The following is a 56,168-nucleotide window of genomic DNA, read 5'->3' as shown; positions in this document are numbered from 1 at the left end:
TACAAGGGCAAGCACGCCGCGAACGGACCGATCACCATCAACGTGATCGACACCCCGGGCCACGCCGACTTCGGTGGCGAGGTCGAGCGCGGCCTGTCCATGGTCGACGGCGTCGTCCTGCTGGTGGATGCGTCCGAGGGGCCGCTGCCGCAGACCCGCTTCGTGCTGCGCAAGGCGCTCGAGGCGAAGCTTCCCGTCATCCTCGCCGTCAACAAGACCGACCGCGGCGACGCGCGCATCGAGGAGGTCGTCAGCGAGAGCCAGGATCTCCTCCTCGGCCTCGCGAGCGACCTGGCCGACGACGTGCCCGACCTCGACCTCGACGCGATCCTCGACGTGCCCGTCGTGTACGCGTCCGGCCGCGCCGGCGCCGCCAGCCGCAACCGCCCCGAGAACGGCGAGCTGCCCGACAACGACGACCTCGAGCCGCTGTTCGAGGCGATCCTGGAGCACATCCCGGCTCCCAGCTACGACCCCGAGGCCCCGCTGCAGGCGCACGTCACCAACCTCGACGCCTCGCCGTTCCTCGGGCGCCTGGCGCTGCTCCGCATCTTCAACGGCACGCTCCGCAAGGGCCAGACCGTCGCCTGGGTCCGCCACGACGGTGACGTGCACAACGTGCGCGTGACCGAGCTGATGATGACCAAGGCGCTCGACCGCTACCCGGCCGAGTCCGGCGGCCCCGGCGACATCGTCGCCGTCGCCGGCTTCGCCGACATCATGATCGGCGACACCCTGGCCGACCCGGAGGACGTGCGTCCGCTCCCCGCGATCCACGTCGACGAGCCCGCGATCTCCATGACGATCGGTACCAACACCTCGCCGCTGGTCGGCAAGGTCAAGGGTCACAAGCTGACCGCCCGCATGGTGAAGGACCGCCTCGACCGTGAGCTGATCGGTAACGTCTCGCTGCGCGTGCTCGACATCGGCCGCCCCGACGCGTGGGAGGTGCAGGGCCGCGGCGAGCTGGCCCTGGCCATCCTGGTCGAGCAGATGCGCCGCGAGGGCTACGAGCTCACCGTCGGCAAGCCGCAGGTGGTCACCAAGCGTGTCGACGGCAAGCTGCAGGAGCCGTACGAGCACCTCACCATCGACGCTCCGGAGGAGTACCTCGGCGCCATCACGCAGCTTCTTGCAGCCCGCAAGGGCCGTATGGAGAACATGTCGAACCACGGCACCGGCTGGGTCCGTATGGAGTTCATCGTCCCGTCGCGCGGCCTCATCGGCTTCCGCACCGAGTTCCTGACCACCACCCGCGGCACCGGCATCGCCAACGCCATCGGGCACGGCTACGACGACTGGGCCGGTCAGATCATCACGCGGAGCAACGGCTCGATCGTGGCCGACCGCTCCGGTGTGGTCACTCCGTTCGCCATCATCGCCCTCCAGGAGCGCATGACGTTCTTCGTGAACCCCACGGAGGAGGTCTACGAGGGCATGGTCATCGGTGAGAACTCGCGTGCCGACGACATGGACGTCAACATCACCAAGGAGAAGAAGCTGACGAACATGCGTCAGTCGACGGCCGACAACTTCGAGTCGATGACGCCGTCGCGTCAGCTGACGCTCGAGGAGTGCCTGGAGTTCGCCCGCGACGACGAATGCGTCGAGGTGACCCCGGAGGCCGTCCGCATCCGCAAGGTGGAGCTGGACGCGACCGCCCGCGGTCGCGCCGCCGCCCGCCTGAAGCGTCAGGACGCATCGGTCTGACACCGGCCGTACCCTGACGTCACGGAGATCCCGGCCCGAGCGGCCGGGATCTTCGTCGTTTCCCGCAGCCATCCCCCCGGCGGTGTGATCGACAATGGACGTATGAACCGCCGTCTCCTCGCCCTCCCGCTCGCCGCCGTTCTGCTGCTCGGCGCAACTCCCGCGCTGACGGCGTGCAGCTTCCAGGGGGTGGTGAAGGATGTGTCCGGCGGCAACGTGGACATCGGCGGCACCGCGGTGCCGTCTGACTTCCCGAAGGCCGTGCCGCTTGCGAGTGACGACGTCGTCTTCGGCGCCGCCCTGGGCTCGGGCGACGACAAGGTGTGGAACGTCACGGTCAAGGTGCCCGGCGGCGACGCCTACACCTCGATCGCCAAGCAGCTGACCGATGCCGGCTTCAGCGGCGACTTCGGCGCCCAGGGAGCCAACGGTGGAGGGACGGGAACGTTCAACAACGGCACCTACGGCGTGCTCGTCGTCGTCACCGACGCGGGCAGCAACGGCTGGGTCGCCAACTACTCGGTGTCGAAGGGGAAGGCGCCGAGCCCCACGCCGACCACAGGCTCCTGAGCCGCGTCGGCCGGCCTACGAGAAAAGCCCCGCGCCGACGAACGACCCCTGCTTGGCCCCCGGCGGCACGGCGAACACGCCCGACCCGACGTGGCGGACGTACTCGTTCATCAGGTCGTTCGCCGCGAGACGCCGCTGGATGGGGATGAACTGCGTCCGCGGGTCCCGTTGGAACGCGATGAAGAACAGCCCCGCGTTGAGGCGTCCGAGCTCGTCGTTTCCGTCTACGAAGTTGTAGCCGCGACGCAGCAGCTGTGCGCCGCCGTTCACGGTCGGGTGTGCGAGCCGCACGTGCGAGTCCGGGTCGATCTTCGTTCCGCCGTCCTTGGCGAGCGCGAGGAAGTTCGGTGAGGTGAACTCCGTGCCGCCGGAGAGCGGGGCGCCCTCGCCCTTGTCGCGGCCGATGATGCGCTCCTGCTCACCGAGCTGCTGCCGGTCCCACGTCTCGATCACCATCCGGATCTTCCGCGCCACGAGGTAGGAACCGCCCGCCATCCAGGAGGCGCCGTCGCCGCCGTCGGCCCAGACCTGGTCTTCGACGACGGACTGGTCCTCCGACTTGATGTTGGCCGTACCGTCCTTGAAGCCGAACAGGTTGCGCGGGGTGGACTGCGCGCGCGAGGTAGACGACGTGCGCCCGAACCCGAGCTGCGACCAGCGGATCGCGGCACGGCCGAACGCGATGCGGGACAGGTTGCGGATGGCGTGCACGGCGACCTGCGGATCGTCGCTGCAGGCCTGAACACAGAGGTCGCCGCCGCTCAACCCATCCTGCAGCGCATCGCCGGGGAAGCGCGGCAGGTCGACGAGGGCCGCCGGTCGACGCGAAGCGATGCCGAAGCGGTCTTCCCCGCTGGCGGCCCGGAAGAGGGTCGGCCCGAAACCGAACGTCAGGGTGAGGCCGCCCGGCGGCAGGTCGAGAGCCTCGCCCGTGTCGTCGGGTGGAGCGTCCAGCGGGCCCGAGGCAGGGCCGTACTTCCCGGCCGGTCGTCCCTGCGTCATGCGTGCCGCGGCGGTCGTCCAGTCCTGGAGCAGTTCGATAAGGCCGTCGCGGTCGAGGCCGGCGACGGTGTCGAAGGCGGCGAAGTGGAGGCGGTCCTGCGCAGGCGTCGTGATGCCCGCCTGGTGCGCGCCGTAGAACGGATACGTCTCGGATGCCGCGGCCGAGGCGCCCAGCACCGCGCGGTCGGCAGCAACGCCCGCGCCGATACCGACCAGACCGGTGCCGACGGTCGCGCCGGCCAGCCCGAGCATCCCGCGACGGGAGAGCCCGCGGCCTGGCTCGGCGGGCTCGCCGGGCTCGGCGGGCTCGGCGGGCTCGGCGTCCTCCGGGTGGTGCTGCGTCACGGGCCCTACTTGACGATGATCGAGGTGAGGTGGCTGAGCGGCTCGCTGAGCGCGTTCACCTGGTCGGAGAGCGCCTTGACCTGGTCGGTGCTCAGCTCCGTGTAGCTGACGAAGCCGTCCCCGGCCTTGTACTGCGCGAGCGTCTTCGCGATCGCGGCGAACTCCGCATCCAGCTTGGAGACGACGTCCTTACCGTTGCTGCCCTTGCCCGCGGCGATGTCGCGGACGACGCCGTACGCCACCTGCGCCCCTTCGAGGTTCGCCTGGAAGTCCTGCAGGTCGGTGTGCGAGAAGGCCTCCTCCTCACCGGTGATCTTCGAGCCGGCGACTTCCTCCATCAGCCCGATGGCGCCGTTGGAGATCTGGTCGATGGTGAGGGCGAAGTCCTTCGCGTGCACCAGGTCGTAGAGCTTCTGCGTGTCGGCGACCAGCTTGTCCGCCAGTTGCGTGCGGGTGGCGCCGTCGACCGGGGTGTAGCCGGCGGGGGCCCAGAGGTCCTTCTCGATCCGGTGCCAGCCGGTCCAGTCCTGGCCCTGTTCGAGGTCCGCCTCGCGGAGGTCGAGCGCCGGGTCGAGGTCGCCGAACTGCTCGGCGGTGGGCTCGATCCGCTCGTAGAAGGCGCGGGTGGATGCGTACTGGGCTCGCGCGGCGTCCGCGTCACCGGCCGAGTAGGCCGCGGCGAAGGTCTTCGTGGCCGTGAGGAGGGCGCCCGCCTGGTCCTTGACGTAGCCCGTGTAGTTGGCGACCGCCTGGGCGACCTGCTTGCTCTCGCTTTGCGAGACGGTCTTGCCGGAGCCCGCTGTGACGGTGAAGGCGGCGACGTTGTTGGGCTGCCCGACCATGCCCTTGCGGCAGGCGGAGAAGTACTTCCCCTCGGCGAGCTGGACGACGTAGTTGACCGTCGTTCCTGGGCCGATGTTCTCCTTCTCGCCGACGATGCGCAGCTTGTCGGTGGCCAGCAGCTCGAACTCGTTGACGTCCGTGCCGTTGTTGGTCACCTGGAACGTGATCGGCCCGGCTTTCGCGGTGTTCGTCGACACGGTGCACTTCGAGTCGGTGAGCGAGACGGCGATCGCTTCGGCGGTGGCGTCGGCCTTGTTCGGCACGCAGCCCGTCAATGCGACGGCGAGGGCGGCTGCGCCGGCGAGGGACGCGGTGACGGCAGCGAGCGGACGGAGTCGGGGCATGGGTGTGCTGTGCTTTCTGCGGTGGGGTCGGGTCAGGAGGCTACGTGCGCGTGCGACGCGGGCGCGGCGGCGGGAGTCGGTTTCGCCGTGGCCGGGCGGCCGGAGGCGCGGTGCTGGCGGAGGTAGAAGAAGCCGACCACGAGCAGGTAGCCGGCCCAGCCGACGACCTGCAGCCAGCTGGGCGACGGGTTGAAGTTGACGATGCCGGCGGCGACCGTGCCATACCAGCTGGAGGAGGGGATGGCGCCGCTGATGTCGTAGGCGTGGACGCTGCCGCCGGGGATCAGGCCGGCCTCCTGCAGGTCGCCCAGGCCGTACGCGAACACGCCGGCGGCGACGAGGATGAGGAAGGCGCCCGTCCAGGTGAAGAACGTGCCGAGGTTGATCTTGACCATGCCGCGATACAGCAGGAAGCCGAGCACGGCGGCGCTGGCGAGGCCCAGCAGGGCACCGACGGCCGGCTCCCACGTTCCGCCGGCGCTGGCCACGGTCGCCCAGACGAAGAGGGAGGTTTCGATGCCCTCGCGGCCCACGCTGAGCATGGCCAGCAGGACGACGCCCCAGCCCGCACCGACGAGCGCGGAGTCGAGGCGGGTGTGGAGGGTGGATTTCATGGTGCGGGCGGTCTTGCCCATCCAGAACACCATCCACGTGACGAACCCGACCGCGACCAGCGAGAGCGTGCCGCCGAGGATCTCCTGGGCCTGGAAGCTCATGCCGTAGGGACCCCAAGTGAGCGCTGCGCCGATCCCGAGCGGCACGACCAGTGCCACACCCACGCCGATCCACATCTTGGAGAGCACGTCGGTGCGGCCGAGCTTCACCACGTAGGCGATCAGGATGGTGACGATGAGCGCCATCTCGAGGCCTTCGCGGAGGCCGATCAGGTAGTTCGCGAGCACAGTGGACCTTGTCGACGATCGGGGGCGGGGATTGGTAAGGCTAACCTTACCCATCGAGCGTATGACACGACCCTGAAAGTGTCCAGCTAGGATTCGAGAATGCTCAGCCGGATCGTCAGCGCCATCCTGCTCGTGCTCGTCGGTGCCGTGTTCGGCGCGATCGGCACGGTCGCCCACGGGATCTCGGTCACCTGGGGGATCGCCATCCCGCTCGGTCTCATCGGCTCGCTGCTCGCCTTCGCCGCGCTGCTCACCGGCCTGCGTCTGCTCGGTCACAGCCGCCTTCCGGCCCTGCTCGCGGCGCTCGGCGCGATCGCCGTGATCCTGCTGTTCTCGCAGCAGAGCGCCGGCGGCTCCGTGCTCATCCCGAACAACCTCGCCGGTCAGGTGTGGCTGGTCGGGACGATCCTGATCGCCGCTATCGCCCTCGCCTGGCCGGACGTGCACGGACGCCGGTCCGCTCGCGACGGCATAAGCTAGCAGGGTAGCTCTCGTGAAGGGATCCGAACCACTGTGACCTATGTCATCGCTCTCCCGTGCGTCGATGTGAAGGACCGGGCGTGCATCGACGAATGCCCCGTCGACTGCATCTATGAGGGCGAACGGTCGCTGTACATCCACCCCGACGAGTGCGTCGACTGCGGCGCCTGCGAGCCGGTCTGCCCCGTGGAGGCCATCTACTACGAGGACGACCTGCCCGAGGAGTGGAAGGACTACTACCGCGCCAACGTGGAGTTCTTCGACGACATCGGCTCGCCCGGCGGTGCCGCGAAGGTCGGCGTGATCCAGAAGGATCACCCGGTCATCGCAGCGCTTCCTCCCCAGGCTCACTGACCGTGGCCCTACAGGAGCTCCCGGACTACCCCTGGGATCTCATGGCGCCCTACGCCGAGCGGGCCAGGGCGGCTGTGCCGTTCGGTGACGACTCCGGCATCGTCGACCTGTCGATCGGCTCGCCCGTCGACCCGACGCCCGACCTGATCCGGGAGGCGCTCGCGCACGCCACCGACGCGCACGCCTATCCGCAGACCGTCGGCACCCCGGCGCTTCGGGAGGCGATCGTCGCCTGGTTCGAGCGGCGCCGCGGCGTCCACGGGCTCACCGTCGACAACGTCCTGCCGACCATCGGCTCTAAGGAGCTGGTGGCCCTGCTGCCGTTCATGCTGGGGCTCGGGGAGGGCGACATCGTCGTGCACCCGCGCGCCGCCTACCCGACCTACGCGATCGGCGCGGCCATGGCCGGTGCCACCGCGATGGCGAGCGACGACCCGGCCGAGTGGCCGGAGGGCACCCGCCTCGTGTGGCTGAACTCGCCCGGGAACCCGGATGGCCGGATCCTGTCGGTTGAGGAACTGCGCGCCGCCGTCGCGCGGGCCCGCGAGCTGGGCGCCTACATCGCGAGCGACGAGTGCTACGCGGAGCTGGGCTGGGACGCGCCGTGGGATGCGGAGCGCGTCCCGAGCATCCTCGACCCCCGGGTGATCGGCCAGAACCGCGAGAACGTGCTCGCCGTGTACTCGCTCAGCAAGCAGTCGAACCTCGCCGGTTACCGGGCAGCTTTCGTGGCTGGCTGCCGCACCATCGTGGGTCGCCTGGTCAACGTCCGGAAGCACGCGGGCCTGATGCTGCCCGCGCCTCTGCAGGCCGCCATGGTGACGGCGCTCGGCGACGACGGGCACGTACGGGCGCAGAAGGAGCGGTACCGCGCCCGGCGTGAACTGCTGGGGCCCGCGCTGGCTTCGGCGGGCTTCCGCATCGACCGCAGCGAGGGCGGCCTGTACCTGTGGGCGACGGAGGGACGCGACGCCTGGGAGAGCATCGGGAGGCTCGCCGCCCTGGGCATCCTGGCCGGCCCCGGGCACTTCTACGGCGACTTCTATCCGCAGCATGTGCGGCTGTCGCTCACCGCGACCGATGAGCGCGTTGCGGCAGCGGCGTCCCGCCTCCGTGCTTTTGGAGAGACTCTCTAACCGCTTCTCCCAGCCTTTGCCCGATGCGACAGTTGTCGTCAGCGTTCGTTAGGCTGTACCGGCACGGTTTTTCAGCAGCGCCGCCACGATCGGCGCTCGGACCGTCTATCCCACCAGGAGGCGTTGTGAGCGGACTCGGCACCGAGAGCACTGGCACCGAGCGAACCGGCACCGAGAAGGCGCCGGTGAACGAAGGCGCAGCGGAGGCTGAGCTCGCGTCGGCCACGTTGAGCTACCCCGGCGGCGTCGCGCAGTTCCCGATCCGGCCCAGCGTCGACGGCGCCTCGAGCATCGACTTCTCCTCGCTGACCCGCGACACCGGCCTCACCAGCCTCGACTACGGTTTCGTGAACACGGCGGCCACGCGTTCGTCCATCACGTACATCGACGGGGAGCAGGGAATCCTGCGCTACCGCGGGTACCCGATCGAGCAGTTGGCCGAGAAGTCCACCTTCCTCGAGGTGGCCTGGTTGCTCATCCACGGCGAACTGCCGTCTGCGTCCGAGCTGTCCGAGTTCGACGAGCGCATCCGACGGCACACGCTGCTGCACGAAGACCTGCGCCGCTTCTTCGACGCGCTGCCGCACGATGCGCACCCGATGTCGGTGCTCTCGAGCGCCGTCTCCGCGCTGTCGACCTTCTACCAGGACTCGCTGAGCGTGTCCGATCCGGAGCAGGTCGAGCTGTCCACCATCCGTCTTCTCGCCAAGCTGCCGGTCATCGCCGCGTATGCGCACAAGAAGAGCCTCGGCCAGGCGTTCCTCTACCCGGACAACTCCCTGAGCTTCGTCGACAACTTCCTGCGCCTCAACTTCGGCACCCTCGCCGAGCCGTACGAGGTGAACCCGGTACTGTCCCGCGCGCTGGAGCGCCTGCTCATCCTGCACGAGGACCACGAGCAGAACGCCTCCACCTCGACGGTCCGCCTGGTCGGCTCGACGCAGGCGAACCTGTTCGCTTCGGTCTCGGCCGGCATCAACGCCCTTTACGGCCCGCTCCACGGCGGCGCGAACGAGGCCGTCCTGCAGATGCTCGCGGGCATCCGGGATTCGGGCGAGAGCGTCCAGAAGTTCGTGGAGCGAGTGAAGAACAAGGAGTCGGGCGTCAAGCTCATGGGCTTCGGTCACCGCGTCTACAAGAACTTCGACCCGCGCGCCAAGCTCGTGAAGCAGTCCGCGGACGAGGTGCTCGAGGCGCTCGGCGTGCACGACCCTCTGCTCGACATCGCCAAGGAGCTGGAGGAGGTCGCACTCGCCGACCAGTACTTCATCGACCGCAAGCTCTACCCGAACGTCGATTTCTACACGGGCGTGATCTATAAGGCCATGGGCTTCCCGACGCGGATGTTCACTGTGCTCTTCGCCATCGGCCGCCTCCCGGGATGGATCGCTCACTGGCGCGAGATGAACCTCGACCCGCAGACCAAGATCGGCCGCCCGCAGCAGCTGTACGTGGGGTCGCCGGAGCGCGACCTCGGGCGCTGACCTTCGACGTCAGGTGCCCGGACGCAGCGTGAGCGTCTGGTCGGCCGCCTTCTTCACCGCGGCGGCCGAGAACGGCCACGGTCGGGTCTTACCCGTCGCCCACAGGTCCGTCTGGTCGGTGTAGTGCTTGTCGAACGCGTGCCCGGAGGCACCGGTCAGGTTGATCCACGTGCTCTTGTCGAAGTCGGCGAGGTCGACCACCATCCGCATCGACGGCACCCGACCGACCGTGTAGCCCACGGTCGCGTCCCAGCCGGTGGCGTCCACCAGACTGGAGCCGCCGCCGACGTGCCACGGCCCACGGTTGAACAGCCACTCGATGGGTGCGACGCCCGACTCGCCGAGGGACGCGTTCGTCAGCGTCAGGGTGTGGAGGCGGTCCCACCGCCAGGCCGCCGGGTCGCCACCGAGCAAACGTCGCGTCTCGCCCCAGGCGCGGTCGGCCGCGTAGGCGATCATCGAGTCGCGGTCGCTGGTCCCGAGGTGCGAGTCGGCCCACCACGCCGAGTCCGGCTCTGCGAGGAGTGACTGGACGACGCTGAACCACCGGTCGCCGCCGGTCGGTGCGGTCGCTGCGGGGATCTTCCGCGCGAACATGTCGTGCAGCAGTTCCCTCCAGAAGACGGCGAAGTAGGCGGCCTCGGCACTGTCGGCGTCGTCGCGGTAGTCCCAGCGGTCGAGCAGGCGCGCGGCCTGCTGGAGGTCGGAGGTGGCATCCGGCTTCGCGGCGACCTCCCGGAGCACCGGCACGAGGGTGGCGGCGTTGGCGTCGTACGTGTCGGACTGGATCGTCGACATATCCGCGGCGGTCACTTTCGTCCCCTTGGAGAACAGTCGGGACAGGCGCACCTCGATCTGGTTGGCGCGGTAGCCCTGGTCCCAGTCCGCGGTGATGAGCGCGGGGTACCCGGGCCCGACGGCGGCGTTGTTCGCCGTGACGATGTAGCCTGCGGGCGGATCGTAGACAGAGGGCAGCTGGTCGAACGGAATCGTGCCGGTCCACCCGAACCGGCTGGTCCATCCCGGTACCGGCACCGTGCCGTCGCCCGCCGACCGGACCGGGATGAGGCCCGGCGCCTGGTAGCCGATGTTGCCGTCCACATCGGCGTAGACGAGGTTCTGCGACGGCACCTGGAACGCTTGTGCGGCGGTCCGGAAGGCGCCCCAGTCGCGTGCGGCATCGAAGGCGAAGATCGCATTCGCCGTGGTCCCCGGCGTCAGGGCGGTCCATGCGAGGGACAGTTGGAACTGCTGGGCCGGCACTTTCAGCTTGCCCGCCTGGTCCTTCGCGATGACGGCGTACGCATCGCCGATGTCGGTCACGATCGGCCCGTGGAGCGTCGAGCGCACGGTGATCGTCACATCAGTGCCGCCGGCGACGCGGATGCGCTCGGTGCGCTTCTGCAGCGGAACCTGCTTGCCGTCGTACTCGTACGTGTCGCCGGTGACCTTCTCGACGAACAGGTCGGCGACGTCCGGCCCGAGGTTCGTGAAGCCCCACGAGATCCGGTCATTGTGGCCGATGATGATGCCCGGGAAGCCGGAGAAGCTGAACCCGGCCACGTCGAACGGGCACTCCGGGGTCACCGTCGTGCAGTGCAGTCCCATCTGATACCAGACGGACGGGAGGGCGGCACCGAGGTGCGGGTCGTTGGCGAGCAGGGGCTTCCCACTTGCGGTGTGGGCGCCGCCGACGACCCACGAGTTGGAGCCGATGCCGTCTCCCGCCGGTCCGATCAGCTGGGGGAGCGCATCCACGTTCGCCGCGATCTGCTGGAGCTTCGAGGCGTACGCGGCGGGATCGACGACGGACAGGGTGGATGCCGCGCTCGCGGACGACGCAGCGGCGCCCGGCCGCGCGTCCGGCGTCACAGCTCGCGGATCCCCGCCGCCCAGGTCGGTGATGGTCGGGTGGCCGGTGTAGGGATATCCCGGGTGCAGCTGGGCGACCTGCTCGGGCTTGAGCTTGGTGGCGAGCAGGGCGCGATCGATCTCGTCTTCGAGGTTGGAGCGCAGGTCCCACGCCATCGCCTTCAGCCACGCGACGGAGTCCGCGGGCGTCCACGGTTCCGGCCGGTACGACGCGTTCTGCAGCCCGAGCACGGCGTACTCCAGAGACAGCTCGGCGCCGGAGTGCTTCTTCAGGTAGGCGTTCACCCCGTCCGCGTAGTCCTGGTAGTAGCGCAGCGACGCCGGATCGAGGAGCTTCACCTCCTGCTCGGCGACCCGACGCCAGCCGAGGGTGCGGATGAACGTGTCCGTCGGCACCTGGCTCGCGCCGAACATCTCCGAGAGGCGGCCGGCGGTGACGTGACGGCGGAAATCCATCTCCCAGAAGCGGTCTTGCGCGTGCACATAGCCCTGCGCGCGGAACAGGTCGTCCGCGGTGGATGCCTCGAGCTGCGGCACGCCTACATCGTCGCGGTACACCGTGACCGGTTTCGTCAGGCCGGGGACATCGACCGAGCCTGCGGTCTGGGGAAAGGACCGTGTGATGGTCCACACGCCGACCCCGCCCGCGATCACGATGAGGACCAGCACGACGGCGAGCACGCCGCCGACCACCCGCAGGACCCGATGGTGCCGCCTCAGCCGGGGGGTGTCCTCGCCCACGTCGCTCCTTCGTCGGGCCGTTGTCGCAGTTCTTCGGACTGTAGCCCATGCGGATGACGGGCGGTCGCTGGTCAGTCCGAGGTCAGGGCCGACCAGGCCATCCGTTCGAGGACGGGGCGTACCGCATCCGGTGCCAGCTGGGCCGCGCCGATCCGGGCGGTGTGCGGAGTGGAGTTGAGCAGCCCGAACGTACCCTGCACGCGGACCCGCAGTTCGTCTTCGGTGAGGGAGGGATGCAGCTCCCCGAGCACGCGCATCCACACCTCCACGTAGCGACGCTGCAGGCGGCGGACCTGTCGGCGTGCCGAGTCCGGGAGCGCGTCGAGGTCGCGGTCCTGCACGCGGATGGTGTCGGGCTCCGCGAGCGCGAAGTCGATGTGGAAGGCGATCAGGGACCGGAGGGCGGCCGCCGCGTCGGCCTGCGCCTCCTCGACGTCCTGTCCGCCCACGAGGAGCCGCTCGCTGACGCCCACCAGGAGCGCTTCCAGCACGGCCTGCTTCGAGGAGAAGTGGCGGTAGACCGCCGGACCGCTCACTCCCACCGCGGAGCCCAGGTCTTCGATGGAGACGCCGTTGAAGCCGCGTTCCGCGAACAACCCGGCGGCCGCGCCGAGCAGCGCGGCACGCCGGTCGGCCTTGGCCTGGCTGCGCTGCGTGGGGCGGCTGTGCTCCAGGGGGCCTTCCGGGGGAGCGGCGGGGTCGAGCTGGGTCATCGTCCTCGATGTCGTCGGGCCGACCGTGCGGCGATAGCTGGACTTTTCGGTTAATGAACACTAACCTAAAACCGAGTTAGTGACTACTAACCGACTGTCCAGCAACTGTCGACGATGACACGGAGCAGCATGCCGACCTTGATCACGGAGGCGTCCGCCACGGACGCCCGGTTCGAGCAGAACGACGCGGCCCAGCGCGAGCTCGTCGCCGACCTGCGGCGCCGGCTCGCCACGGCGGCGGCCGGGGGACCGGAGCGCGCTCGCGAGCGCCATGTCGCGCGGGGCAAGCTCCTGCCCCGGGACCGGATCGACGCGCTGCTCGACGAGGGGAGCCCCTTCCTGGAGCTCGCCCCACTCGCCGCGACGGGAATGTACGACGACGAGAGCCCGGCCGCCGGCGTCATCGCGGGCATCGGGCTCGTCGCGGGACGGCACGTGATGGTGGTCTGCAACGACGCGACCGTCAAGGGCGGCACTTACTACCCGATGACGGTCAAGAAGCACCTCCGGGCGCAGGAGGTGGCGCTCGAGAACCGGCTGCCGTGCATCTACCTGGTGGACTCGGGAGGTGCGTTCCTGCCGATGCAGGACGAGGTCTTCCCCGACCGCGACCACTTCGGGCGGATCTTCTACAACCAGGCCCGGCTGTCCGCCGCGAAGATCCCGCAGATCGCGGCGGTGCTCGGCTCCTGCACGGCCGGGGGCGCGTATGTGCCGGCGATGAGCGATGAGACGGTCATCGTGCGCAACCAGGGGACGATCTTCCTCGGCGGACCGCCGCTGGTGAAAGCCGCGATCGGCGAAGTCGTCACGGCGGAAGAACTCGGCGGTGGCGACCTGCACGCGCGCACCTCCGGCGTGGTGGACCACCTCGCGGAGGACGACGAGCACGCGCTCGCGATCGTCCGCGACATCGTCGCGACCCTTCCGGTCCCGCTTGCACCCGCCTGGCCCGTGCTCGACACGGTCGAGCCGGCGGCCGACCCCGCCGAGCTGTATGGCGTCGTCCCGGTCGATGTGCAGGCACCGTACGACGTGCACGAGGTCATCGCGCGGATCGTCGACGGCAGCGGGTTCAGCGAGTTCAAGCCCGAGTACGGCACGACCCTGGTGACCGGCTTCGCGCACATCCACGGGCACCCGGTCGGCATCGTCGCGAACAACGGCGTGCTGTTCAGCGAGTCCGCACTGAAGGGCGCGCACTTCATCGAGTTGTGCGACCAGCGCGGCATCCCGCTGCTCTTCCTGCAGAACATCTCCGGGTTCATGGTGGGCCGGGACTACGAGGCGGGCGGCATCGCCAAGAACGGCGCCAAGATGGTCACCGCTGTCGCGACCGCACGCGTGCCGAAGCTCACCGTCGTGATCGGCGGCTCGTTCGGTGCGGGCAACTACTCCATGTGCGGCCGGGCGTACTCGCCGCGCTTCCTGTGGATGTGGCCCGCGGCACGCATCTCGGTGATGGGCGGCCAGCAGGCCGCGAGCGTGCTCGCGACCGTCAAGCGCGACCAGCTGGAGGCGCGCGGCGAGGAGTGGGGCGTCGCCGACGAGGCCGCCTTCCGCGCCCCCATCACCGCGCAATACGAGGAGCAGGGCAACCCTTACTACTCGACGGCCCGGCTCTGGGACGACGGAGTGATCGACCCCGCCGAGACGCGCACGGTACTCGGGCTCGCACTCGACGTCGTCTCCCGCTCGCCCCTCCCCGACACCGCCTTCGGGCTCTTCCGGATGTGATCGCCGTGACCTCCACCGTCCCCTTCGGCACCGTGCTCGTCGCCAACCGCGGCGAGATCGCGTGCCGCGTCATCCGTACCCTCAAGCGCCTCGGGATCCGCTCGGTCGCCGTCTACAGCGACGCCGACCGGGACGCGCCGCACGTCGCGCTCGCGGACGCCGCCGTGCGCCTGGGACCTGCGGCCGCACGCGACAGCTACCTGAGCATCGATGCGATCATCGAGGCGGCTCGCCGCACGGGAGCTGCGGCCGTGCACCCCGGCTACGGCTTCCTGTCAGAGAACCCGGCGCTCGCCCAGGCCTGCGAGCAGGCCGGCATCGTGTTCGTCGGCCCCGGCATTCACGCGCTGCAGGTCATGGGCGACAAGATCACCGCGAAGCATGCGGTGGCCGAGTACGACGTCCCGACCATCCCCGGCATCGCGGAGCCCGGACTGACCGACGACGACCTGATCGCCGCCGCCGAGGACATCGGTTACCCGGTACTCGTCAAGCCGTCCGCGGGCGGTGGCGGCAAGGGGATGCAGTCCGTGCGGTCCGCGGACGAGCTCCCGGAGGCGCTGCGGACCGCCCGGCGGGTGGCCGCCGCGGCGTTCGGAGACGACACCCTGTTCCTGGAGCGCCTGGTCGCATCCCCTCGCCATATCGAGGTGCAGGTGCTCGCCGACGCGCACGGCGGCATCGTGCACTTGGGGGAGCGCGAGTGCTCTCTGCAGCGCCGTCACCAGAAGGTCATCGAGGAGGCGCCGTCCCCGTTGCTGGACGCCGCAACGCGCGAGCGGATCGGCGCGGCGGCCTGCCGCGTGGCCGCGAGCGTCGGTTACACCGGCGCGGGCACGGTCGAATTCCTGGTGTCGGCCGAGGCGCCCGACGAGTTCTTCTTCATGGAGATGAACACGCGGCTGCAGGTCGAGCATCCCGTCACGGAGCTGGTGACCGGCCTCGACCTGGTGGAGCAGCAGCTGCGCATCGCGGCCGGCGACCCGCTCGCCTTCGGGCAGGATGACGTTCACTTGCGCGGCCACGCGGTCGAAGCGCGCGTCTACGCCGAGGACCCTGAGCGCGGATTCCTCCCGGCCGCAGGCCGTGTGCTCGCGCTGCGGGAGCCCGCGGGCGAAGGCGTCCGCGTCGACAGCGGCATCGCCGCCGGGATCCCGATCGTCACCGACTACGACCCCATGCTTTCGAAGGTGATCGCCTGGGGCGAGGACCGTGCGGAAGCGCTGGCGCGCTTGCGCGGTGCTCTGGCCGGGACGAGCATCCTCGGATCCGTCTCGAACATCGCCTGGCTGGTGGACCTCGTCTCGGACGAAGACGTCTCAGCCGGCCGGATGGACACCACGCTGATCGACCGCAGGTTCTCCGAGCGCCTACCCGCGCCCGCGACGGAGGAAGAGGTGGTCGCCGCAGCCCTGCTGGCCCACCACGACCGCTGGCAGGAGGGGCCCGAGCGCGTCGGGTCGCTGTGGGCGGAGCCGACGGGATGGCGGCTCGGCCGCGCGCGCCCGTCGCGGTACGACGTCGACGGCGTCCCCGTGACCGTCGCGGGACCCGCGGACGACGCCGTGGTGACGATCGACGGGGGAGACCCGCGTCCCGCGTCCCTGCGACTCCGGGCACCCGAGCGGACGGGTGAGCCCGCCGTCGCGCTGCTCGACCTCGACGGTCGGATGCTCCGCTTCGACGCGGCACGCGACGACGCGACGGTGTGGCTCGCACGCGACGGGCGAGCCCGCCCGCTCCGCCTGCGCGACCGCGCGGAGCTGCTCGCCGATCGGCTGGCCGCGCTCGACCGCGGGGACGCCGCCGCGCATCCCGAACTCCGCTCGCCGATGCCGGGGACGGTCGTCGCCGTTCCCGTGGAAGCGGGCGCGCGTGTCGAAGCGGGCGACACCGTCGTCGTCGTCGAGGCGATGAAGATGGAGCACCGCCTGGTCGCCCCGGTCGCCGGCACCGTGACGGTGCACGTCGCCTCGGGCGACCTGGTGCGCCTCGATCAGCTCGTCGCGCGCGTGGACGCGGACGACGCATCCACACCCTCTGACCAACCGCTAGAAAAGACAGGAATCGCATGACCATGCAGATGGACCGGCCCGCCGACACCGAGGTCGCCGGCTTCGAGCTCACCGACGAGCAGCGCCGCCTCCGCGACGAGGTGCGCGACTTCGCCGACACCGTCGTAGCGCCCGCCGCCTACGAGTACGACACCAAGCGCAGCCTGCCGTACGACATCATCGCCGAGATGGGCCGGATGGGTCTTTTCGGCCTCCCGTTCCCCGTCGAGTACGGCGGTCAGGGCAAGGACTACCTGTCGCTCTGCCTGGCCGTGGAGCAGCTGGGGCGGGTGGACCAGTCCATCGGAGTCACCCTGGAGGCCGGCGTCGGTCTCGGGGCCATGCCGATCTTCCGCAGCGGCACCGAGGAGCAGAAGCAGGAGTGGCTGCCGATGCTCGCCCGTGGTGAGGCGCTCGCCGGGTTCGGGCTGACAGAGGCCGAGGCCGGGTCGGATGCGTCCGGCACGAAGACGACGGCGGTGCTGCGGGATGGCGAGTGGGTCATCGACGGGACGAAGCAGTTCATCACGAACTCGGGTTCGGAGATCACGAAGCTGGTCACCGTCACCGCGGTGACCGGCGAGGAGCGCCGCGCCGACGGCTCCATCAAGAAGGAGCTCTCCGCGATCATCGTGCCGACCGGGACTCCGGGCTTCGTCGCGGAGCCGGTCTACGACAAGGTCGGCTGGCACACCTCCGACACCCACCCGCTGACCTTCACCGACGTGCGCGTGCCCGAGAAGAACCTGCTCGGCGAGCGTGGCCGCGGCTACGCCAACTTCGTCGCCACGCTCGATGAGGGCCGCGTCGCTTTCGCCGCGCTCTGCACCGGTGCGGCTCAGGGCTGCCTGGAGGAGTCCATCCGGTACGCCAAGAGCCGCAACGTGTTCGGGCGGCCGATCGGATCCAACCAGCACATCGCCTTCAAGCTGGCCCGGATGCAGGCCCGCGTGCACACCGCACGCCTCGCCTACTACGACGCCGCCTTCAAGCTGATGGCGGGCAAGCCGTTCAAGATGGAGGCCTCGATCGCCAAGCTGGTCGGAAGCGAAGCGGCGATGGACAACGCACGCGACGCGACCCAGATCTTCGGTGGCTACGGCTTCCTCAACGAGAACCCGGTCGCCCGCCACTACCGCGACTCGAAGATCCTGGAGATCGGCGAGGGCACCACCGAGGTGCAGCTCATGGTCATCTCGCGCGCGCTGGGCTTCACCGCCTAGCCTGACTCCCAAGCCGCCGAGCACAGGAAAGGTGTCGCCGTTTCGACGAAAGGGCCGCAGAAATCCTGTGCTCGGCGGCGGACACACTCGAGGAAGAGAGAGCGGATGATCGACAAGACGGTGGAGACGGCCGCGGCGGCGGTCGCGGACATCCCCGACGGCAGCACCCTCGCGGTCGGCGGCTTCGGCCTGTGCGGCATCCCGAGCGCGCTCATCCAGGCGCTCCTCGACGACGGGACGACCGACCTCGAGGTGGTCAGCAACAACTGCGGCGTCGACGACTGGGGTCTCGGCCTGCTGCTCGCCGAACACCGCATCCGCAAGATGATCAGCTCGTACGTGGGCGAGAACAGGGAGTTCGCGCGCCAGTTCCTCTCCGGGGAGTTGGAGGTGGAGCTCACCCCTCAGGGAACGCTCGCCGAGAAGCTGCGCGCGGGCGGAGCGGGAATCCCCGCCTTCTTCACGCCCGCCGGCGTCGGCACTCAGATCGCGACCGGCGGTCTTCCGCGCCGGTACGCCGCCGACGGGTCCGTCGCCGTGGCCAGTGAGCCGAAGGAGGTGCGGACGTTCGACGACGCCGACTACGTGCTGGAGAGATCCCTCCGCCCCGATTTCGCCCTCGTCCACGCGGCGAAGGGGGACCGGCACGGCAACCTCGTCTTCCACGCGGCGGCGATGAACTTCAACCCGCTCGCGGCGATGGCCGGCCGGGTAACGATCGCCGAGGTCGAAGAGCTGGTGGAGCCCGGCGAGCTCGACCCGGGACAGGTGCACTGTCCGGGGATCTTCGTGCAGCGGGTGGTGCACCCACCGGCGGTGGAGAAGCGGATCGAACGGCGTACCGTCGCCGCGGAAGGGAGCGCACGATGAGTCTCACACGCACCGAACTCGCGGCCCGCGTGGCGCGCGAACTGGAGAACGGCCAGTACGTCAACCTCGGGATCGGTATGCCCACGCTCATCCCGAACTACATCCCCGAGGGAGTCGAGGTGATCCTCCACTCCGAGAACGGGGTGCTCGGCGTCGGCCCCTACCCGGCGGACGACGCGGTCGACCCCGACCTCATCAACGCGGGCAAGGAGACCGTCACCGTGAACCGCGGCGCCGCCTTCTTCGACTCGTCTCTGTCGTTCGGGATGGTGCGCGGCGGCCACGTCGACCTGGCCGTGCTCGGCGCGATGGAGGTGTCGGAGACCGGCGACCTCGCCAACTGGATGATCCCCGGCAAGATGGTGAAGGGGATGGGCGGAGCGATGGATCTCGTCTTCGGCGCCAAACGACTGATCGTCATGATGGACCACGTCGACAAGGAGGGCCGGCCGAAGATCCTCGCCACGTGCACCCTGCCGCTCACCGGCACGGGATGCGTCGACCGCATCATCACCGACCTCGCCGTCATCGACGTCACCGCCGATGGGCTGGTGCTGCGCGAGACCGCGCCCGGTGTCACCGTGGATGAGGTGGTCGCCGCGACCGGCGCACCGCTCGCGGTCGAGATGGAGGCGGCGTCGTGAGGGAGATCGAGCAGCGCGGGCTGTATTACGAGGAGTTCGAGCCGGAGACGCGCTACCTGCATCGGCCGGGGCGCACCGTGACGGAGGCCGACAACGTCTTCTTCACGACGCTCACGATGAACACGCAGGCGCTGCACCTGGATGCGGCCTGGTCGGCGCGGCAGCCCTTCGGTGAGCGGCTGGTGAACTCGATGTTCACGCTCGCCACCATCGTCGGCGCCTCCGTGACGCAACTCACTCAGGGCACGATCGTCGCGAACCTGGGCTTCAGCGAGGTGGCCTTCCCGCATCCGCTGCACCACGGCGACACGCTCTATTCGGAGACCGTCGTGCTCGCCAAGCGGCTCTCCGCCTCCCGGCCCGGGCAGGGCATCGTCACACTCGAACACACCGGTCGCAACCAGGACGGCGTCGTCGTCGCGACCGCCACCCGCCAGGTCATGGTGTGGTGCCGGGATGCGTCGCCGCTCGGACTCGGCGGGGGAGAGGCCGGGGAACCCGACGCGGACGCACTGGACCCGGGCGCGACCGCGCCGGACGGCATCCTGTGAGGGAGAGCGCCGACAAAGCGTTCCCGTGGGGGCCGGCGCTGCTGTTCTGCCCGGCCGATCGGCCGGAACGATTCGCGAAAGCGTTGGAGCGGGCGGATGCGGTCATCCTCGACCTGGAGGATGCCGTCGACCCCGCACGGCGATCGGCCGCCCGGGAGGCGCTGGTCGTGTCCGACCTCGATCCTGCCCGGGTCATCGTCCGGGTGAACCCCGCCGGCAGCGACGATCATGACGCCGACCTCTCGGCGCTCGCCGCGACCCCCTACCGCGCGGCGATGCTCCCGAAGGCGGAGAGCGCGGCCGACGTCGCGGGTCTCTCCGACTACGACGTGATCGCGCTCTGCGAGACGGCCGCCGGCGTGCTGGCGGCGCCGGAGCTGGCGCGAGCTCCGGGTGTGCTCGCGCTGATGTGGGGCGCGGAGGACCTGGTCGCCTCGCTGGGCGGCACCTCCAGCCGGTTCGCCGACGGCCGCTATCGCGATGTCGCCCGGTTCGCCCGGTCGGCGGTGCTGCTGGCCGCCGGGGCGGCCGGGGTGCACGCGATCGACACCGTCCATCTGGACATCGCCGACCTCGACGGCCTGGCCGCCGAGGCTGAGGATGCGGTCGCGGTCGGATTCGCCGCGACGGCGTGCATCCACCCGGGTCAGGTGGAGACGATCCGAGCGGCTTACCGGCCCGATCCGGCAGAGGTCGAGGCGGCTCGCGAGCTGCTGGCGGCGGCGGAGAACGCGGGTGGCGGGGTGTTCCGACACGCCGGACGGATGATCGACGGACCGGTGCTCGCGCACGCTCGTGCGGTGCTCCGCCGTTCGTGATGAAACTGTGACCTAGGATTCCGCCGGGGTTCACCCGTTTCGTCCCGTTGGTGTCGGAGGCATGCCGTAATCTTCAAGTATTCGCTCGGTAGTTGAAGGTTCTCGAAACGATTCGAGGGTACCGGCTCCGGTGCGAATGACGCGCGACGGAACGCGTCGAGACAGAGCCCGGGGAGGGGGAGAAATGCCACAGTCACTTCCCCTGCGCCTGCTTGAGACGGTGGGTCTCCGAACCCACGACTCCGCTCGCCAAGCGGCTGCCGCGACGGCGGTTTCGGCTGCCGCTCCCGCACGCACGACCGAGCGTCCCGGCGCCCCCGCGCGCGAGCTCGCCCGCGCTGGCACGGCGGAGCCTCCCACCGGCGTCGTCGACATCGACCCGTCCATCGCGAGCACCGGTCCGCTGTCCATCATCGCGCCGCGCCGCATCGGCGAGAGCGACCTGGCCGTGTACCCGCTCTCGCTCGGCGCGAGTGTTTTCGGGTGGACGGCCGACGGCGACACCTCCCTCGCCATCCTCGACCGCTTCACCGAACTCGGCGGCAACTTCATCGACACCGCGGACAGCTACGTCGGCGGCCGCAGCGAGGTGCTCATCGGAACGTGGATGCGCGAGCGCGGCAACCGCGACCGCGTTGTCGTCGGCACGAAGATCGGGCGTCACCACGAGAACCCCGGGCTCGGCGCGGTCAGTATCGTTCGCGCCGTCGAGGCGTCGCTCGAGCGCCTGAAGACCGACTACATCGACGTGCTGTACTTCCACGACGACGACCCCGAGACGCCGCTCGAAGACAGCCTGGCGACCGCCGAGTGGCTCATCGAGAGCGGCAAGGTGCGCTACCTGGCCGCATCCAACTTCAGCGCGGACCGTCTGATCGAGGCGCGCATCCTGGCCTCGTCCGGGCTGCCAAAGTTCGTCGCCATCCAGAACCAGTACAACCTCATGCACCGCACCGAGTTCGAGAGCGCGCCCCGCATCGTCGCGGCCGCGCAGGGGCTGGCGGTCATGCCGTACTACGCCTTGGCCAACGGCTTCCTCACCGGCAAGTACCGCTCCAAGAGCGACCTCACCGCCGGCGCGCGCAGCATCCGGGCGTCCGCGTACGTGAACCGGCGCGGGCAGCGGGTGCTGGCCGTGCTGGACCGCATCGCCACGGAGCACCGGGTGGCGCCGGCGAGCATCGCCCTCGCGTGGCTGCTGGCGAAGCGCACCATCGTCGCGCCGGTCGCGAGCGCCAGCCGCCCCGACCAGGTCGATGCGCTCATGGCGGCAGCGGGCATCCGCCTGACCCGCGCGCAGATGCTCGACCTCGACCGCGTCTCCGAGTAGCCGCTCGCGCCACCTGCTTCGCGCGGCGGAGCCGCATCCGATGGTCCCGAAATGCCGTTCTGACTGCCGCGCAACGGCATGTTGGGACCAGTCGCTCGCGCCCGCCTCGTTCGCGAGGACGCAGCGCGAGGACGCAGCGCGAGCGCGCGCGACGGGGGGCTACGCCTCGGCGAGGATGCGCTCGAGCGCGCGATGCAGGGCCGCGCCCGCCGCGATGGGGTCTCCCACGTACCCGCCGGCGAGCGCGCCGTCGCGGGCCAGGATGAGGTCGTCGGCCGCGTCGCCCGGGCGCGGGTGACCGATCCGGCGGAACAGCTCCTCGATGTGGTCCGCGTACCAGTCGCGGTGCGCCGTCACGGCCACGCGCACGGGGTCGTTCTCGTCCGAGAACTGGGCTGCCGCGTTGATGAACGGGTCGCCGTGGAAGTCGGGATTCACCGCGTCCTCGTTGATCGCATCCACGAGCGCTCGGGCGATCAGGCGCGGGTCGTCGAAGGTGGCCTCCTGCTCGGCGAACCAGTCGCGGACCTGGCGGTCGCGGCCTTCCACGTACGCGATGATGAGCAGGTCTTTCGACCGGTAGTGCTTGTAGAAGGTGGCCTTCGTGACGCGCGCTCCGGCGATGATGCGGTCGACGCCGACGGTGTGGATGCCCTCCTGGTAGAAGAGCGCGTCCGCTGTTGCGAGGATCTTGATCTTCGACGGCGCGGGTGGCCGGATGGTCGCTCGGGCACTTACGACCATCCGGCACGACTCCTTCTGCTGGGGAGGCGAGGGACCGCCTCCGGCTTCTACTCCGAGCAGTATAGCAGTAGACAGACGAGTCTGTTTGTCCTCGTTTTATGGAACACGGGCTTTCGTGGCCGCCTGGCGTAGGGTGGAGGGGATGAACAGCGCAGTCGACCTCCCGCTCGGTGTGGCCGACCTCACCTTCGCCGCTTCCGGCGAAGCGCTGGTCCGCCGGACGATCCTTCCGAGCGGTGTCCGCATCCTCAGCGAGCAGGTTCCCGGCGCGCGCAGTGCCACGCTCGGCTACTGGGTCGCGGTCGGATCCCGCGACGAAAGCGACGGGAAGCCGGGCCACCCCGGCTCGCTCGGGTCGACGCACTTCCTGGAGCACCTGCTCTTCAAGGGGACCCGGACGCGCACCGCGCTCGACATCGCGGTGTCTTTCGACTCGGTCGGCGGCGAGCACAACGCGATGACCGCCAAGGAGTACACCTGCTACTACGCCAAGGTGCAGGATCGCGACCTCGCCATGGCGGTCGAGGTCCTCGGCGACATGCTGACCTCGTCGGTTCTCGATCCTTCCGAGTTCGAGAACGAGCGCGGCGTCATCCTCGAAGAGCTGTCGATGGCGGAGGACGATCCCGGCGATGTGGCGAGCGAGCGGATGTTCCAGGCCGTACTCGGCGCACATCCCCTCGGTCGTCCGATCGGCGGCCGCCCGGACACGATTCGCGCCGCCACCCGTGACGGCGTGTGGGAACACTATCGGGCGAACTACCGGCCCCAGGACCTGGTGGTCACCGCGGCCGGCGCAGTCGACCATGACCTGCTCGTCGCCGGTGTCGAGCGCTCGCTCGTCGCCGCCGGCTGGGACCTGACCCTCGCCGCCAAGCCCGTCGAGCGTCGGGCCGGCACCGTCGCGGACATCGAGCGCGGGAACGCGATCGTGACGGTCCAGCGCCCCACCGAGCAGGCCAACCTTTTCATCGGGATGCCCGGGATCGTCGCGACCGACGAGCGCCGGACGACGATGAGCGTCCTCAACTCCATCCTGGGCGGCGGGATGTCGAGCCGCCTGTTCCAGGAGGTCCGCGAGCGCCGGGGCCTCGCCTATGCGGTGTACTCCTTCTCCGGCTCCTACTCGGACGCCGGAGTGTTCGGCCTCTATGCGGGATGCGCGCCGGCGAAGGCGCGGCAGGTCGCCGAGCTGATGCTGGACGAGCTGCGGCGGCTGGCGTCGGGAGGCGTGAGCGCCGACGAGCTGCGCCGCGCTGTCGGCCAGCTCTCCGGCGGCGCCGCCCTGGCGCTGGAGGACTCGGACACCCGCATGTCACGCCTCGGCCGGGCGGAGATCACCCTGGGAGAGTTCGCCGACTTGGATGAGAGCCTCCGCCGCCTGCACCTCGTCACCGTTGACGATGTGCGCGACCTCGCCGCCGACCTGGCGGGCCGGCCGATCTCTGTCGCTGCGGTGGGGAGCGTCACCGACGACATGTTCGCCGGTCTCGCTCCCTGATCCGCCCCCTCCGCTCCACCACCGAAAGGTCCACCTTCGTGCCCCATTACATCTACCTGGTGCGTCACGGCGAGCAGCAGGACGCCGAGCACGGGATGCCGGACGGCCCGCTCTCGCCGCGCGGGAAGCGCCAGGCGCAACTGATCGCGGAGCGCCTGAGCGGCATCCCGTTCACGTCGATGTACCACTCGCCACTGAATCGCGCGACCGAGACCGCGGCGATCATGGCCGAGCGCATGCCGTCGCTGGATCCGCAGCCGTCGAGCCTGCTGTTCGACTGCATCCCATCGGGCCCGACTCCGGACATGCCGAAGGCGTTCGAGTCGTTCTTCGGCCCGGTGACGGCGGCGGAGATCGAGGCCGGGCACGCGCAGATGGACGACGCCGTCCACGAGTTCCTGACCCCGGCGATGGGGGACCGGCACGACCTGCTGGTCACCCACAACTTCGTGATCGGATGGTTCGTGCGGCACGTCTTCGACGCTCCGGACTGGCGCTGGCTGGGACTCAACCAGGCCAACTGCGGCCTGACGATCATCCGGGTGCGGAGCGCGAAGCCTCCCGTGCTGGTCGTGCACAACGACCTCGGCCACCTGCCGGTCGAGCTGCGCACCGGCCTCCCCGAACTCCAGCCGGTCTAGGTCGCGGGCCCCGAGCGCTCAGGCGAGAGGCTGGAGCGGCTTGCGGAACCAGTCGGTCGCGTTGGGGTTGTCGTTGTACGGCTGGATGCTCTCGTAGCCGTGGGAGCGGTACAGACGGCCCGCCGCTTCCAGGCTCTCGTTGGTGTCGAGGACGACCTCGGTCGCCCCGAATCCGCGAGCGCGCAACTCCAGTTCCGCCAGGATGGCGCGGCCGTAACCGCTGCCGCGGCGTGACGGCGAGACCCAGAGGTGCTTGATCTCGTAGCGCACAACAGGGCTGTCGTCACCGGTGTCCGTGAGCGGGACGCGCAGCTCCCGGACTCCGCCGCACCCCACCTCGACGCCGTCGTCGTAGGCGAGGAGGAAGACGCCGCTGGGCGCGACGAACTGGCCGGGGTCGGGAAACGCAGTGCGGTATGCGCCCTGCGCGGAGGGGAAGGTCTCGGCGCGCTCCGCGAAATAGTCGGACAGCATCCGGTGGGCGGTCGCGTCGGTGACGGCGACGTCTGCGAAAGACACCATCGCCCCAGCGTAGCCCCGGGTGAACCGGAGTAGCCCTGGGGGAACCGGAGTAGCCCGGAGGATCACGGCGGCGCCGCAGGTAGGCTGGGCGGGTGAGCATTCGCGTGGCTGTCGCCGGGGCGACCGGAAAACTGGGAAGCGTGGCGGTCCGCCTCATCGAGCAGGCGGACGACCTGGAGCTGGTGGCGCAGCTCGATTCCCACTCGCCGCTCGAAGACATGCTGGGCGCCGACGTGCTGGTCGACATGACGCTGCCGCAGGTGAGTCCGCTGATCGTCGCCTTCGCGGTCGACAATGGGCTCAACGTGCTGGTCGGGACGTCCGGATGGTCGGCGGATCGCATCCTCGACCTGGAGCGACGCGTGGCACAGCACGAGGGCCGTGGAGCGGTGGTCATCCCCAACTTCTCGCTCGGCTCCGCGCTGGGCACCGCCTTCGCATCGGTGGCGGCCCGCTTCTTCGACTCCATCGAGATCATCGAGACGCACGGCGCAGGCAAGGTGGACTCCCCATCGGGGACGGCCGTGCGCACCGCCGAGCTGATCGGCGCCGCGCGCGCGGCGAAGGGCCCAGTGGAGGCACCGCACTCCGACCAGCGCGCCCGCGGGCAGCAGGTCGCGAGCGTGCCCATCCACAGTCTCCGGATGCGCGGCGTCTCCGCACAGCAGCAAGTGATCTTCGGCGGTGCGGGGGAGCAGCTCATCATCCGCCACGACACCATCGGGCCGGAGGCGTACGAAGTGGGCATCATGCTCGCTCTGCGCGCCGCCGCCTCCGCGGTCGGTGTGACCGTGGGCCTCGACAAGCTGATCGATCTCGGGATCGCGGAGCCGAACGGCGAGCCGCCCCGGCGGACGGTGCGGGACGCCGGCAACGACGGCACCGACCTGACCCGGTGAGCGAGCGCACACGATGAGGAACCGCCTGGCTGCCATCTTCATGGCCCTGCTGCTGCTGGTCTACCTGGTGCTGGTGACACAGCGCGCCGTGCTGCTGATCGCAACCGGCCAACCCGTGGGGATCGTCATGGGCATCGCCCTCTTCGTGCTCCCGGTGATCGCCGCCTGGGCGATCGGCCGAGAGCTGCTGTTCGGTGCACGCACCGAGCGGCTGGTGCGGCAGCTGGACGCCGAGGGGAACCTGCCGGTGGAGGACCTCCCGATGCGGGCCAGTGGACGGCCGTTGCGGGATGCGGCGGACGAGCAGTTCCCGCAGTACCGCGCCGAAGTGGAGGCTGCGCCCGAGAGCTGGCGCGCGTGGTTCCGACTGGGGCTCGCGTACGACGCCTCAGGGGATCGACGCCGGGCGCGCGAAGCGCTCCGTCAGGCGATCCGGCTGGAGCGGGCCGGGGCGAAGTCCGGCGGGCAGCCGGCGGGCTAAGCCGCGCGTACCTCCATCAGCCGGTCCATCGCATCCTGGATCGTGCGGTCGCGGAACTCGAAACCGTCGTCCAGCAGTTTCTGAGGCACAACCAGCTGGTCGGCGAGCAGCAGCTCGCGTCCCGCATCCTGCATCGCCAGCTCGATCGCGAAACGGGGCACAGGCAGGAAGTAGGGCCGACGCACGGCCTGGGTGAGCGCCTTGACCAGCTCGCCCGCCGTGGCGGGGGTCGGGCCAGCGAGGTTCACCGGACCGTCGAGGGTCGACCCGAGCAGGTGGATGAGCGCTGCTGCTTCGTCGTGGAGGCTGATCCACGCCCAGTGCTGGCGTCCGGACCCCAGGGGACCGGCCAGCCCCGCCTTCGCGAGCGGGAGCAGCGGAGTGAGAGCGCCCCCGCGGCCGATCACGACGCCCGTGCGTGCGAGCACCACGCGCGTAGCGGAGGGCGCCAGGCGGGCGGCCGCCTCCCAGGAGTCGACGACATCCGCGAGGAACCCGGTGCCCTTGCCGGCCGCCTCCGTCAGCTGCTGTCCCGGCCGGTCGCCGTAGTAACCGACGGCGGAACCGCTGACGAACACCGCCGGCGGCTGATCGGCGCGACGCATCCCCTCGGCGAGAGTGCCGGTGGCCTGAAGCCGCGACGACAGGATGCGGCGCTTGGTGGCGCGGGTCCACGGCAGATGCTGCAGCGAGGATCCGGACAGGTTGATGACGCCGTCGGCCCACTCGAACAGGTCGACGGCCACGGACCGTTCCGCGGGGTTCCACAAGAACTCGTCCGGCGCGGCCGGCTCGCGCCGCACCAAACGCCGGGTGTCGTGTCCGGCGGCGGCCAGCTGGCTTCGCAGCTCACTGCCGATCATCCCGGAGGCGCCGGCCAGGAGCACCCTCATGTCGGTACGCCGCCGCTCAGACCAGTGCGGCGTCGAGCGTGATCGGGATGCCGATCAGTGCGCGCGAGACGGGGCAGGTGCGCTTCGCCTCATCCGCGAGACGCTGGAAGTCGTCCTCCGACAGCCCGGGGACCGTTGCGCTGACCCGCAAGTGGCTGCCGGTGATGCCCTGTGCGGGGTCGAAGGTGACGGCCGCGGTGGTCTGGATGCTCTCGGGTGCGTTGCCGAACTGGGCGAGGACATTGGAGAACGCCATCGAGAAGCAGGCGGCGTGCGCGGCGCCGAGCAATTCCTCCGGCGTGGTGACCTCTGCGCCGCCCTGCGACCGCGCCTTCCAGTTGACGGCGAGCTCGGCGGCGTGCGAGGAGTCGAGCGTGACCGTCCCGGAACCGCTCGTGAGATCGCCGTTCCAGACGGTGGTGGATTCGCTGGTGACTGCCATGGAGGCCTCCTCGGGGACGCGCCGCCGCCGTGCGCGGCCGGGCCCGACCCACACTACTGACGGGCTCCGACACCGTCACCCGCTGCTCGGCGGATTCCCGGCTGGCGACGGGCTGGGCAGCTTTCCCGTGGCGGATCAGGCTGCCGCGCGGTGGCGGATCACCCGCGCCCGGACCAGAAGCAGGTAGAGCTGGCAGCCGAGGCAGTAACCGAAGACCGAATTCAGGAAGGCCGCCACAAACGCGAGGGCGGCTGCCACGGGGAGCGCGGCGGGCAGGCCGACGAGGAAGAGAACGAGCCCGAGGCCCGTCACGAACAGTCCGACGGCCTGTGCGAACGTCGGCGGCGCCGGATCCTCGAGCTCCGCCGGAGCCTTCAGCTGCGGGCGGACGACCGCTCGATAGAGGGCGCCGTAGGGATGCCGCTGCACGCCCGCGAACGCGCCCCAGGCGAACAGAAGGGCGATCGCGAGCAGCAGGATCGCGGCCGCGGCCGTGGCTCCGATCAGCGAGAGGAAGAGGTCGACGAGGAGGAGCAGCGCCGTGATGCCTGCGCCGAAACGCGGGGACCGCGGGTCGATGCCACGGGCGGCTGTGGTCGGATCAGGCTGAGACATGGTCGCTCCCGAGGATGTGGTGGAGGGTGGTGCGGACGTCGTCCGCTCGGGCGGCACCGCCGATCCGGGCCCGAACGGTGCCGTTGCCGTCCAGCACGAGGGTCGTGGGCGTCTGGAGGATGTGGAACCGGTCTGCCAGCGCCGGACGGTCCGTGAGGTCGACCTCCACGTGGCTGACCCCGCCGAGGCTGTCCGCGAGTGCTCCGAGCACTCGGGCGGTCGACCGGCAGGGCGCACAGAACTCGGTCGAGAACTGGAGCAGCGTCGCCCGTCCGCCGAACGCCTCGGCCCCGACATCCGCCGCCTGGACCACGTCGTCGCCGCGAATGGCTCGGACGCGACCCGTCGTGGCGCGCCAGGCCAGGCCCACTGCTGTGGCGACGGCGACCAGACCGAGAAGGATGCCGAGCGCTGCGAATCCGTTCACAGGCGCGACGCTACGCCCGGTGTTGTGCACAGCGCAGCGAATGTGACACCGCGTGACGACGACCCGATAGCCTGGTTGCATGCCATCCTCCGCGAACCCGTTCGGCCAGGTGCTCGTCGCCCTGGTCACCCCGTTCACCGCCGACGGCGAAGTGGACTGGGCGGCGGTCGAGAAGCACATCGACGACGTCATTCAGGCGGGTGCTGACGGCATCGTTGTCACCGGTACCACCGGCGAGACGTCGACCCTGACCGACCACGAGAAGCTCCGTCTCGTCGAGGTCGGCAAGTCGGTCGCCGACGGGCGCGCCAAGATCATCACCGGCGGCGGGTCGAACGAGACCGCGCACGCCATCCAGCTCTACAAGCAGAGCGAGAAGGCGGGCGCCGACGGTGTGATGGTCGTCACTCCGTACTACAACAAGCCGACGCAGGCGGGCATCCTGACCCATTTCCGGATGATCGCCGACTCGACCGATCTTCCGGTCATCCTGTACGACATCCCGGGCCGCACCGGCGTGCCCATCACGTACGAGACCATCCTGCGGATCGCGAAGCACCCCAACGTTCTCGCGATCAAAGATGCGAAGGGCGACTTCAGCGAGGTCAGCCGCGTGCTCAACCAGACCGACCTGATGTACTTCTCGGGCGACGACGCGAACGTGCTGCCTCACCTCGCGATCGGGGCAAGCGGCCTGATCGGAGTCACGGCGAACGTCGCGGCCAGGCCGTACCGACAGATCGTGGATGCGGTGAACGCGGGCGACCTGGCCACGGCGACCGCCGCCCACATGAAGCTCGAGCCGTTGGTGCGCGCGGTGATGACGCACGTGCCCGGCACCGTCGCCGCGAAGTACATCCTTCACGGCCTCGGCCGCATCTCCAGCCCGCGCGTGCGCCTGCCGCTCGTCGGGCCGGAGGAGTGGGAGGCTGCCCAGATCGAGGACGAGCTCGATCTGGTGAAAGACATCCCGGGCGTCGACTTCTCCAACTTCCGCCCCGACCGCAACGCGGCCGCGGGCGGAGCGCTCCCGAAGATCGCCGGGACCACACGCTGACGGGCCGCCCGAAGCGGCGGCCGAAGACATCCGCGGGCGCGAGAAGCCCCGCACACGAAAGATAGAAAGAGGAGGGCACATGCCCAACCCCGTTTCCCAGCCACCTGTGCTCGAACCCGGAACGCTCCGCGTCATCCCCACCGGCGGTCTCGGCGAGATCGGCCGCAACATGACGGTCTTCGAGTACGAGGGCAAGCTCCTCATCGTCGACTGCGGCGTGCTCTTCCCCGAGCAGGACCAGCCCGGAGTCGACCTCATCCTCCCCGACTTCGCACCGGTTCGCGACCGGCTGGACGACGTCGTGGGTGTCGTCCTCACGCACGGTCACGAGGACCACATCGGCGCAGTGCCCTACCTGCTCAAGCTGCGGCGTGACATCCCCCTGATCGGCTCCGGCCTGACGCTGGCCCTGGTGGAGGCGAAGCTCAAGGAGCACCGCATCCAGCCGTACTCGCTGACCGTCAAGGAGGGCCAGGTCGAGCAGCTGGGGCCGTTCTCGCTCGAGTTCGTCGCCGTCAACCACTCCATCCCGGATGCGCTCGCCGTCGCGATCACCACTCCGGCCGGCGTCGTGCTCCACACGGGCGACTTCAAGATGGACCAGCTGCCGCTCGACGACCGCCTCACCGACCTGCGCGCCTTCGCGCGGCTCGGCGAGAAGGGTGTCGACCTGTTCCTCGCCGACTCGACGAACGCGGACGTTCCCGGTTTCACGCCGCTGGAGCGCTCCATCGGCCCGGTGCTCGACTCCGTCATCGCTCGCGCGCCCCGCCGCGTGATCGTCGCCAGCTTCTCCAGTCACGTCCACCGGGTGCAGCAGGTACTCGACGCCGCAGCCGCCAACGGTCGCCGGGTCGCTCTGCTGGGTCGTTCGATGGTGCGCAACATGACGATCGCCGCGGAGCTCGGGTACCTCAAGGTTCCGGAGGGCGTGCTGATCGACTACAAGAAGGCCGCAGACCTGCCCGATGACCAGATCGTCTACATGTCGACAGGGTCCCAGGGCGAGCCGATGGCCGTCCTCGCGCGCATGGCGAACATGGACCACCAGATCGAGGTCGGCCCCGGCGACACGGTCATCCTCGCTTCGAGCCTTATCCCGGGCAACGAGAACGCGGTGTACCGCGTCATCGACGGGCTCACCAAGCTCGGCGCCAACGTCGTCCACAAGGGCAACGCCAAGGTGCACGTCTCGGGCCACGCGGCGGCCGGCGAACTGCTCTACTGCTACAACATCCTGAAGCCGAAGAACGTCATGCCGGTGCACGGCGAGTACCGGCACCTGGTCGCGAACGCGCGTCTCGCCATGGACACCGGCGTGCCCGAGAAGAACACCATCCTCGCGGAGGATGGCACGGTCATCGACCTGCGCGACGGCGTCGCCCGTGTCGTCGGCCAGCTCGACCTCGGCTTCGTGTACGTCGACGGCTCCAGTGTCGGCGAGATCACCGACGCCGACCTCAAAGACCGGCGCATCCTCGGCGAAGAGGGCTTCATCTCGATCATCGTCGTGGTGGAGGCCGCCAGCGGCCGGATCGTCACGGGCCCGGAGGTGCACGCCCGCGGCTTCGCCGAGGACGACGCGGTCTTCGACGCCGTGAAGCCGAAGATCGCCGCCGCCCTCGCGGAGGCGGCTCACAACGGCGTCCGCGACTCGCACGCGCTGTCGCAGGTCGTCCGCCGCACCGTCGGACGCTGGGTGAACACCAGCTACCGCCGCCGGCCGATGATCGTCCCGCTCGTCATCGAGGCGTAGGGCCCGGATCGTTACCCCCCGGAAACACCGGGGCGGGTAGCGTTCCTGCATGGAGCAGTTCCGCATCCGCCCAGCGATCGGCGAGGACGCACGCGTGCTCGCCGACATGCTGGTGGAGGCGGCGAACTGGAATCCTGTGCGCTCCCGCTCCCGGATGACCGTGCTCGACGACCACGCGGTGGCGCGGTATGTCGTCGGCTGGCGTCGACCCGGCGACTTCGGCTGCGTGGCCGAAGACGCCCGGGGTGTTCCGGTCGGAGCGTGCTGGGCGCGGCTGTTCCCCGCGAACGCCCCCGGCCGCGGCTTCGTCGCGGCCGGCGTGCCGGAGCTCACACTGGGCGTCTATCCGCAGTGGCGGGCGCGAGGAGCCGGCCGAGCGCTCCTGCGCGAAATCGGAGGAGTGGCGGCAGCCCGAGGGCACGCCCGGCTCAGCCTGAGTGTCCAGCGCGGCAATTTCGCCCACGGGCTCTACGTGAGCGAGGGTTTCGTCACCGTCACATCGCGGGACGACGCCGACACCATGGTGCGCACCGTTCGCTGACCCGCCGGATTTTCCACATGTCAGGCGCGGGAACCGCGGGATGACGGGGGCACGACGTACGGTTGTGCCCATGGCCACGAGCACCAAGTCGAATGCCGGCGCCCGGAACTCCGGTCGCGGCGGGTCGACCGCGCGCAAGCCGGCGTCGAAGACCGCGCAGCAGAAGACGGTCGCCTACCCGGCTGCGGACGCGGGTCCCAGCCCGCTCATCCGTGCCTGGATGGGTCTGGCGCACCTCACCGGCGCAGCCTTCCGTGCGCTCGGGCCCGAGAAGCTGAGCAAAGAGGAGCGGCGCGACGGTTTCCCGTTCTTCCTGGTGCTCCTCGCCGTCGCCGGGGCGGTCGTCGAGTGGTTCCTGATCAACGACCAGGTCGCGCGCACCCTCGACGCGTGGACGTTCGGTGGTCTGTTCGGCCGCGTCGCGTTCGCACTCCCGGTCGTCATGGTGCTGTTCGCGGCCTGGCTGTTCCGCCATCCGAGCTCGGTGCACGACAACACCCGGATCGGCATCGGTCTCAGCATCCTGCTGCTGATGGTCTCGGGTCTGTGCCACCTGTTCAGCCCGCACCCGTCACCGAGCGACGGGATGATCGCGCTCGCGCAGGCCGGCGGTGTCCTCGGCTGGCTGATCGCCGCTCCGCTTTCTCTCGTGATCACGCCCTACGGCGCTGGGGCAGTGATCATCCTGCTGCTCATTCTGAGTCTCTTCATCATCACGAAGACGCCGCCGAACAAACTGCCGGAGCGCATCCGCGAGCTCTACGCCTACCTCTTCGGTGCGCAGCTTCCGACGGAAGACGAACGTCTCGAGGCGAAAGAAGCGGCGAAGGAGGCCAAGTCCAAGCAGCTCGAGCTCGACGGCATCGACGACGAGCCCGAGACCGAGACGAACCTGCCGTGGTGGCGCCGCAACAAGTCGCAGCGCGAAGAAGACCCGGAGTACGACGCCACGCCGGTCGACGGCCTCACCGAGGTCTTCGGAAAGCCCCAGCGGGGTAAGGGCGAGTTCGACACGGCTCTTGAACCCGATCCGGCGAGCGACCACTACAACACCGAGGTGCTCAGCGAGCTCGCGCACGCGGAGGACGCCCTGCAGCGGTTCACCGGCGAGCAGCCACCGACCGCTGTCGCACCCCTGCCGCCTCTGGGCGGCATCCCGGGAGCGGGCGCCGTGCTCCCCGGCTTCCAGGCCGGCGCGGCCGACTTCGATGAAGACGAAGCGGAGCCCCCGGCGCTCCCGCAGCCGACAGCGCCGTACAACCTGCCGTCGGCCTCCATGCTCTCCGCGGGCACGCCGGCCAAGACGCGTTCGGGCGCCAATGACGAGATCGTCGCCGCCATCACCGAGGTGCTCACGCAATTCGGCGTCGACGCCAAGGTCACCGGCTACTCGCGCGGCCCAACCGTCACCCAGTACGAGATCGAGCTGGGCCCCGGCGTCAAGGTGGAGCGCGTCACCGCGCTCAGCAAGAACCTGTCGTACGCGGTCGCGAGCAACGAGGTCCGCATCCTCTCGCCGATCCCCGGCAAGAGCGCCATCGGCGTCGAGATCCCCAACTCCGACCGCGAGATCGTCTCCCTGGGCGACATCCTGCGCTCTCCCGCCGCGGTCAAGAGCACCCACCCCATGACCATCGGCGTCGGCAAAGACGTCGGCGGCGGTTTCGTGGTCGCCAACCTGGCGAAGATGCCCCACCTCCTGGTCGCCGGTTCCACCGGTTCGGGCAAGTCGAGCTTCGTCAACTCGATGATCACGAGCCTCCTCATGCGCGCCAAGCCGTCGGAAGTACGGATGGTGCTCATCGACCCGAAGCGCGTGGAGCTCACGATCTACGGCGGTGTCCCGCACCTGATCACCCCGATCATCACGAACCCGAAGAAGGCCGCTGAAGCCTTGCAGTGGGTCGTGAAGGAGATGGACATGCGGTACGACGATCTGGCGAGCTTCGGCTTCCGCCACATCGACGACTTCAACCGCGCCGTGGTGAACAACGAGATCGTCCTTCCCGAGGGGAGCGAGCGGAAGCTCAAGCCCTACCCCTACCTCCTCGTGGTGGTGGACGAGCTCGCGGACCTGATGATGGTCGCTCCGCGCGATGTCGAAGACTCGATCGTCCGCATCACGCAGCTGGCCCGCGCATCCGGCATCCACCTGGTACTCGCGACGCAGCGTCCGTCGGTCGATGTCGTAACCGGTCTGATCAAGGCGAACGTCCCCTCGCGGCTCGCGTTCGCTGTCACCAGCGTGACGGACTCCCGCGTCATCCTCGACCAGCCCGGCGCCGACAAGCTCATCGGCCAGGGCGACGGTCTCTTCCTGCCGATGGGTGCGTCCAAGGCCGTGCGAGTGCAGGGTGCGTGGGTGAACGAGGACGAGATCCAGAAGGTCGTCGAGCACGTGACGCGCCAGGCGCGGCCGGAATACCGGCAGGACGTCACGGTGGGCGCCGAGCGCAAGCAGATCGACTCGGACATCGGAGACGACCTCGAGCTGCTGCTCGCGGCCGCAGAGCTTGTCGTGTCGTCGCAGTTCGGGTCGACCTCGATGCTTCAGCGCAAGCTGCGCGTCGGATTCGCCAAGGCCGGCCGCCTGATGGATCTGCTCGAATCGCGAGAAATCGTTGGTCCGTCAGAAGGCTCGAAGGCGCGCGACGTTCTCGTGACGGCCGAGCAGCTGCCCCAGGTCATCGCGCGGCTGCGGGGCGAGGAGCCGCCGTCTGCCGCCGCTGCTGCGCCGCCTGCCGCACCCGCGAGCGCTGCAGCGGTCGTTCCGCCCGCGGAGGCGGCTCCGTCCGACGATGCGGACCGCTACGGCGCCGACCCCGTCGCTGCGATGACGGCGGGCTATCCTGAGGTCGAGGGCGACTCGGACGAGGACGCCTGGCAGCTGACCGACAGGGAGTGAAGACCGCGATGTCGGTGTCGGACACGCCCCCACCCACGGACACGCCGCCGCCCACTGCGGCGGACGGCGGAGCGAAGCGCGTGGGCAACTGGAACCTGCCCAACGCGATCACGGTCGTACGCATCCTGCTCGCTCCTCTCTTCGTCTGGATGCTGCTCGCCGACGCCGGTGACGACGGCTGGCTCCGCTGGGCGGCCGCCGCGCTGTTCATCCTGGCGATCGCGACGGATGGCGTCGACGGCGCACTGGCACGACGGAACGGGCAGGTCACCGACCTCGGGAAGCTGCTCGACCCCATCGCCGACAAGGTGCTCACCGGTGGCGCGCTCATCGCCCTGTCTATCCTGGGCGAGTTGCCCTGGTGGGTGACGATCGTCATCCTCGTGCGCGAGATCGGCATCACTGTCTACCGCTTCGTCGTCATCCGGCAAGGCGTCATCGCCGCCTCACGCGGAGGCAAGATCAAGACCATCGTGCAGTCGGTGGCCATCTCGTTCGCGCTGGTGCCCCTCTGGACCGTACTGGGCGACTGGATCTTCTGGGTGAACGGCATCCTGATGACCGCTGCCGTCATCCTCACCGTGTGGACCGGCATCGACTACCTCTGGCAGGCGTGGAAGGGGCGGAGGGCGAAGCGTGCCCTTGCCTGAGACGTCGCCGACGGTCGCCGTCGTGCACGAGCTCATCGAGAGGCGTCTGACGATCGCCGTCGCCGAGTCCCTCACCGGCGGCCTGCTCACGGCCGAGCTCACCAGCGTTCCGGGCGCCTCCGCCGTTGTGCTCGGAGGGGCCGTCGTCTACGCGACGGAGTTGAAGCACGCACTGCTCGGGGTGGATGCGGACCTCCTGGCCGCCGATGGGCCGGTACACCCGGAGGTCGCCCGGCAGCTGGCCGACGGAGTGCGTAAGCGGCTGGCCGTCGATGGCCGGCCGGCGGATATCGGTGTCTCCACGACCGGCGTGGCCGGACCGGACCCGCAGGGCGGGCGACCGGTCGGCACGGTTTACGTGGGCGTCTCGTCGGCGAACGGCACACGCGCCGTGGAGCTGGGGCTGTCCGGCGACCGCGACGACATCCGTCGCCGAACAGTTGCCGAGGCTGTTCGAGCACTCGCATCCGAGCTCGGCATAACGCTTGGGTGAAGATCCCGCGTTACCGCGGGAATACGGGGTGTTTCAGTCTGGTTACACCTGCTGCATTCACAAGAAAAGCCCAGTGGCCCTCGATATCGTGGAACACAGGGATGCGGTACATTCGTATCCCATCGATACGTCGGCAGGGTAAGAGAGGGAGGCTCCGAATGATTCTTGTACGTCAGGAAATTGGCGACGTGCTCAGGGACTTCCGCCTGCAGAAGGGTCGTACGCTCCGCCAGGTCGCGAGCAAGGCCAGCGTGGCGCTCGGCTACCTCAGCGAGGTCGAGCGCGGTCAGAAAGAGGCGTCGAGCGAGATCCTCGCCTCCGTGGCAGACGCTCTCGAGACGCCGGTGTCGGTCATCATGCGCGAGGTCGGTGACCGCATCGCGGTTCTCGAGGGTCTTGAGCCGGTGATTCCGGACACGATCCCGGACGAGTTCGTCGCCGCGATGGACTCGGACCTGGTCGCCCGCTGATTCCGAATACTCTTGAGGACGCCCCGCGGTTCGCGGGGCGTCCTTTGTTTTCCTCCTCACCTGTTCTCCGGAAATAAGGATCCATGAAGCTCAGCGAGTTCCAGCGCGCCGTCTCGGATGAGTTCGGCAGCTCGTACGGTCAGACACTGCTGACCGACCTCGTCCTCGCCGAACTCGGCGGACGCACCGCGAACGAGGCCATCGCGGCGGGGCTGGCCCCGCGCGAGGTCTGGATCGCGCTCTGCCGCGAGACCGGCGTTCCCGCATCGCGCTGGTACGGCGCCGGGAAGCCGGCGCCTCAGCGCTGATCGCGGTGCGCGACACGCCGGTTTCGAACTCTCGAAGATATGTTCGGAACTGGCTACACTTCTTCACAACGGCAGTCGAAAACCGGTTGTCCACAGATCGCGCGTCCTGTGCTTCGAGTGTCGGACGTCCCTCCTAGAGTCGAACCGTACCGAAGCCCACGAAGGAGAACGCACATGCCATCACCCGCAGACCGCGAAAAGGCGCTCGAGACCGCGCTCGCGCAGATCGATCGCCAGTTCGGCAAGGGCTCGGTCATGCGACTGGGCAGCGACGAGCGCGCCCCCGTCGAGGTCGTCCCCACCGGCTCGATCGCACTCGACGTGGCACTCGGCATCGGCGGTCTTCCGCGCGGCCGCATCGTCGAGATCTACGGCCCGGAGTCGTCGGGTAAGACCACGCTGACTCTGCACGCGATCGCCAACGCGCAGCGCGCCGGCGGTATCGCCGCGTTCGTCGACGCCGAGCACGCGCTCGACCCCGAGTACGCCCGCAAACTCGGCGTCGACATCGACGCCCTCCTGGTGTCGCAGCCCGACACCGGTGAGCAGGCGCTCGAGATCGCCGACATGCTCGTACGAAGCGGGTCCATCGACCTCATCGTCATCGACTCGGTTGCGGCGCTCGTGCCGCGTGCCGAGATCGAGGGCGAGATGGGCGATTCGCACGTCGGTCTGCAGGCGCGCCTCATGTCCCAGGCGCTCCGGAAGCTCACCGGTGGGCTCAGCCAGACCAACACCACGATGATCTTCATCAACCAGCTGCGAGAGAAGATCGGTGTGTTCTTCGGCAGCCCCGAGACGACTGCCGGTGGTAAGGCGCTCAAGTTCTATGCGTCTGTCCGCCTCGACATCCGTCGTATCGAGACCCTGAAAGACGGCACGGACGCGGTCGGTAACCGTACGCGCGTCAAGGTCGTCAAGAACAAGATGGCTCCGCCCTTCAAGCAGGCCGAGTTCGACATCCTGTATGGCGTCGGCATCTCCCGCGAGGGCAGCCTGCTCGACTTCGGTGTGGAGCACGCGATCGTCAAGAAGTCGGGTGCCTGGTACACCTACGAGGGCGACCAGCTCGGTCAGGGTAAGGAGAACTCGCGTAACTTCCTGATCGCGAACCCGGACGTCGCCGCCGAAATCGAGCAGAAGATCAAGATCAAGCTCGGCATCGTGGCCGACCCGAATGCGGTGGCCGAGGAGCCGTCCAACGTCGGATCGATCGAAGACAAGCTGAAGGCTCGCAAGGGCGCGTGACCGTGCCCGTCGCCTCCCGAAGGAGTTCCGCGTGGTGGTGAGATTCCCGTCGTCGCCAGAGGGCGACGCGAGCGGTGCAACCCCGGGCGAGAGCTCCGGCGCGGGGGAGTCGTCGCCCGGTGGTGCAGTCGCGGGGGAGCGCCTCGCTCCCGTGACACCGCTCCGACGTGCGACCCCCGCGCGTGGACGCGGTAGTGACGACCACCCATCCCGCGGGTCGGCTGCGCGTCCGGTCGTCGCGTTGCCCGGTAGCGAGCGGCCCGCCGGCGCGACCGCCGAGGGCGGCTGGAACAACACCTGGGGGGCGGAGGCCGTGCCGCCGGCCGGGTCGGTTCGCGCTGGCGACGAGCAGCCCGACGAAGAAACCATCCGGCAGACCCGCAAGACCACCGGCCTGGCCATCCGCCAGCTGGCGCGGCGCGGAATGTCGCGATGGGAGCTCGAACAGCTCCTGACCAAGCGCGAGATCGACGCCGAGGTGTACGGTCCCGAGCTCGATCGGCTGGAGGCGATGGGCGTGATCGACGATGCGTCCCTTGCCACCACGCTCGCGTTCACGCAGCACAGCCGCAAGGGTCTCGGCCGAACAGCGATCGAGCAGGAGCTCAAGCGCCGGCACATCGACCCCGTCCTGATCGAGACCGCATTGTCCGACATCGGTGACGACGACGAGCTCGAGCGCGCGACGGAACTCGCCGTCAAACGGATGGGTCAACTGTCGTCGTACGACGACGAGACGGCACGGCGTCGGCTGCACGGGTTCCTCTCCCGCAAGGGTTACGCGTCCGATGTCGTTCGCCAGGCGATGGACACCGCCTTCGCCGGGCGACGATCGCGCGGCGGATCCGGCGTCCGCTTCCAATAGGGACGCCTTCCAGTAGGGGCGCCGTGCGCCCGAGCCGTCTGCGGGTGTCGTCGCGCGGCGGAGGAGAAACGTAGACTTGTCGCCATTATGAGCATCCTGGAACAGCGCAGCGTCATCGACCCCTCCGAGGCGGCGGTCCGCGCCGACGGACGGGCGCGCACGTACGAGGTGCGGACGTTCGGCTGCCAGATGAACGTCCACGACTCCGAGCGGCTCAGCGGGTCCCTCGAAGCTGCCGGATACGTCCCCGCAAACGGTGAAGAGGCCGACATCGTCGTCATCAACACCTGCGCTGTGCGCGAGAACGCCGACAACAAGCTCTATGGCAACCTCGGCCACCTGGCCAGCGTCAAGCGACGCCACGAGGGGATGCAGATCGCCGTCGGCGGTTGCCTCGCCCAGAAAGACAAGAACGTCATCCTCGAGAAGGCCCCCTGGGTGGATGTGGTCTTCGGAACCCACAACATGGGCGCCCTGCCCAGCCTGCTCGAACGCGCCCGTCACAACGACGCTGCGGAGATCGAGATCCTCGAGTCGCTCGAGACGTTCCCGTCGACGCTGCCCACCAAGCGCGACTCGTCCTACTCCGGCTGGGTCTCCATCTCGGTCGGCTGCAACAACACGTGCACGTTCTGTATCGTTCCTTCGCTCCGCGGCAAGGAGAAAGACCGCCGGCCCGGCGACATCCTCGCGGAGATCCAGGCGCTCGTCGACGACGGCGCCATCGAGGTCACGCTCCTCGGGCAGAACGTCAACTCGTACGGCGTCGAGTTCGGCGACCGGCAGGCGTTCAGCAAGTTGCTCCGCGCGGCCGGTCAGATCGAAGGCCTCGAGCGCATCCGCTTCACCAGCCCGCACCCGGCGGCGTTCACCGACGATGTGATCGACGCCATGGCGGAGACTCCGAACGTGATGCCCCAGCTGCACATGCCGCTGCAGTCCGGATCCGACCGCATCCTGCGCTCGATGCGGCGTTCGTACCGCTCGGAGAAATTCCTCGGCATCCTCGACCGGGTTCGGGCCAAGCTTCCGGACGCGGCCATCAGCACCGACATCATCGTCGGCTTCCCCGGGGAGACTGAGGAAGACTTCCAGGAGACGCTCCGGGTCGTCGAAGCGGCGCGTTTCGCGTCCGCGTTCACCTTCCAGTACTCGATCCGGCCGGGAACACCCGCGGCGACGATGCCGGACCAGGTGCCCAAGGAGATCGTTCAGAACCGCTACGAGCGCCTCACCGCCCTCCAGGAGCGGATCTCCTTCGAGGAGAACCAACGAATGGTCGGCCGTGAGGTCGAACTGCTGGTCGCCAACGGCGAAGGCCGGAAGGATGCGGACACCCACCGCCTCAGCGGTCGCGCCCGCGACAGCCGCCTCGTCCACTTCGAGGTCGCCGCGGGTTCTGAGATGCCGCGTCCGGGCGACGTCGTGACCGTTCGCGTGTCCCAGGTGGCGCCCCACTACCTGATCGCCGACGCGTCCGACGGCGCGCCCCTGCGAATCCGCCGGACACGAGCGGGGGAGGCGTGGGACCGCGCCGAGGCCGACTCCTGCGCCGTCCCGTCCCACGACGGGTCCTCCGGAGCGACGCAGGCCGCGGCCGGGCGTGTGTCCCTCGGGCTGCCGACCCTCCGCACCCGCGAACCGCTCACCTCGCCGGGTGTCGGCACCATGCCGATCTACGACCCGACGGACGGACTGCGCTGAGCGCGACGCCCGCCGACGCGACGCCCGCCGACGCGACGCCCGCCGACGCGACGCCCGCCCCCGCGACGCCCGCCCCCGCTCCGCCCGCCGCGCCGCCCCTCATCGCCATCGTCGGTCCGACCGGAACGGGCAAGACCGACCTCTCGCTGGCTCTCGCCGAAGCACTTCGCGACCGCGGCCGGTCCGCCGAAGTCGTCAACGCCGACGCCATGCAGCAGTACCGCGGAATGGACATCGGCACCGCCAAGATCCGCCCGGCCGAGTGGCGTGGCATCCCGCACCACCTCTTCGATGTGCTCGACGTCACCGACGAGGCGACCGTCGCCCGCTATCAGCCCGCCGCCCGTGAGACGATCGCAGACATCCTCGACCGCGGTGCCACGCCCATCCTCGTCGGGGGCTCCGGACTGTACGTCTCCAGCGTCCTGTTCGACCTCCGCTTCCCCGGCACGGACCCGGAGCTCCGAGCGCGCCTCGAAGCGGAGCTGACCGAGCACGGGCCGGGGATGCTGTTCCAGCGTCTTGCCGGCCTCGACCCCGAGGCGGCCCGGCGCATCGGCTCCCGCAACGGGCGCCGCATCGTCCGCGCCCTGGAGGTCGCCGAGCTCACTGGAACCTCGGTGACGGGTGCGCTGCCCGACGAACCGTCGCTGTGGCACGAGCCGACTGTCGTCATCGGGCTGGCAGCCCCGCGGGACGAACTCGTCGCGCGGCTCGATGCGCGAGTGGAGCGGATGTGGGCGGACGGCTTGCTCGCCGAGGTGACCGACCTCATCCCGAACGGCATCGACCGGGGTGTCACCGCGCGGCGCGCCATCGGTTACGCGCAGGCCCTCGCCGAGCTCCGGGGCGAACTCGGCCGCGAGGATGCGATCGCCCAGACGCAGCAGCTGACGCGGCGCTATGCCCGACGGCAGGTCAGCTGGTTCAAGCGCTACCCGGGCATCCACTGGCTCGACTACGACGACGAGGAGCTGGTGGATTCCGCCCTTGCTCTGGCGGGCGAAGCGTCCGGCCCGGATCGGTAGGCTGGGGGCATGGCGACCATCCACTTCACCAAGGGTCAGGGCACCGGCAACGACTTCGTGCTGTACTCCGACCCGGAGGGCTTGCTGCCGCTCAGCGCCACCCAGATCGCGGAGATCTGCGATCGGCACTTCGGTGTGGGCGCCGACGGCGTGATCCGCGCCGTGCGTTCGGCTCACCTGCCCGAGGGGGAGGCCGCGCTCGCAGAGGACGACGCCGCCACCTGGTTCATGGACTACTACAACGCCGACGGGTCGGCCGCCGAGATGTGCGGGAACGGGATCCGCGTGTACGTCCGCTACCTGCTGGAGACCGGGCTTGCCGAGCTGCCCGAGGGCGGGACGCTGAGCATCGGCACGCGTTCCGGGGTGCGCGACGTGCAGCGCAGCACGAACGGCTTCCAGGTCGACCTCGGTCGCTGGGGCCTCGCCGGCGGTGAGCCGCTCGTACGCGCCAAAGAGCTCCCCATCGCCCGTCCGGGCCTCGGAATCGACATGGGCAACCCGCACGTGGTGGTCGCGGTCGCCGACGACTCCGAGCTGGATGCGGCCGACCTCACGTACATCCCTCACCTCGAGCCCGCGCCCGAGCACGGGGCGAACGTCGAGTTCGTCGTGCCGCACGAGCCACTGATCAAGGACGGCGTTGGCCGCATCCGGATGCGCGTGCACGAGCGCGGGAGCGGCGAGACGCTCTCCTGCGGCACCGGTGCAGCGGCGGCTGCGCTGGCGGTCCGTTACTGGGCGGGCGAGGGCGCACCGAACCAGTGGCGCGTGGATGTGCCCGGCGGCACGGTCGGCGTCCGCATGTTCCCGACGGAGGACGGCGAGCACGTCGGCCTCTCCGGCCCCGCCGAACTCGTCTTCACGGGCACGCTCGACCTCGCCTGACCCTGTCTGCTGGGCAGGTGTGGGCCGGTCAGTCGTGGGCGCGGGCGCGCAGCACGCGGTAGCCCTTGGAGGTGCCCACGCGGGTCGTCGTCAGTTCCGGGAGGGTCGCCTGGATCCAGCGGTGCAGGGAGTCGCTCCCGAGGTTGCGCTGCACGACCAGCCACGCGTCCGATCCCGGCTCCAGCCGGGGCAGCCACTGCTCCAAGATGCCGTGCAGCTCGTTCTTGCCGACACGGATGGGCGGGTTCGACCAGATCGTCGTAAATTGCACGTCCGCGGGAACATTATCGGGGGTCACCGGGTTTACATTGGTGAGACCGAGTTTCTGCGCGTTCCGGCGCACCACATCCAACGCTCGGTTGTTGACGTCGACGGCCCAGACCGTCGCATGAGGGGATTCGAGAGCAAGTGTGAGAGCCAGCGGTCCCCAGCCGCAGCCCAGGTCGAGGAGATTCCCTCCGGGCGGCGCTGAAGGGACGTGGTCGAGCAGCACTCTCGTACCCATGTCGATGCGCTCGGGGCTGAAGATCCCGTTGGCCGTCACCAGTTCGTACGTCTGGCCCGCCAGGCGTGCGGTGAACGGCCGCAGGTTCACTTCGCTCTCCGGTGCCGGGGAAAAGTAGTGATCTCCGCTGGCCATGAACTCGACCGTACAGGACACGAACAAACTAGGGTTAACCCAGATCAGGGGAACTGAATGACTGATAAGACTGATACCCGCGAACACGACACCCGCGACAACGACGCCGACGACGTGGTCGCACGCGTGCTCGCAACCCAGCAGAACCGCGCGTCGGTGACGCTCTTCGGCGGCAGCACCGCCTCACGCGCCCAGGCGCTGCAGGCGGAGGGCACCGACGGAGGCTCGCACGACGGCGAGCAGTTCGACCGTGAGGAGCGCGCCGCGCTGCGCCGCGTTTCCGGGCTGTCGACCGAACTGCAAGACGTCACCGAGGTCGAGTACCGGCAGCTGCGGCTCGAGAACGTCGTACTGATCGGCGTCTACTCGCAGGGTTCGCTGCAGGACGCGGAGAACTCGATGCGCGAGCTGGCGGCACTCGCTGAGACGGCCGGCGCAGCCGTGCTCGACGGCCTGCTGCAGCGGCGACCGCATCCCGACGCCAGCACCTACCTCGGCCGCGGCAAGGCGGAGGAACTGGCCGGCCTCGTGGCGGCGCTCGGCGCCGACACCGTCATCGCCGACACCGAGCTCGCGCCGAGCCAGCGCCGTGCGCTGGAGGACGTGGTGAAGGTGAAGGTGATCGACCGCACCGCGGTGATCCTCGACATCTTCAGCCAGCACGCCAAGAGCCGTGAGGGCAAGGCGCAGGTCGAGCTCGCACAGCTCGAGTACCTGCTGCCGCGTCTCCGCGGCTGGGGCGAGTCGATGTCCCGCCAGGCCGGTGGCCAGGTGGGTGGCGCAGGCGCCGGCATGGGTTCGCGTGGTCCCGGTGAGACGAAGATCGAGCTGGACCGCCGCCGCATCCACACCCGCATGGCCCGCCTGCGCAAGCAGATCGCGGGGTTCAAGCCCGCGCGCGAAGCGAAACGCGCCAACCGCAACCGCAACTCGGTGCCGTCCGTGGCGATCGCCGGCTACACCAACGCCGGCAAGTCGAGCCTGCTGAACCGGGTGACGAAGGCCGGTGTGCTGGTCGAGAACGCGCTGTTCGCGACTCTGGATGCGACCGTCCGCCGGAGTGTGACGGCCGACGGCCGGTTGTACACGCTGGCCGACACGGTGGGCTTCGTGCGCAATCTGCCGCATCAGCTCGTGGAGGCCTTTCGCTCCACCTTGGAGGAGGTCGCCGATTCCGACGTCATCGTCCACGTGGTCGACGGTTCGCACCCGGACCCGGCTTCGCAGCTGGCGACGGTCCGCGACGTCATCGGCGAGGTCGGTGCGCGCGACATCCCGGAGATCGTGGTCTTCAACAAGGCCGACCTGATCCCCGCGGACGACCGGCTGGTGCTGCGCGGCCTGGAGCCGGGCGCCATCTTCGCCTCCGCCCGCACAGGCGAGGGCATCGACGAGGTGCTGGCCGCCATTGCGCGCCTGCTGCCGGATCCGTCCCTCGAGGTCGAACTCGTGGTGCCGTACGACCGCGGTGACCTCATCTCGGCCCTGCACGAGCGTGGCCGGGTGATCTCGACCGACTATGTGGAGGACGGGACGCGCGTTACCGCGAAGATCATGCCCGAATACCATGCGGCGTTCGAGCCGTTCGAGGTGGCGCCGACGGCCTGATCCGCCGTTCGTCGAGAGCACCGATCCGGGAGGCCGGACGGAACGACTGTGTCGAAGGATGACGCAGACGATTCCGTCCGGCCTTCTGCGTTGCTAGATTGCCTCTCAACCGAAGCGGGCGATCCGCCGAGGTGGTGCGACAGCCGAGCCCGGCACCCGCCCGTGAAACCCACCTGTGCCGCGTGCATCAGGCGGGGTGTCCCGTGCCGCTGTCCGACCATCCGAGGATCCCATGAGCTGTACCGAGACCCGGTACTCCTTCGAGCTGTATCCGCCGCGCACCGAGCGTGCGGCTGCCGCGCTCCCGGCGACGATCGACCGTCTGGCGGCGGTGCGCCCCGACTTCATCTCGGTGACGTTCGGAGCCGGCGGCTCTTCCCGTACGGCCTCCTTGGAGGTGCTCCGCTACATCCTGGAGCACACCGACGTGAGCCCGATGGCGCACCTGACCTGCGTCGGGTCGTCCCACGAGGAAGTGAACCGGTTGATCCGGGAGTTCCTGGATGCGGGCGTGCGCCGCTTCCTCGCTGTTCGGGGCGATCCGCCGGCGGACCTGCCGGAAGGGGACGATCCGATCGGCGACATCCGTACGACCGCGGAACTCGTGCAGCTCATCCACCGCGTGCAGGCCGAGCGCGTGCCGTACGGCGAGCTGACCGTCCCCGAGCTGCACGCCCAGGCCGTGCTGGAGCACCGCGAGCATGTGCAGATCGCCGTTGCGGCCTTCCCGAACGGTCACCCGTCGTCGCGCTCCGTGTCGCAGGACATCGACGCCCTCCTCGCCAAGCAGGCCGCCGGGGCCAACCTGGGCATCACGCAGCTGTTCTTCCACGCGGAGGACTACCTCCACTTCACCCAGCGCGCGGCGGAGGCCGGGGTGGGGTTCCCCATCCTGCCCGGCATCATGCCCGTCACCAGCCCGGCGCGCCTCAAGCGGATGCTGGAGCTGAGCGGCGAAGACCTGCCGAGCGACCTCGCCATCGAGCTGGAGGTCGAGCCGACCGACGAGGGTCGGCGCGAGATCGGAATCGCCTGGGCCGCCCGGCTCGCCCAGCGCCTGCTCGAGGGCGGCGCGCCCGGCCTCCACCTGTACACGTTCAACCAGCACGAGGCCGTTCTCTCTGTGCTGGACCGGATCGGCGCCCTGCCGGCCGGTGACCGCGACCGCCCCACCACCCAGAAGGAACCAGCATGACCGACACCACCGCGCGTACGGCGTTCCCCGCCGGCACCATCATCGGCTACCCGCGCATCGGCCGCCGCCGCGAGCTCAAGAAGGCCGTCGAGGCGTTCTGGGCCGGCAGCATCACCGCGGACGAACTGGAGGCCACGGCTGCGGAACTCCGTGCCGCCACGCGTGAGCGTCTCGCGTCGCTCGGCCTCGGCCGCACCGACGCGTCCATCCCGGAGAGTTTCAGCTACTACGACCAGGTGTTGGATGCGGCGGTCACCGTGGGCGCTGTGCCCTCGCGTTTCGCCGCGCTCACCGGAGCCGACGGCTCGGTCGATCTGACCGGCTACTTCACGATCGCCCGGGGCGAGGGGGACAACCCGCCGCTGGAGATGACGAAGTGGTTCGACTCCAACTACCACTACCTGGTGCCGGAGATCGGCCCGGAGACGGACTTCCGCCTGGCGTCCGACCGCATCGTGCGCGAATTCGAGGAGGCCCGCGCCGCCGGTTTCGTCACGCGTCCGGTCGTCGTCGGACCGGTGACCTTCCTCCTGCTGAGCAAGGCGAGCGACGACGCCCCGGAGGGCTTCCGTCCGCTGTCGCGTCTGGCCGACCTGCTCCCGGTGTACCGCGAACTGTTGGCTCGGCTCGCCGCCGCAGGCGCACCGTGGGTGCAGCTGGACGAGCCGGCACTGGTCAGCGAGAGCATCGACGAGCCCCGGGATGCGGTGCTCGCGGCGGTGCGCACCGCGTACGACGAGCTCGGCGCGGCGACCGATCGGCCCGCGATCTTCGTCGCGGCCCCGTACGGCAGCCTCGACGATGCCCTCGTGCCTCTCGCGGCCACCCCGATCGAGGCCCTCTCGCTCGACCTCGTGCGTGGCTCCGTGCCGTCCGGGCTCGACGCGGCCACCGCGTCCGCTCTGTCGCAGAAAACCATCGTGGGCGGCGTCATCGACGGCCACAACATCTGGCGCGGCGACCTGGAGGCGGCCTTCGGGACGCTGACCCAGCTCCTGTCGCTCAGCCCCGACGTCGCGGTGTCGACGTCCACCTCGCTGCTGCACGTCCCGCACGACGTCGAGGACGAGCCGGACCTCGACGCGCGCCTGAAGACCTGGCTCGCTTTCGCGGACCAGAAGGTCGCGCAGGTGGCGGTGCTCGCCCGCGGGATCGTCGACGGCCACGAGGCGATCCAGGGCGACCTGAGCGCAGCGACAGCCGCGCTCGCCGACCGCGCCTCGGCTCCCGGTGTGCGCGTCCCGGCGGTCCGCGAGCGTGAGGCGGCCCTGACCCGCGCGGACTTCCGCCGCGGCGACTACGACAGGCGGCTGGCCGCACAGCAGGAGTCGCTCGGCCTCCCCTTCCTCCCCACCACCACGATCGGATCCTTCCCGCAGACCGCCGACATCCGGCGCTCGCGGGCGCAGCTGGCGAAGGGCCTGATCACCGAGGCGGAGTACCTGGGGCGGATGCGCGAGGAGATCAAGCGCGTCGTCGACCTCCAGGAGGAGATCGGGATCGACGTCATCGTGCACGGCGAGCCCGAGCGCAACGACATGGTGCAGTACTTCGCCGAGAACCTCGACGGCTTCGCGGTCACACAGAACGGCTGGGTCCAGTCGTACGGTTCGCGCTGTACCCGCCCGTCCATCCTCTGGGGCGACGTGTCGCGTCCGGCACCGATCACGGTCGACTGGTCGTCGTACACGCAGAGCCTCACCGACAAGCCCGTGAAGGGGATGCTGACCGGCCCGGTCACCATCCTGGCGTGGTCCTTCGTCCGCGACGACCAGCCCCTCGGCGAGACCGCGCGCCAGGTGGCGCTGGCTCTGCGCGACGAGATCGCCGACCTGGAAGAGGCCGGAATCCGCGTCGTGCAGGTCGACGAGCCGGCGTTGCGGGAGTTGCTGCCGCTCAAGAAGGCGGCGCAGGACGACTACCTGGAGTGGTCGGTCGGTTCGTTCCGGCTGGCAACGTCCGGAGTCGCCGACCGGACGCAGATCCACACGCACCTCTGCTACTCGGAGTTCGGTGTGGTGATCGACGCGATCCGCAACCTGGATGCCGACGTGACCAGCATCGAGGCCGCGCGCAGCCGGATGGAGGTCGTCCACGACATCCAGCGCTCCGGCTTCGAACACGGCATCGGACCGGGCGTCTACGACATCCACTCGCCGCGCGTGCCGTCGGTCGCCGAAGTGACCGAGCTGTTGGAGACCGCGCTGAGCGCCATTCCGGGCCGCCAGCTCTGGGTGAACCCCGACTGCGGGCTCAAGACCCGCGGCTACGACGAGACGGTCGCGTCGCTCCGCAACATCATCGAGGCGACGCGCGGCGTCCGCGAGCGGGCGGCCGTCACGGCCTGACCCTCGCGAGCGGGCTCACACCGCCACCGGCCCCGGTACGCGCACAGCGAACCGGGGCCGGTGCCGTGTGCGCCGTCGTGTGAGGATGAGCGCATGGTGCGGTTGAGTTCATGGTGAGAATGGCGGACGACGAGTTCGAGCGGATGGTCGGCGACATCTTCGACGCTCTGCCGGACGACATGGTCGGGCCGCTCGAGAACGTGGCCATCCTGATCGAGGATCAGCCGGCCGGTGCGCGCCCGCGTCTGTTCGGACTGTACAGCGGTCGCCCGCTGACCCGGCGGGGTGTGTACGGGTTCGGGGAGCTACCGGACCGCATCACGCTGTACCGGAACAACCTGGAAGCGTCGGCGGCCACCGAGGACGAGCTGCGGGCGCGCGTCCGCGTGACCCTGGTGCACGAGATCGGCCACTACTTCGGGCTGAGCGATCAGCGACTCCAGGAGCTCGGCTGGGCCTGAGCTGCCGCGCGCCTGGCGGACCATGACCCACGATTCGTCACGAATTGCCGGAAAGCGGGGGCGATACCGACAATTCAGGACGAATCGGCCAGGGCGACGCGAGGGGTGCGGGAAGTCAGACGGCGCGGAGGACGGCCACGACCTTGCCGAGAACCTGCGCGAAGTCGCCCAGGATCGGCTCGAAGTTCGAGTTGCGCGGCAGCAGCCAGGTGTGGCCGTCGCGCTGACGGAAGACCTTGACCGTCGCCTCCTCGTCGAGCATCGCCGCGACGATGTCGCCGTTCTCCGCCGTGTTCTGCGCCCGGATGACGACCCAGTCGCCGTCGCAGATGGCGGCGTCGATCATCGACTCGCCGACCACCTTGAGCATGAAGAGCTCGCCGTTGCCCACCAGCTGGCGGGGGAGGGGGAACACCTCGTCGACCTGCTGCTCGGCGGTGATCGGAATTCCGGCCGCGATGCGGCCGACCAGGGGGACCATCGCCGCGTCGCCGACCGGCGTCTGGTTCTCGTAGTCGGGCGTCTGCGAGGTCGAGGGCAGATCGATCAGGATCTCGAGCGCGCGTGGACGGTTCGGGTCGCGGCGCAGGTAGCCGCTCAGCTCGAGCTGGTTGAGCTGGTGGGTCACGGAGGAGAGGGAGGAGAGCCCCACCGCGTCGCCGATCTCGCGCATGCTCGGCGGATAGCCGCGCTGGCTCACCGAGCGCTGGATGAAGTCCAGGATCGCCAACTGCTTGTCGCTCAGGTTCTTACGGCGGCGAGTGCCTCCGCGGGCCTGGTTCTCGTTCGACACGGGCGTCCTCTCCTGGCCTGGGCCGTCCACCGGGTCGCTCTCGCGATGCTCTCCGGCAGGAATGTCGGTGGTACCTGATCTGATGTCCTCAGACAGTCGAAACTGTATCCGCGTCGGGAAGGGAAGACAAACATGTGTTCGAGTGTGTCGCGAACTTCATCGGCAAATTCCTCGTCTTCGGGCGCCTTGCGGATTCAGACATTCGAAGATACATTCGGAACACAGCTTCGCACCCGCGAGTCTGAGGAGGTCACGGCCATGAGTGCAGTACTGATGAGCGAGTCGGTTCCCGCCCTTCGCGCGGTCCCGCCACTGCCCGAGGGAGCACGCGTCCGCCTGCGTCTCACCCGACGCGGCCGCGCGGTGTTGTCTGCGCTGGTCGCCATGCCGCTCGTGATCGGTGCACTCGTCTTCGCGCTGAACGGCGGCGGCGCCATCGCCAGCGGCGAGCAGGCCCACGTCAGCTTCCAGTACGTCTCCGTCGAGTCCGGCGACTCGCTGTGGTCGGTGGCGGAGCGCGTCGCGCCCAACGCCGACCCGCGCGATGTGATCGCCGACATGGTGTCGCTGAACGGGCTGGAGTCGGCGGTGGTCTCGCCGGGCCAGCAGCTCGCGGTGCCGACCAAGTACGCGCGGTAAGGGCGGCGTTTTCGTTCTTCGTCCTGACCGGATTTCGGGCTGCGTCGCGTGACTACGATTGAACGGTGACTTCCCTCTCCGAGCTGCCGATCCGAGACGACCTCCGCGGTCGTTCCCCGTACGGTGCACCGCAGCGTCCGGTGCCCGTCGCGCTCAATGTGAACGAGAACACGCATCCGGTGCCGGAGGACGTCGCGTCCGACATCGTCGCCCGAGTCGCCGCAGCCGTCGGGGGAGTCAACCGATACCCCGACCGCGAGTTCACCGAATTGCGGGAGGCCTTCGCGAGGTACCTTGGGCACGGCCTTACGGCGGACGACATCTGGGCGGCGAACGGGTCGAACGAGGTGCTCCAGCACATCCTCCAGGCCTTCGGAGGTCCCGGTCGCTCTCTGCTGGGCTTTGCGCCCACCTACTCCATGTACCCCCTGCTCGCTTCGGGCACGGGCACGGCCTACCTGGCCGGCACCCGGGACGCCGACTACGAACTGTCACCGGAAACGGCGGCCGCGCAGATCCGTGAACTCGACCCGGACATCGTGATCCTGTGCTCGCCCAACAATCCGACCGGCACACCGCTCGACCTGGACACCATCGAGGCGGCGTACGACGCCGCTCGCGGAATCGTGGTCGTGGACGAGGCGTACGCCGAGTTCCTTCCCGCGGGGACGCCCTCCGCGCTCACCCTGCTGCCGGGGCGCCCACGACTTCTGATCTCCCGCACCATGAGCAAAGCGTTCGCCTTCGCCGGCGCGCGCGTCGGCTACCTGGCCGCCGACCCGGCGGTCACCGATGCGCTGCGCCTGGTCCGCCTCCCGTACCACCTTTCCGCCCTGACGCAGGCCGCCGCCCTGGGCGCCCTCGCCCACTCCGATGAGATGCTGGCGACGGTCGGTGAGATCCGCGTGCAGCGCGACCGGCTGGTCGCCGAACTCGCGCGTCTCGGCTACATGCCGCACCGCAGCGGGAGCAACTTCGTCCTGTTCGGCGGAGTCGACGACCCCCACGCGACGTTCGAAGCACTCGCCCAGCGCGGCATCCTCATCCGCGATGTGGGCATCCCGCACCACCTCCGGGTCACGGCAGGAACCGAGACGGAGACCACTGCGTTCCTCGAGAGTCTCGCTGCGCTGGGCCGCCCGGTCCGCGGAGCCCGGTCGAGCGTGACCGGGGATGACGAGGCCCCGGAGCGGTCCGAGACCGCCCCGGTAGACTCGGACACATGACGAATCGCGCCGCCTCGGTCTCGCGGGCAACGAGTGAGTCGAGCATCGAGTTGAGCCTCGACCTCGACGGCACCGGCACATCCGACATCCAGACCAGCGTCCCCTTCTTCGACCACCTGCTCACCGCGTTCGCCAAGCACTCGCTGACCGATCTGCGGATCCGCGCCAGCGGAGACACCGACATCGACGTGCACCACACGGTCGAAGACGTGGGCATCGTCCTCGGGCAGGCGATCGCCGAGGCGCTCGGCGACAAGGTCGGCATCTCGCGCTACGGCGACGCGCTCGTCCCCCTCGACGAGGCCCTGGTGCAGGCGGTCGTCGACATCTCCGGGCGCCCGTACCTCGTGCACACCGGCGAGCCCGCCGGCTTCGAGCTGCACCTGATCGGCGGTCACTTCACCGGCTCGATGGTGCGCCACGTCTTCGAGGCCATCACCTTCAACGCGCGCATCACGACGCACATCACCGTCGTGGGCGGACGCGACCCCCACCACATCGCGGAAGCCGAGTTCAAGGCCTTCGCGCGCGCGTTCCGCCAGGCCAAAGCCCTCGACCCACTGATCAGCGGCATCCCGTCGACCAAGGGAGCGCTGTGACCGACGGACGCAGGCCGGATGTCGTCGTCTTCGACTACGGGACGGGCAACGTCCACTCGGCGGTCAAAGCCCTCGAAGCGGCCGGTGCAGACGTCGAGCTGACCGGCAACCGCAAGCGGGCCCAAGAGGCCGATGGCCTGCTCGTGCCGGGTGTCGGTGCGTTCACCGCCGTCGCGGAGGCGCTGCGCGCATCCCACGGCGACGAGGTCATCGACCGCCGCCTTGCCGGAGGTCGCCCCGTACTCGGCATCTGCGTGGGAATGCAGATCATGTTCGACCGGGGCGTCGAGCACGGCCTCGAGACGGAGGGCCTGGGGGAGTGGCCGGGCACGGTCGACCTCATCCGTGCCGACGTCGTGCCGCACATGGGCTGGAACACGGTGCGCGCGCCGGAGGATTCGATGCTGTTCGACGGTCTCCGGGACGAGCGTTTCTACTTCGTCCACTCGTACGCCGCCCAGGACTGGACCTTGCACCCGGAGGGGCCGTTCCCCAAGCCGAAGGTCACCTGGGCCGACCACGGCGTGCCGTTCGTCGCGGCCGTCGAGAACGGTCCGCTCAGCGCGACGCAGTTCCACCCTGAGAAGTCCGGCAGCGCGGGCATCCGGCTGCTGCGCAACTGGGTCCGCTCGCTGTAGCAGGCGGCTCGCCGCCCCCCACGCACATCCAAACGCCGCCACATCCGCACGCTCGCCGCGGAACGACCCGAGGAATCACATGACCGACTTCATCAGCACGCCCCCGCTCGTCCTCCTTCCCGCGGTGGATGTGGCCGACGGCAAGGCGGTGCGCCTGACGCAGGGCGAGGCGGGCAGCGAGACCAGCTACGGCGACCCGGTGGATGCCGCCGCGGAGTGGGCGGAGGCCGGCGCCGAGTGGATCCATCTGGTCGACCTGGACGCGGCGTTCGGCCGCGGCGAGAACCGCTCGCTGCTGAAGCGGGTCATCCGCCAGGTCCACGGCGTCAGCATCGAACTCTCCGGCGGCATCCGGGACGACGCGTCTCTCGAGCACGCGTTGGAGGCCGGTGCGACCCGTGTCAATCTGGGCACCGCTGCGCTGGAGAATCCGGAGTGGGCGGCCAGCGCGATCAGCAACTACGGCGAGGCCGTCGCCGTCGGGCTGGACGTGCGCGGCACCACGCTCGCGGCGCGCGGCTGGACGCGGGAGGGCGGCGACCTGTGGGAGGTCCTCGACCGGCTCGAGGACGCCGGCTGCGCCCGCTACGTCGTCACCGATGTGACCAAGGACGGCACGTTGCGCGGCCCGAACCTGGACCTGCTGCGGCAGGTGCTCGACCGGACCGAGCGTCCCGTCGTCGCCTCCGGCGGCATCTCGAACCTCGACGACATCGCCGCGTTGCGCGAGCTCGTACCGCTCGGGCTCGAGGGTGCCATCGTCGGAAAGGCGCTCTACGCCGGAGCGTTCACACTGCCCGAGGCGCTGGATGTCGCCGGACGCTGACCGGCCGCCGACGGGCCCGGATGCCGGACACTCCGAGGTGAGTGGGGCGTCCGACGCTGCGCGCACCAGTGCGGGCGACGGCCCCGCCGTGCCGAGTCGGGAGGGTGCCGCGCGGCTGGCCGGATTCGCCGCCTCCCTCGCCGACTCCGCTGGTCAGGCCTGGGAGGGCAGGGAGTTCGACGACAATCCGTTCGGCGACGACGACGGCTCGGCCCCTCCGGCGTTGCTCGGTGCGCTCGCAGCGTTCCGCGCGGGTGAGACCGGCGCTGAGTCGGTCGTGGATGCGCTCCGCGGCTCGCGCCTTCTCATCCCGCTCGTCGCCGAGCTGGGCGAGGAGGGGGCGAACGACGCCGGCATGCTCGTGGACAAGACGCAGGAACTGTCGATCGTGACCGTCGCCGGTCCCGACGGACGGACGGCGCAGCCCGTGTTCTCGTCCGTGACCGCGATGCAGGCGTGGAACCCGGCCGCCCGGCCGGTGCCCGCGGAGGGCCGCCGGGCGGCGCTGGCAGCGGCGTCGGAGGGTACCGAGCTGATCGTGCTGGACCCGACCTCCGAAACCGAGTTCGTCCTGAGGCGTCCCGCTGTCTGGGCCGTCGCGCAAGGCACACCGTGGGTCCCCAGCGATCGCGACCCCGCTGTGACCGAGGCGTTCCGTGCCTCCATCGCACCCGAACTGGGAGTCCACGAGGTCGCGTTGCTCGCGGGCGACCCGCTCAGCCGGCTGGCCGGCGAGGAGCTCGTCGTCCGGCTGTCGCTCGCGGCCGGGCTCACGCAGGAGGAGCTGGACGCCATCCTCACCCGGCTTGCCCAGCGCTGGGCCGCGGATGACGTGATCGCGACCCGGGTCGACTCGCTACGGGTGCAGTTGGTCGCATCCGCCGACTGAGCGCTCGCGCCGAGCGAGCGCCGCCCTGCCGCTTAGGCTGGACGCACCATGACCGTTTTCGCCGCCATCGTGCTTTTTCTGAATGCCGTCTTCAACGTCTTCGCGTGGCCCCGCTTCTTCGCGCGCGTGCGAAACGATCAGCGAGCGCGGGATGCCGCGGGCCGCGCGACCCCGTTCCTCATCGTGCACGGCGTCCTGCTCGGTGTTGCTCTGCTCCTGGCGCTGCTGTCCGCAGTGGCGGGCGTCCTCCTGCTGGTGGCAGGCTGAGGTCATGCCCCTCAACATCACCGGCGACGCCGCCGCAGATGCCCTGCTCGACGAATCGCCGTTCGCATTGCTGACCGGGATGCTGCTCGACCAGCAGATCCCGATGGAGACCGCGTTCGCCGGCCCGGCCAAGCTGCGCGACCGTCTTGGCGCCCTGGACCCGGCGACGGTCGCGGCACTCGACCCGGAGAAGCTCGCCGAGATCATGAAGCAGACGCCCGCTGTGCACCGATTCCCCGGGTCGATGGCGGGGCGGGTGCAGGCGCTGGCGGCCGCGATCGTGTCGGACTGGGGCGGCGACACCGCCGCGATCTGGACGCAGGGCGATCCTGATGGCGCCGAGATCTTGCGGCGGCTCAAGGCGCTGCCGGGATTCGGCGAGCAGAAGGCGAAGATCTTCCTGGCGCTGCTCGGCAAGCAGAGGGGTCTGCAGGCACCCGGCTGGGCAGCGGCCGCAGGAGACTACGGCACGCCCGGATATCGGTCGGTGGCCGACATCGTCGACGCCGACTCTCTGGCGCGGGTGCGCGAGCACAAGCGCGCGATGAAGGCCGCAGCGAAGGCCTGAAATCGTCCACAGCCGGGCCGCCTGTTCCGCGGCTCGGCTCGGTCTGTGGACGGCGTATCCCTGTCGGTGGTCGCCGATAGTCTCACAGGACTGGGATGAAAGGAGGTCGCCGTGTTCCTACTCGATGGAGTCATCGTCACGAGCGCCAGCGACCTCACGGAGGCGTCCAAGTGCGAGTTCGCCTTCCTGCGCACGCTCGACGTGAAGCTCGGCCGTCTGGAGAAGACGGAAGAGATCGAAGACCCGATGTACGTGCGCTCGGCGCGCATGGGCGATGAGCATGAGCACCGCATCCTGGAGCGCTACCGCGAGCAGTTCGGTGCGGGCGTGGCCGAGATCGAGCGACCCGAGAAGCTGACGGCGGAGTCGCTGGCCGAGGCCGTGCGGCGCACGTCGGAGGCATTCGCGCGAGGGGCGGAGGTCGTCTTCCAGGCCACCTTCTTCGACGGAGCGTTCGTCGGGTTCGCCGACTTCGTGGTGCGACTGCCAAACGGCCGGTACCGGGTGCAAGACTCGAAACTCGCCCGCAGTGCGCGGGTGACAGCGCTGCTGCAGCTTGCAGCGTATGCGGAGCAGCTGCGGCGGATGGGCGTCGACGTCGACGAGACCGTCGAGCTGCTCTTGGGAGACGGCTCGCTCAGCGAGCACTCGCTGCACGACATCGAACCGG

Annotated in this window: 57 protein-coding genes (2 of these 57 only partly in view); 44 read left to right on the top strand and 13 right to left on the bottom strand. The window is 69.5% G+C overall.

What is annotated here, in order from left to right; genetic code table 11:
* Together typA and AB4Y74_RS10610 are read left to right on the top strand one after the other, a co-directional pair.
* Positions 1-1,710: the 3' portion of a translational GTPase TypA gene (typA, locus tag AB4Y74_RS10615; RefSeq protein WP_441799048.1), read on the top strand. Its footprint begins 213 nt before the window's first position; 1,710 of the gene's 1,923 nt are visible here — the last part of the coding sequence; its start codon lies beyond the left edge, outside the window; the stop codon is at positions 1,708-1,710.
* Positions 1,711-1,812: 102 nt separating this feature from the next.
* Complete coding sequence (locus AB4Y74_RS10610; protein WP_441799047.1) at positions 1,813-2,280, top strand: hypothetical protein; 468 nt, start codon at positions 1,813-1,815, stop codon at positions 2,278-2,280.
* A gap of 15 nt (positions 2,281-2,295) precedes the next feature.
* On the opposite strand, the gene efeB is transcribed toward AB4Y74_RS10610, so the two are convergent.
* From efeB to efeU, 3 genes are read right to left on the bottom strand one after another with little or no spacing between them, the layout of a single operon-like run.
* Complete coding sequence (gene efeB / locus AB4Y74_RS10605; RefSeq protein WP_441799046.1) at positions 2,296-3,627, bottom strand: iron uptake transporter deferrochelatase/peroxidase subunit; 1,332 nt, start codon at positions 3,625-3,627, stop codon at positions 2,296-2,298.
* Between the two features lie 5 nt (positions 3,628-3,632).
* Positions 3,633-4,814 (bottom strand): iron uptake system protein EfeO, encoded by a 1,182-nt coding sequence (efeO, locus tag AB4Y74_RS10600; protein ID WP_441799045.1) that lies wholly within the window; start codon positions 4,812-4,814, stop codon positions 3,633-3,635.
* Positions 4,815-4,846: 32 nt separating this feature from the next.
* Positions 4,847-5,716 carry an iron uptake transporter permease EfeU gene (gene efeU, locus AB4Y74_RS10595; RefSeq protein ID WP_441799044.1) on the bottom strand — a complete coding sequence of 290 codons (870 nt, stop codon included), beginning with the start codon at positions 5,714-5,716 and terminating at the stop codon, positions 4,847-4,849.
* A gap of 99 nt (positions 5,717-5,815) precedes the next feature.
* Here efeU and AB4Y74_RS10590 point away from each other — a divergent pair, with 99 nt between their 5' ends.
* The 4 genes from AB4Y74_RS10590 to AB4Y74_RS10575 all read left to right on the top strand — a co-directional run bounded on the left by AB4Y74_RS10590 (position 5,816) and on the right by AB4Y74_RS10575 (position 9,170).
* Positions 5,816-6,196 carry a hypothetical protein gene (locus tag AB4Y74_RS10590; protein WP_441799043.1) on the top strand — a complete coding sequence of 127 codons (381 nt, stop codon included), beginning with the start codon at positions 5,816-5,818 and terminating at the stop codon, positions 6,194-6,196.
* Between the two features lie 33 nt (positions 6,197-6,229).
* On the top strand, positions 6,230-6,550 hold the full coding sequence (gene fdxA, locus AB4Y74_RS10585; RefSeq protein ID WP_441799042.1) for a ferredoxin: 321 nt from the start codon (positions 6,230-6,232) through the stop codon (positions 6,548-6,550).
* Between the two features lie 2 nt (positions 6,551-6,552).
* Positions 6,553-7,686 (top strand): succinyldiaminopimelate transaminase, encoded by a 1,134-nt coding sequence (dapC, locus tag AB4Y74_RS10580; RefSeq protein WP_441799041.1) that lies wholly within the window; start codon positions 6,553-6,555, stop codon positions 7,684-7,686.
* A 227-nt stretch (positions 7,687-7,913) separates the two neighbouring features.
* Positions 7,914-9,170: a citrate synthase gene (locus AB4Y74_RS10575; protein ID WP_441800437.1), complete on the top strand. Its 1,257-nt coding sequence runs from the start codon at positions 7,914-7,916 to the stop codon at positions 9,168-9,170.
* 9 nt (positions 9,171-9,179) lie between these two features.
* Here the strand turns inward: AB4Y74_RS10575 and AB4Y74_RS10570 are convergent, their stop codons facing one another.
* The gene (locus AB4Y74_RS10570) at positions 9,180-11,783 is read right to left on the bottom strand and encodes a penicillin acylase family protein (protein ID WP_441799040.1); all 2,604 of its coding nucleotides are present in this window, start codon (positions 11,781-11,783) and stop codon (positions 9,180-9,182) included.
* A gap of 71 nt (positions 11,784-11,854) precedes the next feature.
* The gene (locus tag AB4Y74_RS10565; RefSeq protein WP_441799039.1) at positions 11,855-12,496 is read right to left on the bottom strand and encodes an SACE_7040 family transcriptional regulator; all 642 of its coding nucleotides are present in this window, start codon (positions 12,494-12,496) and stop codon (positions 11,855-11,857) included.
* Between the two features lie 129 nt (positions 12,497-12,625).
* Here AB4Y74_RS10565 and AB4Y74_RS10560 point away from each other — a divergent pair, with 129 nt between their 5' ends.
* From AB4Y74_RS10560 to AB4Y74_RS10525, 8 genes are all read left to right on the top strand, one after another.
* Positions 12,626-14,233 carry a carboxyl transferase domain-containing protein gene (locus tag AB4Y74_RS10560; RefSeq protein WP_441799038.1) on the top strand — a complete coding sequence of 536 codons (1,608 nt, stop codon included), beginning with the start codon at positions 12,626-12,628 and terminating at the stop codon, positions 14,231-14,233.
* Positions 14,234-14,238: 5 nt separating this feature from the next.
* Positions 14,239-16,308 (top strand): acetyl/propionyl/methylcrotonyl-CoA carboxylase subunit alpha, encoded by a 2,070-nt coding sequence (locus AB4Y74_RS10555; RefSeq protein WP_441799037.1) that lies wholly within the window; start codon positions 14,239-14,241, stop codon positions 16,306-16,308.
* Positions 16,305-17,510 (top strand): acyl-CoA dehydrogenase family protein, encoded by a 1,206-nt coding sequence (locus AB4Y74_RS10550; protein WP_441799036.1) that lies wholly within the window; start codon positions 16,305-16,307, stop codon positions 17,508-17,510. The genes AB4Y74_RS10555 and AB4Y74_RS10550 overlap by 4 nt, the downstream gene beginning before the upstream one ends.
* Before the next feature lie 105 nt (positions 17,511-17,615).
* Entirely contained in the window at positions 17,616-18,380 is a 765-nt protein-coding gene (locus AB4Y74_RS10545; protein WP_441799035.1) for a CoA transferase subunit A, read from the top strand.
* On the top strand, positions 18,377-19,024 hold the full coding sequence (locus AB4Y74_RS10540; protein ID WP_441799034.1) for a CoA transferase subunit B: 648 nt from the start codon (positions 18,377-18,379) through the stop codon (positions 19,022-19,024). The genes AB4Y74_RS10545 and AB4Y74_RS10540 overlap by 4 nt, the downstream gene beginning before the upstream one ends.
* Positions 19,021-19,575 (top strand): MaoC family dehydratase, encoded by a 555-nt coding sequence (locus AB4Y74_RS10535; RefSeq protein ID WP_441799033.1) that lies wholly within the window; start codon positions 19,021-19,023, stop codon positions 19,573-19,575. The genes AB4Y74_RS10540 and AB4Y74_RS10535 overlap by 4 nt, the downstream gene beginning before the upstream one ends.
* A complete protein-coding gene (locus AB4Y74_RS10530) occupies positions 19,572-20,393 on the top strand; it encodes an HpcH/HpaI aldolase/citrate lyase family protein (RefSeq protein ID WP_441799032.1) in 822 nt (273 codons plus the stop codon). The genes AB4Y74_RS10535 and AB4Y74_RS10530 overlap by 4 nt, the downstream gene beginning before the upstream one ends.
* 184 nt (positions 20,394-20,577) lie before the next feature.
* Positions 20,578-21,723: an aldo/keto reductase gene (locus AB4Y74_RS10525; protein WP_441799031.1), complete on the top strand. Its 1,146-nt coding sequence runs from the start codon at positions 20,578-20,580 to the stop codon at positions 21,721-21,723.
* Positions 21,724-21,882: 159 nt separating this feature from the next.
* Here AB4Y74_RS10525 and AB4Y74_RS10520 read toward each other — a convergent pair whose 3' ends face one another.
* Positions 21,883-22,467, bottom strand: a complete 585-nt coding sequence (locus AB4Y74_RS10520; protein WP_441799030.1) for a TetR/AcrR family transcriptional regulator — start codon at positions 22,465-22,467, stop codon at positions 21,883-21,885.
* 142 nt (positions 22,468-22,609) lie between these two features.
* Here AB4Y74_RS10520 and AB4Y74_RS10515 point away from each other — a divergent pair, with 142 nt between their 5' ends.
* Together AB4Y74_RS10515 and AB4Y74_RS10510 are read left to right on the top strand one after the other, a co-directional pair.
* Positions 22,610-23,968: a M16 family metallopeptidase gene (locus AB4Y74_RS10515; RefSeq protein ID WP_441799029.1), complete on the top strand. Its 1,359-nt coding sequence runs from the start codon at positions 22,610-22,612 to the stop codon at positions 23,966-23,968.
* A 38-nt stretch (positions 23,969-24,006) separates the two neighbouring features.
* Positions 24,007-24,609 carry a histidine phosphatase family protein gene (locus AB4Y74_RS10510; RefSeq protein WP_441799028.1) on the top strand — a complete coding sequence of 201 codons (603 nt, stop codon included), beginning with the start codon at positions 24,007-24,009 and terminating at the stop codon, positions 24,607-24,609.
* 18 nt (positions 24,610-24,627) lie between these two features.
* Here AB4Y74_RS10510 and AB4Y74_RS10505 read toward each other — a convergent pair whose 3' ends face one another.
* Positions 24,628-25,131 carry a GNAT family N-acetyltransferase gene (locus AB4Y74_RS10505; RefSeq protein ID WP_441799027.1) on the bottom strand — a complete coding sequence of 168 codons (504 nt, stop codon included), beginning with the start codon at positions 25,129-25,131 and terminating at the stop codon, positions 24,628-24,630.
* Between the two features lie 92 nt (positions 25,132-25,223).
* On the opposite strand from AB4Y74_RS10505, the gene AB4Y74_RS10500 reads away from it, so the two are divergent.
* Together AB4Y74_RS10500 and AB4Y74_RS10495 are read left to right on the top strand one after the other, a co-directional pair.
* The gene (locus AB4Y74_RS10500) at positions 25,224-26,030 is read left to right on the top strand and encodes a 4-hydroxy-tetrahydrodipicolinate reductase (protein ID WP_441799026.1); all 807 of its coding nucleotides are present in this window, start codon (positions 25,224-25,226) and stop codon (positions 26,028-26,030) included.
* Positions 26,031-26,043: 13 nt separating this feature from the next.
* The gene (locus AB4Y74_RS10495) at positions 26,044-26,511 is read left to right on the top strand and encodes a tetratricopeptide repeat protein (RefSeq protein WP_441799025.1); all 468 of its coding nucleotides are present in this window, start codon (positions 26,044-26,046) and stop codon (positions 26,509-26,511) included.
* Here AB4Y74_RS10495 and AB4Y74_RS10490 read toward each other — a convergent pair.
* The 4 genes from AB4Y74_RS10490 to AB4Y74_RS10475 form a co-directional block, all read right to left on the bottom strand.
* Positions 26,508-27,404 (bottom strand): TIGR01777 family oxidoreductase, encoded by an 897-nt coding sequence (locus AB4Y74_RS10490; protein ID WP_441799024.1) that lies wholly within the window; start codon positions 27,402-27,404, stop codon positions 26,508-26,510. The two genes, AB4Y74_RS10495 and AB4Y74_RS10490, sit on opposite strands and share 4 nt — an antisense overlap.
* Before the next feature lie 16 nt (positions 27,405-27,420).
* Positions 27,421-27,846 carry an OsmC family peroxiredoxin gene (locus AB4Y74_RS10485; protein WP_441799023.1) on the bottom strand — a complete coding sequence of 142 codons (426 nt, stop codon included), beginning with the start codon at positions 27,844-27,846 and terminating at the stop codon, positions 27,421-27,423.
* Between the two features lie 135 nt (positions 27,847-27,981).
* Positions 27,982-28,461 (bottom strand): DUF4395 domain-containing protein, encoded by a 480-nt coding sequence (locus tag AB4Y74_RS10480; RefSeq protein WP_441799022.1) that lies wholly within the window; start codon positions 28,459-28,461, stop codon positions 27,982-27,984.
* Positions 28,448-28,888 carry a TlpA family protein disulfide reductase gene (locus AB4Y74_RS10475; RefSeq protein WP_441799021.1) on the bottom strand — a complete coding sequence of 147 codons (441 nt, stop codon included), beginning with the start codon at positions 28,886-28,888 and terminating at the stop codon, positions 28,448-28,450. Before AB4Y74_RS10475 ends, AB4Y74_RS10480 begins: the two co-directional genes overlap by 14 nt.
* Positions 28,889-28,967: 79 nt before the next feature.
* On the opposite strand from AB4Y74_RS10475, the gene dapA reads away from it, so the two are divergent.
* The 13 genes from dapA to dapF all read left to right on the top strand — a co-directional run bounded on the left by dapA (position 28,968) and on the right by dapF (position 42,801).
* Positions 28,968-29,945 carry a 4-hydroxy-tetrahydrodipicolinate synthase gene (gene dapA, locus AB4Y74_RS10470; RefSeq protein WP_441799020.1) on the top strand — a complete coding sequence of 326 codons (978 nt, stop codon included), beginning with the start codon at positions 28,968-28,970 and terminating at the stop codon, positions 29,943-29,945.
* A gap of 79 nt (positions 29,946-30,024) precedes the next feature.
* Positions 30,025-31,701 carry a ribonuclease J gene (locus AB4Y74_RS10465; protein ID WP_441799019.1) on the top strand — a complete coding sequence of 559 codons (1,677 nt, stop codon included), beginning with the start codon at positions 30,025-30,027 and terminating at the stop codon, positions 31,699-31,701.
* Between the two features lie 49 nt (positions 31,702-31,750).
* Positions 31,751-32,242 (top strand): GNAT family N-acetyltransferase, encoded by a 492-nt coding sequence (locus AB4Y74_RS10460; protein ID WP_441799018.1) that lies wholly within the window; start codon positions 31,751-31,753, stop codon positions 32,240-32,242.
* 70 nt (positions 32,243-32,312) lie between these two features.
* Positions 32,313-35,147, top strand: coding sequence for a DNA translocase FtsK 4TM domain-containing protein (locus tag AB4Y74_RS10455; RefSeq protein ID WP_441799017.1), 2,835 nt, complete (start codon positions 32,313-32,315; stop codon positions 35,145-35,147).
* Between the two features lie 8 nt (positions 35,148-35,155).
* The gene (pgsA, locus tag AB4Y74_RS10450) at positions 35,156-35,797 is read left to right on the top strand and encodes a CDP-diacylglycerol--glycerol-3-phosphate 3-phosphatidyltransferase (protein WP_441799016.1); all 642 of its coding nucleotides are present in this window, start codon (positions 35,156-35,158) and stop codon (positions 35,795-35,797) included.
* Positions 35,784-36,290, top strand: coding sequence for a CinA family protein (locus AB4Y74_RS10445; protein ID WP_441799015.1), 507 nt, complete (start codon positions 35,784-35,786; stop codon positions 36,288-36,290). Before pgsA ends, AB4Y74_RS10445 begins: the two co-directional genes overlap by 14 nt.
* A gap of 158 nt (positions 36,291-36,448) precedes the next feature.
* Positions 36,449-36,760, top strand: coding sequence for a helix-turn-helix domain-containing protein (locus AB4Y74_RS10440; RefSeq protein ID WP_441799014.1), 312 nt, complete (start codon positions 36,449-36,451; stop codon positions 36,758-36,760).
* A gap of 83 nt (positions 36,761-36,843) precedes the next feature.
* Entirely contained in the window at positions 36,844-37,068 is a 225-nt protein-coding gene (locus tag AB4Y74_RS10435; protein WP_441799013.1) for a DUF3046 domain-containing protein, read from the top strand.
* Between the two features lie 174 nt (positions 37,069-37,242).
* Complete coding sequence (gene recA, locus AB4Y74_RS10430; RefSeq protein WP_441799012.1) at positions 37,243-38,316, top strand: recombinase RecA; 1,074 nt, start codon at positions 37,243-37,245, stop codon at positions 38,314-38,316.
* Positions 38,317-38,347: 31 nt separating this feature from the next.
* Positions 38,348-39,181 carry a regulatory protein RecX gene (locus AB4Y74_RS10425; protein ID WP_441799011.1) on the top strand — a complete coding sequence of 278 codons (834 nt, stop codon included), beginning with the start codon at positions 38,348-38,350 and terminating at the stop codon, positions 39,179-39,181.
* A gap of 87 nt (positions 39,182-39,268) precedes the next feature.
* Positions 39,269-40,885, top strand: coding sequence for a tRNA (N6-isopentenyl adenosine(37)-C2)-methylthiotransferase MiaB (miaB, locus tag AB4Y74_RS10420; RefSeq protein WP_441799010.1), 1,617 nt, complete (start codon positions 39,269-39,271; stop codon positions 40,883-40,885).
* A gap of 101 nt (positions 40,886-40,986) precedes the next feature.
* A complete protein-coding gene (miaA, locus tag AB4Y74_RS10415) occupies positions 40,987-41,913 on the top strand; it encodes a tRNA (adenosine(37)-N6)-dimethylallyltransferase MiaA (protein ID WP_441800436.1) in 927 nt (308 codons plus the stop codon).
* A gap of 9 nt (positions 41,914-41,922) precedes the next feature.
* Positions 41,923-42,801 carry a diaminopimelate epimerase gene (gene dapF, locus AB4Y74_RS10410; RefSeq protein WP_441799009.1) on the top strand — a complete coding sequence of 293 codons (879 nt, stop codon included), beginning with the start codon at positions 41,923-41,925 and terminating at the stop codon, positions 42,799-42,801.
* 28 nt (positions 42,802-42,829) lie between these two features.
* Here dapF and AB4Y74_RS10405 read toward each other — a convergent pair whose 3' ends face one another.
* Entirely contained in the window at positions 42,830-43,441 is a 612-nt protein-coding gene (locus AB4Y74_RS10405) for a class I SAM-dependent methyltransferase (RefSeq protein ID WP_441799008.1), read from the bottom strand.
* Positions 43,442-43,498: 57 nt separating this feature from the next.
* Between AB4Y74_RS10405 and hflX the strand changes: the two genes are divergently transcribed.
* The 4 genes from hflX (at position 43,499) to AB4Y74_RS10385 (ending at position 49,053) form a co-directional block, all read left to right on the top strand.
* Positions 43,499-45,049 (top strand): GTPase HflX, encoded by a 1,551-nt coding sequence (gene hflX / locus AB4Y74_RS10400; protein ID WP_441799007.1) that lies wholly within the window; start codon positions 43,499-43,501, stop codon positions 45,047-45,049.
* A 232-nt stretch (positions 45,050-45,281) separates the two neighbouring features.
* On the top strand, positions 45,282-46,244 hold the full coding sequence (locus tag AB4Y74_RS10395) for a methylenetetrahydrofolate reductase (RefSeq protein ID WP_441799006.1): 963 nt from the start codon (positions 45,282-45,284) through the stop codon (positions 46,242-46,244).
* Positions 46,241-48,592 carry a 5-methyltetrahydropteroyltriglutamate--homocysteine S-methyltransferase gene (gene metE, locus AB4Y74_RS10390; protein WP_441799005.1) on the top strand — a complete coding sequence of 784 codons (2,352 nt, stop codon included), beginning with the start codon at positions 46,241-46,243 and terminating at the stop codon, positions 48,590-48,592. Before AB4Y74_RS10395 ends, metE begins: the two co-directional genes overlap by 4 nt.
* Before the next feature lie 110 nt (positions 48,593-48,702).
* Entirely contained in the window at positions 48,703-49,053 is a 351-nt protein-coding gene (locus AB4Y74_RS10385) for a metallopeptidase family protein (protein ID WP_441799004.1), read from the top strand.
* A 115-nt stretch (positions 49,054-49,168) separates the two neighbouring features.
* Here the strand turns inward: AB4Y74_RS10385 and lexA are convergent, their stop codons facing one another.
* Positions 49,169-49,846, bottom strand: a complete 678-nt coding sequence (lexA, locus tag AB4Y74_RS10380; RefSeq protein ID WP_441799003.1) for a transcriptional repressor LexA — start codon at positions 49,844-49,846, stop codon at positions 49,169-49,171.
* Positions 49,847-50,104: 258 nt separating this feature from the next.
* Here lexA and AB4Y74_RS10375 point away from each other — a divergent pair, with 258 nt between their 5' ends.
* The 9 genes from AB4Y74_RS10375 to AB4Y74_RS10335 form a co-directional block, all read left to right on the top strand.
* A complete protein-coding gene (locus AB4Y74_RS10375) occupies positions 50,105-50,485 on the top strand; it encodes a LysM peptidoglycan-binding domain-containing protein (protein ID WP_441799002.1) in 381 nt (126 codons plus the stop codon).
* 65 nt (positions 50,486-50,550) lie between these two features.
* Positions 50,551-51,711 (top strand): histidinol-phosphate transaminase, encoded by a 1,161-nt coding sequence (locus AB4Y74_RS10370; protein WP_441799001.1) that lies wholly within the window; start codon positions 50,551-50,553, stop codon positions 51,709-51,711.
* A complete protein-coding gene (gene hisB / locus AB4Y74_RS10365; RefSeq protein WP_441799000.1) occupies positions 51,708-52,310 on the top strand; it encodes an imidazoleglycerol-phosphate dehydratase HisB in 603 nt (200 codons plus the stop codon). The genes AB4Y74_RS10370 and hisB overlap by 4 nt, the downstream gene beginning before the upstream one ends.
* On the top strand, positions 52,307-52,948 hold the full coding sequence (gene hisH, locus AB4Y74_RS10360; protein ID WP_441798999.1) for an imidazole glycerol phosphate synthase subunit HisH: 642 nt from the start codon (positions 52,307-52,309) through the stop codon (positions 52,946-52,948). Before hisB ends, hisH begins: the two co-directional genes overlap by 4 nt.
* A gap of 79 nt (positions 52,949-53,027) precedes the next feature.
* The gene (gene priA, locus AB4Y74_RS10355) at positions 53,028-53,774 is read left to right on the top strand and encodes a bifunctional 1-(5-phosphoribosyl)-5-((5-phosphoribosylamino)methylideneamino)imidazole-4-carboxamide isomerase/phosphoribosylanthranilate isomerase PriA (protein WP_441798998.1); all 747 of its coding nucleotides are present in this window, start codon (positions 53,028-53,030) and stop codon (positions 53,772-53,774) included.
* Positions 53,758-54,663, top strand: coding sequence for an SseB family protein (locus AB4Y74_RS10350; protein ID WP_441798997.1), 906 nt, complete (start codon positions 53,758-53,760; stop codon positions 54,661-54,663). Before priA ends, AB4Y74_RS10350 begins: the two co-directional genes overlap by 17 nt.
* A 48-nt stretch (positions 54,664-54,711) precedes the next feature.
* Entirely contained in the window at positions 54,712-54,930 is a 219-nt protein-coding gene (locus AB4Y74_RS10345) for an SCO4848 family membrane protein (protein WP_441798996.1), read from the top strand.
* A 4-nt stretch (positions 54,931-54,934) separates the two neighbouring features.
* Positions 54,935-55,498, top strand: a complete 564-nt coding sequence (locus tag AB4Y74_RS10340; protein ID WP_441798995.1) for an HhH-GPD-type base excision DNA repair protein — start codon at positions 54,935-54,937, stop codon at positions 55,496-55,498.
* Positions 55,499-55,609: 111 nt separating this feature from the next.
* On the top strand, positions 55,610-56,168 hold the 5' portion of the coding sequence (locus tag AB4Y74_RS10335) for a TM0106 family RecB-like putative nuclease (protein WP_441798994.1). The gene runs 3,026 nt beyond the window's last position; only the first 559 of its 3,585 coding nucleotides appear in the window; the start codon lies at positions 55,610-55,612; its stop codon lies off the right edge, out of view.

It is taken from the genome of Leifsonia sp. RAF41 (assembly GCF_052114085.1).
In the GTDB taxonomy this organism is placed as follows: domain Bacteria; phylum Actinomycetota; class Actinomycetes; order Actinomycetales; family Microbacteriaceae; genus Leifsonia.
The sequence above is the reverse complement of the archived record's forward strand: the minus strand, read 5'-3'. Positions and strand labels throughout refer to the sequence as shown.

Coding starts and splice junctions, on each gene's coding strand:
- AB4Y74_RS10610 (WP_441799047.1), top strand. CDS start 1,813: ATGAACCGCCGTCTCCTCGCCCTCCCGCTCGCCGCCGTTCTGCTGCTC.
- efeO (WP_441799045.1), bottom strand. CDS start 4,814: ATGCCCCGACTCCGTCCGCTCGCTGCCGTCACCGCGTCCCTCGCCGGC.
- AB4Y74_RS10590 (WP_441799043.1), top strand. CDS start 5,816: ATGCTCAGCCGGATCGTCAGCGCCATCCTGCTCGTGCTCGTCGGTGCC.
- AB4Y74_RS10565 (WP_441799039.1), bottom strand. CDS start 12,496: ATGACCCAGCTCGACCCCGCCGCTCCCCCGGAAGGCCCCCTGGAGCAC.
- AB4Y74_RS10560 (WP_441799038.1), top strand. CDS start 12,626: ATGCCGACCTTGATCACGGAGGCGTCCGCCACGGACGCCCGGTTCGAG.
- AB4Y74_RS10550 (WP_441799036.1), top strand. CDS start 16,305: ATGACCATGCAGATGGACCGGCCCGCCGACACCGAGGTCGCCGGCTTC.
- AB4Y74_RS10545 (WP_441799035.1), top strand. CDS start 17,616: ATGATCGACAAGACGGTGGAGACGGCCGCGGCGGCGGTCGCGGACATC.
- AB4Y74_RS10540 (WP_441799034.1), top strand. CDS start 18,377: ATGAGTCTCACACGCACCGAACTCGCGGCCCGCGTGGCGCGCGAACTG.
- AB4Y74_RS10525 (WP_441799031.1), top strand. CDS start 20,578: ATGCCACAGTCACTTCCCCTGCGCCTGCTTGAGACGGTGGGTCTCCGA.
- AB4Y74_RS10520 (WP_441799030.1), bottom strand. CDS start 22,467: ATGGTCGTAAGTGCCCGAGCGACCATCCGGCCACCCGCGCCGTCGAAG.
- AB4Y74_RS10515 (WP_441799029.1), top strand. CDS start 22,610: ATGAACAGCGCAGTCGACCTCCCGCTCGGTGTGGCCGACCTCACCTTC.
- AB4Y74_RS10505 (WP_441799027.1), bottom strand. CDS start 25,131: ATGGTGTCTTTCGCAGACGTCGCCGTCACCGACGCGACCGCCCACCGG.
- AB4Y74_RS10495 (WP_441799025.1), top strand. CDS start 26,044: ATGAGGAACCGCCTGGCTGCCATCTTCATGGCCCTGCTGCTGCTGGTC.
- AB4Y74_RS10490 (WP_441799024.1), bottom strand. CDS start 27,404: ATGAGGGTGCTCCTGGCCGGCGCCTCCGGGATGATCGGCAGTGAGCTG.
- AB4Y74_RS10485 (WP_441799023.1), bottom strand. CDS start 27,846: ATGGCAGTCACCAGCGAATCCACCACCGTCTGGAACGGCGATCTCACG.
- AB4Y74_RS10480 (WP_441799022.1), bottom strand. CDS start 28,461: ATGTCTCAGCCTGATCCGACCACAGCCGCCCGTGGCATCGACCCGCGG.
- dapA (WP_441799020.1), top strand. CDS start 28,968: ATGCCATCCTCCGCGAACCCGTTCGGCCAGGTGCTCGTCGCCCTGGTC.
- AB4Y74_RS10465 (WP_441799019.1), top strand. CDS start 30,025: ATGCCCAACCCCGTTTCCCAGCCACCTGTGCTCGAACCCGGAACGCTC.
- AB4Y74_RS10460 (WP_441799018.1), top strand. CDS start 31,751: ATGGAGCAGTTCCGCATCCGCCCAGCGATCGGCGAGGACGCACGCGTG.
- AB4Y74_RS10455 (WP_441799017.1), top strand. CDS start 32,313: ATGGCCACGAGCACCAAGTCGAATGCCGGCGCCCGGAACTCCGGTCGC.
- pgsA (WP_441799016.1), top strand. CDS start 35,156: ATGTCGGTGTCGGACACGCCCCCACCCACGGACACGCCGCCGCCCACT.
- AB4Y74_RS10440 (WP_441799014.1), top strand. CDS start 36,449: ATGATTCTTGTACGTCAGGAAATTGGCGACGTGCTCAGGGACTTCCGC.
- AB4Y74_RS10435 (WP_441799013.1), top strand. CDS start 36,844: ATGAAGCTCAGCGAGTTCCAGCGCGCCGTCTCGGATGAGTTCGGCAGC.
- recA (WP_441799012.1), top strand. CDS start 37,243: ATGCCATCACCCGCAGACCGCGAAAAGGCGCTCGAGACCGCGCTCGCG.
- miaB (WP_441799010.1), top strand. CDS start 39,269: ATGAGCATCCTGGAACAGCGCAGCGTCATCGACCCCTCCGAGGCGGCG.
- dapF (WP_441799009.1), top strand. CDS start 41,923: ATGGCGACCATCCACTTCACCAAGGGTCAGGGCACCGGCAACGACTTC.
- AB4Y74_RS10405 (WP_441799008.1), bottom strand. CDS start 43,441: ATGGCCAGCGGAGATCACTACTTTTCCCCGGCACCGGAGAGCGAAGTG.
- hflX (WP_441799007.1), top strand. CDS start 43,499: ATGACTGATAAGACTGATACCCGCGAACACGACACCCGCGACAACGAC.
- AB4Y74_RS10395 (WP_441799006.1), top strand. CDS start 45,282: ATGAGCTGTACCGAGACCCGGTACTCCTTCGAGCTGTATCCGCCGCGC.
- metE (WP_441799005.1), top strand. CDS start 46,241: ATGACCGACACCACCGCGCGTACGGCGTTCCCCGCCGGCACCATCATC.
- AB4Y74_RS10385 (WP_441799004.1), top strand. CDS start 48,703: ATGGTGAGAATGGCGGACGACGAGTTCGAGCGGATGGTCGGCGACATC.
- AB4Y74_RS10375 (WP_441799002.1), top strand. CDS start 50,105: ATGAGTGCAGTACTGATGAGCGAGTCGGTTCCCGCCCTTCGCGCGGTC.
- hisB (WP_441799000.1), top strand. CDS start 51,708: ATGACGAATCGCGCCGCCTCGGTCTCGCGGGCAACGAGTGAGTCGAGC.
- priA (WP_441798998.1), top strand. CDS start 53,028: ATGACCGACTTCATCAGCACGCCCCCGCTCGTCCTCCTTCCCGCGGTG.
- AB4Y74_RS10350 (WP_441798997.1), top strand. CDS start 53,758: ATGTCGCCGGACGCTGACCGGCCGCCGACGGGCCCGGATGCCGGACAC.
- AB4Y74_RS10345 (WP_441798996.1), top strand. CDS start 54,712: ATGACCGTTTTCGCCGCCATCGTGCTTTTTCTGAATGCCGTCTTCAAC.
- AB4Y74_RS10340 (WP_441798995.1), top strand. CDS start 54,935: ATGCCCCTCAACATCACCGGCGACGCCGCCGCAGATGCCCTGCTCGAC.